This window comes from Acidithrix ferrooxidans (genome assembly GCF_000949295.1).
In the GTDB taxonomy this organism is placed as follows: domain Bacteria; phylum Actinomycetota; class Acidimicrobiia; order Acidimicrobiales; family Acidimicrobiaceae; genus Acidithrix; species Acidithrix ferrooxidans.
Genome location: NZ_JXYS01000078.1, coordinates 1 through 57,671, shown reverse-complemented (window position 1 = coordinate 57,671; position 57,671 = coordinate 1). Strand labels below are relative to the sequence as shown.

The 57,671-nt window shown below is 52.2% G+C and carries 49 protein-coding genes, 1 tRNA gene and 2 pseudogenes (1 of these 52 running past the window's edge); 34 read left to right on the top strand and 18 right to left on the bottom strand.

Annotated elements, in window-relative coordinates; all coding sequences use genetic code 11:
* The 4 genes in view from AXFE_RS12155 to AXFE_RS12135 are tightly spaced (at most 31 nt apart) and all read left to right on the top strand, a layout consistent with a single transcriptional unit that may run on beyond the window.
* Positions 1 to 1,203 carry the 3' portion of a mycofactocin system FadH/OYE family oxidoreductase 2 gene (locus tag AXFE_RS12155; RefSeq protein WP_052606230.1) on the top strand. Its footprint begins 828 nt before the window's first position, so only the last 1,203 of its 2,031 coding nucleotides appear in the window; its start codon lies beyond the left edge, outside the window; the stop codon is at positions 1,201 to 1,203.
* Positions 1,200 to 2,516, top strand: a complete 1,317-nt coding sequence (locus AXFE_RS12145; RefSeq protein ID WP_082058711.1) for an electron transfer flavoprotein subunit alpha/FixB family protein — start codon at positions 1,200 to 1,202, stop codon at positions 2,514 to 2,516. The genes AXFE_RS12155 and AXFE_RS12145 overlap by 4 nt, the downstream gene beginning before the upstream one ends.
* Positions 2,517 to 2,529: 13 nt before the next feature.
* Positions 2,530 to 3,858, top strand: a complete 1,329-nt coding sequence (locus tag AXFE_RS12140) for an FAD-dependent oxidoreductase (protein WP_052606227.1) — start codon at positions 2,530 to 2,532, stop codon at positions 3,856 to 3,858.
* A 31-nt stretch (positions 3,859 to 3,889) separates the two neighbouring features.
* A complete protein-coding gene (locus tag AXFE_RS12135) occupies positions 3,890 to 4,240 on the top strand; it encodes a ferredoxin family protein (RefSeq protein ID WP_152626066.1) in 351 nt (116 codons plus the stop codon).
* Positions 4,241 to 5,062: 822 nt separating this feature from the next.
* Here the strand turns inward: AXFE_RS12135 and AXFE_RS12130 are convergent.
* Positions 5,063 to 6,712, bottom strand: a complete 1,650-nt coding sequence (locus AXFE_RS12130; protein WP_052606226.1) for an AMP-binding protein — start codon at positions 6,710 to 6,712, stop codon at positions 5,063 to 5,065.
* Positions 6,713 to 6,912: 200 nt separating this feature from the next.
* Between AXFE_RS12130 and AXFE_RS12125 the strand changes: the two genes are divergently transcribed.
* From AXFE_RS12125 to AXFE_RS12085, 9 genes are all read left to right on the top strand, one after another.
* The gene (locus tag AXFE_RS12125) at positions 6,913 to 8,511 is read left to right on the top strand and encodes an acyl-CoA carboxylase subunit beta (protein ID WP_052606225.1); all 1,599 of its coding nucleotides are present in this window, start codon (positions 6,913 to 6,915) and stop codon (positions 8,509 to 8,511) included.
* A gap of 11 nt (positions 8,512 to 8,522) precedes the next feature.
* Positions 8,523 to 10,514: an acetyl/propionyl/methylcrotonyl-CoA carboxylase subunit alpha gene (locus AXFE_RS12120; RefSeq protein WP_052606224.1), complete on the top strand. Its 1,992-nt coding sequence runs from the start codon at positions 8,523 to 8,525 to the stop codon at positions 10,512 to 10,514.
* Entirely contained in the window at positions 10,511 to 11,275 is a 765-nt protein-coding gene (locus AXFE_RS12115) for an enoyl-CoA hydratase/isomerase family protein (protein ID WP_052606223.1), read from the top strand. Before AXFE_RS12120 ends, AXFE_RS12115 begins: the two co-directional genes overlap by 4 nt.
* Positions 11,275 to 12,090 carry a TIGR03084 family metal-binding protein gene (locus AXFE_RS12110; protein WP_052606222.1) on the top strand — a complete coding sequence of 272 codons (816 nt, stop codon included), beginning with the start codon at positions 11,275 to 11,277 and terminating at the stop codon, positions 12,088 to 12,090. Before AXFE_RS12115 ends, AXFE_RS12110 begins: the two co-directional genes overlap by 1 nt.
* Positions 12,087 to 13,877: an acyclic terpene utilization AtuA family protein gene (locus AXFE_RS12105; RefSeq protein WP_052606221.1), complete on the top strand. Its 1,791-nt coding sequence runs from the start codon at positions 12,087 to 12,089 to the stop codon at positions 13,875 to 13,877. The genes AXFE_RS12110 and AXFE_RS12105 overlap by 4 nt, the downstream gene beginning before the upstream one ends.
* The gene (locus tag AXFE_RS12100) at positions 13,870 to 15,423 is read left to right on the top strand and encodes a class I adenylate-forming enzyme family protein (RefSeq protein ID WP_052606220.1); all 1,554 of its coding nucleotides are present in this window, start codon (positions 13,870 to 13,872) and stop codon (positions 15,421 to 15,423) included. The genes AXFE_RS12105 and AXFE_RS12100 overlap by 8 nt, the downstream gene beginning before the upstream one ends.
* Before the next feature lie 137 nt (positions 15,424 to 15,560).
* Positions 15,561 to 16,715, top strand: a complete 1,155-nt coding sequence (locus AXFE_RS12095; protein ID WP_052606219.1) for an acyl-CoA dehydrogenase family protein — start codon at positions 15,561 to 15,563, stop codon at positions 16,713 to 16,715.
* A 15-nt stretch (positions 16,716 to 16,730) separates the two neighbouring features.
* Entirely contained in the window at positions 16,731 to 18,335 is a 1,605-nt protein-coding gene (locus AXFE_RS12090; RefSeq protein WP_052606218.1) for an AMP-binding protein, read from the top strand.
* An 18-nt stretch (positions 18,336 to 18,353) separates the two neighbouring features.
* A complete protein-coding gene (locus tag AXFE_RS12085; protein WP_052606217.1) occupies positions 18,354 to 18,944 on the top strand; it encodes a TetR/AcrR family transcriptional regulator in 591 nt (196 codons plus the stop codon).
* 2,039 nt (positions 18,945 to 20,983) lie between these two features.
* Here AXFE_RS12085 and AXFE_RS12075 read toward each other — a convergent pair.
* The 5 genes from AXFE_RS12075 to AXFE_RS12055 all read right to left on the bottom strand — a co-directional run bounded on the left by AXFE_RS12075 (position 20,984) and on the right by AXFE_RS12055 (position 25,412).
* Positions 20,984 to 21,412 carry a hypothetical protein gene (locus AXFE_RS12075; protein WP_152626065.1) on the bottom strand — a complete coding sequence of 143 codons (429 nt, stop codon included), beginning with the start codon at positions 21,410 to 21,412 and terminating at the stop codon, positions 20,984 to 20,986.
* A 162-nt stretch (positions 21,413 to 21,574) separates the two neighbouring features.
* On the bottom strand, positions 21,575 to 22,417 hold the full coding sequence (locus AXFE_RS12070; protein ID WP_052606214.1) for a hypothetical protein: 843 nt from the start codon (positions 22,415 to 22,417) through the stop codon (positions 21,575 to 21,577).
* A gap of 904 nt (positions 22,418 to 23,321) precedes the next feature.
* On the bottom strand, positions 23,322 to 24,041 hold the full coding sequence (locus AXFE_RS12065) for a helix-turn-helix transcriptional regulator (protein WP_052606213.1): 720 nt from the start codon (positions 24,039 to 24,041) through the stop codon (positions 23,322 to 23,324).
* 92 nt (positions 24,042 to 24,133) lie between these two features.
* Positions 24,134 to 24,661 carry a DUF2249 domain-containing protein gene (locus tag AXFE_RS20815; RefSeq protein WP_235347807.1) on the bottom strand — a complete coding sequence of 176 codons (528 nt, stop codon included), beginning with the start codon at positions 24,659 to 24,661 and terminating at the stop codon, positions 24,134 to 24,136.
* The gene (locus tag AXFE_RS12055) at positions 24,654 to 25,412 is read right to left on the bottom strand and encodes a DUF2249 domain-containing protein (RefSeq protein WP_052606212.1); all 759 of its coding nucleotides are present in this window, start codon (positions 25,410 to 25,412) and stop codon (positions 24,654 to 24,656) included. Before AXFE_RS12055 ends, AXFE_RS20815 begins: the two co-directional genes overlap by 8 nt.
* A gap of 70 nt (positions 25,413 to 25,482) precedes the next feature.
* Here AXFE_RS12055 and AXFE_RS12050 point away from each other — a divergent pair, with 70 nt between their 5' ends.
* Entirely contained in the window at positions 25,483 to 26,835 is a 1,353-nt protein-coding gene (locus AXFE_RS12050; RefSeq protein WP_052606211.1) for a hypothetical protein, read from the top strand.
* A 36-nt stretch (positions 26,836 to 26,871) separates the two neighbouring features.
* On the opposite strand, the gene AXFE_RS12045 is transcribed toward AXFE_RS12050, so the two are convergent.
* Together AXFE_RS12045 and AXFE_RS12040 are read right to left on the bottom strand one after the other, a co-directional pair.
* On the bottom strand, positions 26,872 to 27,192 hold the full coding sequence (locus tag AXFE_RS12045) for a metal-sulfur cluster assembly factor (RefSeq protein WP_052606210.1): 321 nt from the start codon (positions 27,190 to 27,192) through the stop codon (positions 26,872 to 26,874).
* A 75-nt stretch (positions 27,193 to 27,267) separates the two neighbouring features.
* A complete protein-coding gene (locus AXFE_RS12040; RefSeq protein ID WP_052606209.1) occupies positions 27,268 to 27,516 on the bottom strand; it encodes a DUF2249 domain-containing protein in 249 nt (82 codons plus the stop codon).
* A 1,341-nt stretch (positions 27,517 to 28,857) separates the two neighbouring features.
* Here AXFE_RS12040 and AXFE_RS20060 point away from each other — a divergent pair.
* From AXFE_RS20060 to AXFE_RS12005, 6 genes are all read left to right on the top strand, one after another.
* Complete coding sequence (locus tag AXFE_RS20060; RefSeq protein ID WP_052606208.1) at positions 28,858 to 29,046, top strand: hypothetical protein; 189 nt, start codon at positions 28,858 to 28,860, stop codon at positions 29,044 to 29,046.
* A gap of 172 nt (positions 29,047 to 29,218) precedes the next feature.
* Entirely contained in the window at positions 29,219 to 30,028 is an 810-nt protein-coding gene (locus tag AXFE_RS12030) for an adenine nucleotide alpha hydrolase family protein (protein ID WP_052606207.1), read from the top strand.
* Positions 30,025 to 30,798, top strand: a complete 774-nt coding sequence (mftE, locus tag AXFE_RS12025) for a mycofactocin biosynthesis peptidyl-dipeptidase MftE (RefSeq protein WP_200891276.1) — start codon at positions 30,025 to 30,027, stop codon at positions 30,796 to 30,798. The genes AXFE_RS12030 and mftE overlap by 4 nt, the downstream gene beginning before the upstream one ends.
* On the top strand, positions 30,795 to 31,592 hold the full coding sequence (locus AXFE_RS12020; RefSeq protein ID WP_052606206.1) for an SDR family oxidoreductase: 798 nt from the start codon (positions 30,795 to 30,797) through the stop codon (positions 31,590 to 31,592). Before mftE ends, AXFE_RS12020 begins: the two co-directional genes overlap by 4 nt.
* Entirely contained in the window at positions 31,589 to 32,671 is a 1,083-nt protein-coding gene (locus tag AXFE_RS12015; protein ID WP_052606205.1) for a queuosine salvage family protein, read from the top strand. Before AXFE_RS12020 ends, AXFE_RS12015 begins: the two co-directional genes overlap by 4 nt.
* Positions 32,672 to 33,160: 489 nt before the next feature.
* Positions 33,161 to 33,237: transfer RNA gene (locus AXFE_RS12005), tRNA-Val, on the top strand.
* Here the strand turns inward: AXFE_RS12005 and AXFE_RS21530 are convergent.
* The 3 genes from AXFE_RS21530 to AXFE_RS11985 form a co-directional block, all read right to left on the bottom strand.
* Entirely contained in the window at positions 33,194 to 34,927 is a 1,734-nt protein-coding gene (locus AXFE_RS21530) for a recombinase family protein (protein WP_082058715.1), read from the bottom strand. The two genes, AXFE_RS12005 and AXFE_RS21530, sit on opposite strands and share 44 nt — an antisense overlap.
* 13 nt (positions 34,928 to 34,940) lie before the next feature.
* Entirely contained in the window at positions 34,941 to 35,330 is a 390-nt protein-coding gene (locus AXFE_RS20475; RefSeq protein WP_200891275.1) for a hypothetical protein, read from the bottom strand.
* Between the two features lie 135 nt (positions 35,331 to 35,465).
* Positions 35,466 to 36,209: a replication-relaxation family protein gene (locus AXFE_RS11985; RefSeq protein ID WP_235347811.1), complete on the bottom strand. Its 744-nt coding sequence runs from the start codon at positions 36,207 to 36,209 to the stop codon at positions 35,466 to 35,468.
* Between AXFE_RS11985 and AXFE_RS20805 the strand changes: the two genes are divergently transcribed.
* Positions 36,147 to 36,323, top strand: a complete 177-nt coding sequence (locus tag AXFE_RS20805) for a hypothetical protein (RefSeq protein WP_235347812.1) — start codon at positions 36,147 to 36,149, stop codon at positions 36,321 to 36,323. The genes AXFE_RS11985 and AXFE_RS20805 overlap by 63 nt on opposite strands.
* Before the next feature lie 169 nt (positions 36,324 to 36,492).
* On the opposite strand, the gene AXFE_RS11980 is transcribed toward AXFE_RS20805, so the two are convergent.
* From AXFE_RS11980 to AXFE_RS11950, 6 genes are all read right to left on the bottom strand, one after another.
* On the bottom strand, positions 36,493 to 38,691 hold the full coding sequence (locus AXFE_RS11980) for a type IV secretion system DNA-binding domain-containing protein (protein ID WP_052606200.1): 2,199 nt from the start codon (positions 38,689 to 38,691) through the stop codon (positions 36,493 to 36,495).
* Positions 38,678 to 38,914, bottom strand: coding sequence for a hypothetical protein (locus AXFE_RS11975; protein ID WP_052606199.1), 237 nt, complete (start codon positions 38,912 to 38,914; stop codon positions 38,678 to 38,680). The genes AXFE_RS11980 and AXFE_RS11975 overlap by 14 nt, the downstream gene beginning before the upstream one ends.
* Positions 38,901 to 39,515 carry an MT-A70 family methyltransferase gene (locus tag AXFE_RS11970; RefSeq protein ID WP_052606198.1) on the bottom strand — a complete coding sequence of 205 codons (615 nt, stop codon included), beginning with the start codon at positions 39,513 to 39,515 and terminating at the stop codon, positions 38,901 to 38,903. Before AXFE_RS11970 ends, AXFE_RS11975 begins: the two co-directional genes overlap by 14 nt.
* Positions 39,516 to 39,789: 274 nt before the next feature.
* Positions 39,790 to 39,978 carry a hypothetical protein gene (locus AXFE_RS11965; RefSeq protein WP_052606197.1) on the bottom strand — a complete coding sequence of 63 codons (189 nt, stop codon included), beginning with the start codon at positions 39,976 to 39,978 and terminating at the stop codon, positions 39,790 to 39,792.
* Between the two features lie 240 nt (positions 39,979 to 40,218).
* Positions 40,219 to 40,356, bottom strand: a complete 138-nt coding sequence (locus tag AXFE_RS20800) for a hypothetical protein (RefSeq protein ID WP_235347805.1) — start codon at positions 40,354 to 40,356, stop codon at positions 40,219 to 40,221.
* Between the two features lie 68 nt (positions 40,357 to 40,424).
* The gene (locus tag AXFE_RS11950; RefSeq protein ID WP_152626064.1) at positions 40,425 to 40,868 is read right to left on the bottom strand and encodes a hypothetical protein; all 444 of its coding nucleotides are present in this window, start codon (positions 40,866 to 40,868) and stop codon (positions 40,425 to 40,427) included.
* 106 nt (positions 40,869 to 40,974) lie between these two features.
* Here AXFE_RS11950 and AXFE_RS11945 point away from each other — a divergent pair, with 106 nt between their 5' ends.
* From AXFE_RS11945 to AXFE_RS11885, 12 genes and pseudogenes are all read left to right on the top strand, one after another.
* The gene (locus AXFE_RS11945; RefSeq protein ID WP_052606193.1) at positions 40,975 to 41,958 is read left to right on the top strand and encodes a hypothetical protein; all 984 of its coding nucleotides are present in this window, start codon (positions 40,975 to 40,977) and stop codon (positions 41,956 to 41,958) included.
* Between the two features lie 239 nt (positions 41,959 to 42,197).
* Positions 42,198 to 43,787 carry a class I SAM-dependent DNA methyltransferase gene (locus AXFE_RS11940; protein WP_052606192.1) on the top strand — a complete coding sequence of 530 codons (1,590 nt, stop codon included), beginning with the start codon at positions 42,198 to 42,200 and terminating at the stop codon, positions 43,785 to 43,787.
* A complete protein-coding gene (locus AXFE_RS11935; RefSeq protein ID WP_052606191.1) occupies positions 43,784 to 44,953 on the top strand; it encodes a restriction endonuclease subunit S in 1,170 nt (389 codons plus the stop codon). The genes AXFE_RS11940 and AXFE_RS11935 overlap by 4 nt, the downstream gene beginning before the upstream one ends.
* Complete coding sequence (locus AXFE_RS11930) at positions 44,950 to 45,675, top strand: TIGR02391 family protein (RefSeq protein ID WP_052606190.1); 726 nt, start codon at positions 44,950 to 44,952, stop codon at positions 45,673 to 45,675. The genes AXFE_RS11935 and AXFE_RS11930 overlap by 4 nt, the downstream gene beginning before the upstream one ends.
* The gene (locus AXFE_RS11925; RefSeq protein ID WP_052606188.1) at positions 45,672 to 48,776 is read left to right on the top strand and encodes a type I restriction endonuclease subunit R; all 3,105 of its coding nucleotides are present in this window, start codon (positions 45,672 to 45,674) and stop codon (positions 48,774 to 48,776) included. Before AXFE_RS11930 ends, AXFE_RS11925 begins: the two co-directional genes overlap by 4 nt.
* A complete protein-coding gene (locus AXFE_RS11920; RefSeq protein ID WP_052606186.1) occupies positions 48,773 to 49,663 on the top strand; it encodes a nucleotidyltransferase domain-containing protein in 891 nt (296 codons plus the stop codon). The genes AXFE_RS11925 and AXFE_RS11920 overlap by 4 nt, the downstream gene beginning before the upstream one ends.
* Positions 49,660 to 50,367 carry a Cap15 family cyclic dinucleotide receptor domain-containing protein gene (locus tag AXFE_RS11915; protein WP_052606184.1) on the top strand — a complete coding sequence of 236 codons (708 nt, stop codon included), beginning with the start codon at positions 49,660 to 49,662 and terminating at the stop codon, positions 50,365 to 50,367. The genes AXFE_RS11920 and AXFE_RS11915 overlap by 4 nt, the downstream gene beginning before the upstream one ends.
* Before the next feature lie 243 nt (positions 50,368 to 50,610).
* Entirely contained in the window at positions 50,611 to 51,540 is a 930-nt protein-coding gene (locus tag AXFE_RS11905) for an abortive infection family protein (protein ID WP_052606181.1), read from the top strand.
* Positions 51,537 to 51,812: pseudogene (locus AXFE_RS21525) on the top strand (AAA family ATPase); the annotation flags it as partial. The gene AXFE_RS11905 and the pseudogene AXFE_RS21525, both read left to right, overlap by 4 nt.
* Before the next feature lie 134 nt (positions 51,813 to 51,946).
* A pseudogene (locus AXFE_RS11895) lies at positions 51,947 to 52,237 on the top strand (type I restriction enzyme endonuclease domain-containing protein); the annotation flags it as partial.
* Positions 52,234 to 54,219: an ATP-dependent nuclease gene (locus AXFE_RS11890; protein WP_052606176.1), complete on the top strand. Its 1,986-nt coding sequence runs from the start codon at positions 52,234 to 52,236 to the stop codon at positions 54,217 to 54,219. The pseudogene AXFE_RS11895 and the gene AXFE_RS11890, both read left to right, overlap by 4 nt.
* On the top strand, positions 54,195 to 55,829 hold the full coding sequence (locus AXFE_RS11885; protein ID WP_052606174.1) for a UvrD-helicase domain-containing protein: 1,635 nt from the start codon (positions 54,195 to 54,197) through the stop codon (positions 55,827 to 55,829). Before AXFE_RS11890 ends, AXFE_RS11885 begins: the two co-directional genes overlap by 25 nt.
* Before the next feature lie 141 nt (positions 55,830 to 55,970).
* Here the strand turns inward: AXFE_RS11885 and AXFE_RS11880 are convergent, their stop codons facing one another.
* Positions 55,971 to 56,810, bottom strand: a complete 840-nt coding sequence (locus AXFE_RS11880) for a helix-turn-helix domain-containing protein (RefSeq protein WP_052606172.1) — start codon at positions 56,808 to 56,810, stop codon at positions 55,971 to 55,973.
* 153 nt (positions 56,811 to 56,963) lie between these two features.
* On the opposite strand from AXFE_RS11880, the gene AXFE_RS11875 reads away from it, so the two are divergent.
* Positions 56,964 to 57,671 (top strand): transposase (locus AXFE_RS11875; RefSeq protein ID WP_152626063.1); only part of this gene is annotated, 708 nt, incomplete at its 3' end.

Sequence of the window (57,671 nt, the reverse complement as noted above, 5' to 3'; positions counted from 1 at the left end):
TTTATCCCAAGCGCCATTCGAAAAGAGGTCTCGATACCAGTTGTTGGAGTTGGAAGATTCAAAGATCCACTTCAAGCTGATAAGGCAATCGCCTTAGGCCACTGCGATCTAGTCGGAGTCGTTAGAGGACAGATCGCTGATCCAGACTTCGCCAATAAAGCAAGGGGTAAGGATCTTCAAGCTATTAGGTACTGCCTCTCTTGTAATCAAGAGTGTGTCGGTCGCATGGGACTCAATCGATGGCTTGGCTGTATTGAAAATCCAAATACTGGACGAGAGGCAACTCCCGAAGAAAAGGTGAACTTTCGATCCAAAGCAAAGGGCCAAGACTATCCAAAGGTCGCAATTATCGGGGCGGGACCCGCTGGCCTACAGGCTGCTATCTCTCTTAGCCAAGCCGGCGCAATAGTTGCCCTAATTGAGGCGAGCCCAAATCCCGGAGGCCAAATCCTTCTTGGCGCTAGTCTCCCCGCTCGAAACGAGATTGGCGACCTGGTTAGAAATCAGCTAAATGCACTTCGAGAACTTGGAGTTGAGATAACCACCAACACCAAGATAACTGAAGACGATTTAGCGGAGCTCAATGCGGATGCAATAGTTGTGGCATCTGGCTCATCACACAACAAACCATATTGGATCTCTGACTATCAGGGGTCGGACGAAGATCAAATGAGCATCAGCGACGTCAACTGGCTCTTTGAGAAAAGGGTCCAGCCCAAGGCAGGCGAGACCGCAATCATCTTTGATGAATTAGGCTTTCACCAAGCCACCTCGGCTGCGACCTATCTCTTGGACCGGGGGGTAAATGTCGTCTTTATCACCCCCTCGATGGTTATTGCTCAAGACCTTGGAGTTACCTTGGACTTGGAGCTGTGGAGGGCGTCGATGGCGGGACGAAATATTACCTTCTTGCGAAATACCCTTGGAACCCATGTCGCTCAAAAAACCCTTGGAACCCTAAATCATATAATCGGTAAGACCGATTCAATCTATGGAGATCATCTCTTTTTAGCCACCCATAGACGCTCCAACAACGAGCTCTACCATCACGCACTCCAAGCCAAAATTCCAGCCATTGCCATTGGTGACGCATTGTCGCCTCGGCGCGCACATAGCGCGATCTTAGAGGGCCAAAGAGCACCCCAAAGTCTTGCTTTGGTACTAGGGGAATCTCGCTCATCTCGCCTTGGAGCCCTTAGGTGATCAAAAACAAACTATCGCCTAACTCGAGACCGTCAAATAACCCCTCAGCTTCAAATCCACAAATAATCGTAGTGATAGATGGGCCATATGTACCGGGTCCACTAAATGCGATCTCTTCAAGATCGATCTCAATCAATCTTGCGATCATGGTCCATCGCTCAGCCCTAAAAGAGGCGCTCTTGTCACTTTCCAAAGCCCAAGAAAAAGCACGCGTCAATCTCCTTATCCTAGAAGACGACTCCAGTGAGGCCAAAGCAACGGCCCTTGGCGAATTGATCCAAAGACACGCCAATCAAAATGTCGTAATCGTCGGAACTGCTCAGATAATCGCATTAGCCGGTCGTCTAAGTGCAACATTGAATCGACTCGCTATCGGACCCTTAGAAGAGGTACGAGCTCAAGCCTTTAGAGTCAGAGAGAGATCGAAAAAAATCCGCTGCTACCCCATCGCTCAAAACAACCTGATCGCTTACTACCTCCATAACGACCACAGAGGAGCCAAATCTAATCAATCCCAAGAGCTCAGCATCGCCGCTAACCACGCAATGAGATGGATTGAAGATCATCTCTCAAGCCAAGTGCCATCGATGCAATCCTCCACAGACTCCCCCGATATTCCCGGCGAAATCGAAGACAATCTCGCCAATGACTTAGCATACGAACTGGCAAATGCCATGGGAAATAAACTGGCAAAAGGCCAAGCCAACGACAATAATAATGACAACGATGACGACAACGAATCTTGTGCACCCGGGCAACTACCACTTCTTACTAGCACTCATCTCATCTATAAAGACGGAGAATGCCTTGGGCATTTGATTGGGGAGTTAGCAACATCAAAAACCTGGCAACTTACAAATGATAAGGGTGACCCTATAATTTCGACCACCGTCATCGAAGTTGCCAAGGATCAAAGTGCTGGATTATTCGATGCTCCAATTGTCTTTGGGATCGGAGCCGGAGTTGGATCCAAAGCTGCCTTTGCCAAAGTGGTAGAAGCAGCCAAACTCCTTGAGGTTCAATACGGGGCCACAAGGGTAGCCTTTGACTTTGGTTGGTGTGGCCACGATAGGCAAATTGGAACTACTGGCATCTCGATAGAGCCAAAACTCTATGTGGCCTTTGGAGTTTCTGGGGCGCCTCAACACATGGGTGGAATCGCTCGAGCCCAGGAGATGATCTCAATCAATATAGATGAGGGTGCGCCAATTACAAATTCGGCCGACCTATCCATAAAAGCAGATGCAACAGCGGTGATCGAGGCAATAATAGCTCGAGTAACATCTAATGCCACTTCCACCACTTCGAACTAACAAAGGGCCATAGTTGACAAAAGACCATAACCCAAATGTCGAATGGGACGTAATCGTGGTAGGTGCCGGCCCCGCGGGCTCAAGCGCTGCAATTAGCGCTGCCAGGTTGGGCCTTTCGGTATGTCTAATAGAACGAGGAAGAGCTCCTGGCTCAAAGAACCTCTTTGGCGGGGTCGTCTACCCTGCTATCTTATCGGAGCTAATTCCTAACTTTTTAGAAGATGCCCCGATAGAACGAGCCATCTCACGAAGAGTTACGATGGCAATAGATGGCAATAGATCCACCTCACTGGTGGTTGACAACCCCAACTGGGTAGATGAGATTCCAAATGGATTTACCGTAAAGCGCTCCCTCTTTGACTCTTGGTTGGCCGACCAAGCGGTAAAAGAAGGCGCCACTCTGCTAAATGCAACGACAGTTACCTCCCTAGATCGCTCCCTTGCAAAAAACGCAAAGACGCTTGTCTATACGGATCGGGGCGATATTCCACTTAGCGCCAAGGTGGTGATCGCAGCCGATGGTGCGAACTCGTTCATAGCTAAAGAGGCTGGCCTCTTTAGCGAGCTCAGTTCGCACCACTACACCCTTGGGGTCAAAAGAGTAATTGAACTAGACGAGACAACAATAAACGAACGCTTCAATCAGCCAGATAGCTTACAGGGCACCGATATTGAGATCCTTGGGTGCACCATGGGAATAAGCGGAGGGGGGTTCTTATACACCAATCGGTCATCGATCTCAATTGGTGTCGTCCTCTCGCTCGATTCTTTTTCAAAATCTAAAGTTCGTTCTGAGGAGATCCTCTCTGGGTTGTGCAACCACCCATCGATCAAAGACCTCATAAAAGGTGGAACTGACTTAGAATATGGTGCTCATTTGATTCCTGAAGCAGGAAAAAAAGGTTGGCCCGAGCTCTACAGCGATGGCCTTTTAATCGCTGGTGACAGTGGATTTATGTGCCTAGCGGCTGGCATATGGCTCGAAGGTGTCAACTATGCAATAGCATCAGGAGATCTAGCCGGTAGGGCTAGCGCACAAGCTATTAGAAAAGGCGACGTTACAAAAGAGGGCCTCTCGATCTACAAGAGACAGATAGATGAGAGCTTTGTGGGTAAGAATCACTCTAGATTTCAATCAGCCCCAGAGCTGGTGATGTCTCCAATCGTACAAAACAAGATGCCCAAACTCGCTTGCGACATCTTTGACGAACTCTTCAAAGTGCGAGACCCCCTCCCAAAGGTTGGTATTCCAAAGGCGATATTCTCGGCGATAAAGGCAAACAAGATCTCAAAGAAAGAGTTGATTCAACTAGGAATCAGAGGGTTTCGATCGTTCAAATGAATAAATTTACCAATGAAACTACAAGGTGAAGATGACGCCCGACAACTCCCCAAAGATCGTATTCAACCGCCCAAAAACCACAGTTGCTCCAAAGAAAAATGACCAAATCATCGTCGATGATGTTCTTGAGAATGTGAACTTTAGGATCTCATCTAAAGCCCACATAGTCTTAAATTCAACGATCTGTGAAGGCTGCTCAGATCGTCGATGTCTCATAGCCTGTCCAGCCTCATTATTTGTTGAAACTTCAAATGGTTCGATGATCTTCAACTACGAGAACTGCTTTGAATGTGGGACCTGCTATTTGGTCTGCAACCAAGAGGGCGCAATCACATGGAACTACCCAACTGGCGGCTATGGTGTAGACTTTTTGCACTCCTAGTCACGCAGACAACCTAGCTAAGTCGCAACTTTGTGCGGCGCCTTGCCTATTTCTTTGACTTTTCGTTGGCCCATCTTTCGCAGAATTCCCGAAGAATCGCGCCAATTGGCCCCTTTTGAGGCGATTCTGGACGATTTTCGACTGAGGTGATTTACAGAAGCACTCGTAGATGGCTATTAGGTCTTTTTGGGTTGCGAATGTAGTATCCTAATTTTTGGCTAGTTTTGATGCTAACTTGCATTACCCCTGACATGGTGCTATTATCTTGTTGTGTTTATCCGTGAAACTCCAACAATTAACAAAAAAAACCGGCGTGAGCTAGTCAGGTAAGCACGACCCATTGCTGAGCCGTGCTTATCCCGTTTTATGTGGCTAATAATTATTATCAGCAGTTGTTGGGGCGGAAGACGTCAGTGCATTTGCTGAAAGGGACCACTATCGATCCTCGCCCTATTTTTGGCTACGGTAGATCTTCCAGCAAGGACTCGGGATGGCTAGGAATCCTCAAGTGAGCGAGCTGGCCAGTAAAGGCGCGGAATATCAAAACTGTCATTTAGAAATGGCTTAGTTGATAAGAAAAACGCATTGGCATAGAATTACACAAACCACTTATAAAGAGCTTTGGAATGCCGAAATGACCATTTGGGTATTTAGCTGGCCAAGCGGGATTGGCCTTGGATTACCAAAGTCGCAAATGTAATGCCTGATTGTAATGCCTGATTGTAATGCAAAGAAAACGATAACATGAGGCAGGGCCTAGGTGATTGGGTCAGTGTGCCGCTCGCCAATCACGAAGGGCTGTTTTTTATTGGTCAAGCAATTTTAGCGAAACTGCTGGCGGAGTTTGTATTTCAAGACCTTGCCACCCACCGTCTCTGGCAATTCTTCGACAAAGATTACCGATTTCGGAGTTTCAAAGCCTGCGAGGCGCTCGCGACAAAAAGCTATGATCTCGCCTTCGCTTGTGCCTCCGAGTTCGAGGGGAACCACCACTGCAGTAACCGCCTCGCCCCAACGTTCATCTGGGACTCCAATAACCGCAGCCTTTGTAACCCCGGGGTGCTGGTGCAAAATCGCTTCCACACGAATCGTAGAGACATTTTCACCACCAGATTTCACTATATCCTTGAAGCGATCGACCATAATGCGAAGACCTTGCTCGTCATAGACACAGCTATCCCCTGAATGAAACCATCCGTCACGAAAGGCTTCTCCGGTGGCGGCGGCATCGAGATAGTATCCTGCCGTAACAGCTGGCGATCGATAGATCGCCTCACCGGCCACCCAGGGCTGGCCCTCGAGTGACTCGCCCATAGCGTCAACGACCACCGATGCCAGCATGGGGTTTGGCACCCCCACGTAGTTGTGCTCCGGTGCAGTTCTCTCATAAACTTCAGGCCATTTATCTGGCCAAAAGCGATGGCAGGATATGCACTCAGTTTGACCAAAGATCTCTACTGCAACAAGATCGGTGCCGGCGCGTTCTTTGAGAATTTGAAGGGTCGCAGGCGACAATGCCGCCCAGCCATAGACGATCACACTGAGACTAGAAATATCATGTTCGCCACTATCGGTCGCGACCACTTTGGCAAGAGCATTTACCATCGCTGGTGATCCACCCCAGAGTGCGGTAATCTTCTCTTGGGTGATTGCCGCTACGATCGATTCCGCTACCGGGCGCCTTCCGATAATAAGGGTCCCACCGCTGAAAAAGGCTGGAAAAGTAAAGACCTGGTCGGCTACGTGATAGATGATTGGAAGAAAGGTCGCCAACTTTAGGTCACATTCGATGTGAATACCCCGAGTTAGGGTAAGGGCAAAGCTATAGGCACCCATAACCGAGCCGGAGTGGCTTATCATCGCCCCCTTGGGAAGCGCGGTAGTGCCAGAGGTAAACAGTATCTCCCAGATGTCATCGCCGTGAATGACCACCTTGGGCTCGCTAGAGGGATAGCCCGCCACGAAGTCGCCAAAGGTGAGGCTTGAATCTATCGCGCCGCCGCCGATGGGAATAGTTACATCCACACCTAAGCCGGCAGCCCTAAAAGCCTCCTTTGCACGCACCCAAAGTTCGGAGTCAACCACGCTAAAACGTGGTTGTGTTCGAGCAATTAGCTCTGCCACTACATCAGGAGCTAGCGAGGGATTAAGCGGAACCCCCACTCCACCAGCTTTGGCGATAGCGATCTTAGCCACAAAAGCTTCAACTGAGTTCTCACAAAAGAGCAGCACTCGATCGCTTTGGGTAAGACCCCGAGCAATCAGCGCATTGGCGAAGCGGTTGGCGAGCTCGTCTGCCTGGCGATAGGTAAGGCGGGCAAACTCGGGGTGGCCATAGGCTCCCTCCCACCCGATAATCGCCTCCTTGTTAGGGTAGCTCCAAGTGACGCGCTCGATAACATCACCAATGCTGGTGCGCTCCCATCTATTGATCGCGCGCCGACCACTTAGGCTCGTCACATCGATGTCCATCGCAGGCTCCCCGCTAAAAATAGCTACTACTAGTGAATTACAATTTCCTTGATGCTAGCAAATCTGGCATCGGTCATCGTGAAATAGCCATATTTTTTCAATGAATGAGGCAAATTATTGCAAGAATCTACTTTAGCGTCATCTAAAGTACTTCTTAGTGAATCACCAGTAACATTCGTCTGGTCTGAGAGAGGTTACACTTGCCAGTTCTAAAATCCACTATCGACCCCTCGAGTGAGACTTATCTCCAAAATCGACGTGACCAGCTCGCGGCGGTCGCCGCCTTGGATGAGCAACTCGAAGCGGTCCGCGCTGGAGGTGGTCCGAAGTATGCCCAGCGCCATCACAATCGCGGGCGACTTTTGGCACGCGAACGCGTCGAACTCCTAATTGATCAAGACTCACCTTTTTTGGAGCTCTCCGCTCTCGCGGCCTGGGGTAGCGAATTTGCAGTTGGCGCGAGTATCTTGACCGGCATCGGGATAGTAGAGGGCGTAGAGTGCGTCATCATTGCTCATGACCCCACACTTCGAGGCGGCGCAATGAATCCCATCAGTCTAAAAAAGAACCTGCGCGCCCTGGAAATTGCACGATGTAACCGCCTTCCGGTTATCAATCTCGTGGAGTCCGGGGGAGCGGATCTTCCCACCCAATCAGAACTCTTCGTTCCCGCAGGACGGTTATTTCATGATCTCACCGCACTATCTGCGATGGGTATCGCCACTATTGCCCTAGTCTTTGGAAACTCCACTGCCGGCGGCGCCTATGTTCCAGGGATGTGCGACTACGCGGTATTAGTCGATCGTCACGCCAAGGTCTTTCTCGGAGGACCCCCATTGGTCAAGATGGCCACTGGGGAAGACGCTGACGACGAAGCTCTCGGCGGTGCCGAGATGCACTCACGTGTCTCTGGCCTTTCGGACTACTTTGCCCTCGATGAGCTCGACTGCATCCGTATCGGACGCCAGATCATTAGCGATCTCCACTGGCGCAAGCTCGGCCCACCTCCGTCGCCGAAGGTTGATCCACCTCTATATGATCCCGAAGAGCTTCTTGGTATCGCTTCAGGCGACTTTCGCATTCCTATGGACCCCAAAGATGTTATTGCCAGAGTCGTGGATGGCTCGCGTTTCGACGAATACAAGGCACTTTATGGCACAAGCCTTATTACGGGCTGGGCTTGGATCCATGGTTATCCAGTGGGGATTTTAGCGAACGCTCGCGGCGTCCTCTTTGGCGATGAGGCAAAGAAGGCAACCGAGTTCATTCTTTTAGCCAATCAGAGCGACACCTCGCTGATCTTCTTGCAGAACACAACGGGATATATGGTGGGAACCACCTATGAACAAGATGGGATCATAAAAGACGGCGCGAAGATGATCAACGCTGTCGCCAATTCCACCGTACCCCACATCACCATCAACATCGGAGCTTCATTTGGGGCCGGAAACTACGGAATGTCGGGTCGAGCCTTTGATCCGCGCTTCATGTTCGCATGGACCAATGCCAAACTCGCAGTGATGGGAGCACAACAACTCGCCGGGGTGCTCTCCATCGTGGCGCGCCAAGGGGCAGAGGCGGCGGGGCGTGACTTCGATTTAGAGGCCGATGCGACCCGAACCCTCGCAATCAAAGAGCAGATAGAGCGCGAATCGCACGCTTTTTACATCACCTCACGCCTCTATGACGATGGTGTCATCGACCCCCGTGATACCCGTACGGTCCTTGGGATCGCACTTTCAGCAGCACACTCAAATCAAGTACAAGGACGCCAGGGCTTTGGCGTCTTTCGGATGTAAGGAGCAACGATATGGCGCCAATTCGAAAACTTCTCATCGCAAACCGCGGCGAAATCGCCTCCCGTATTATTGCCACCGCACGACGGATGGACATCGCCACCGTAGCGATCTATTCCGACTCAGACGCCGATGCGCCCTATGTCAAAGAGGCCGACGAGGCGGTTGCCCTGGCGGGCAACGCACCATCGCAGACCTACTTACGCGACGATCTCATTATCGCTGCGGCATTAAGAACCGGCTGCGACGCAATTCACCCTGGCTATGGCTTTCTCTCAGAAAATGCCCCATTTGCATCGGCCTGCGCCAAAGCAGGGTTGATCTTTGTCGGTCCTGCGCCTAATGTCATTGCCTCGATGGGATCTAAGATTCTCGCCAAAGAACTCATGGCTGCAGCTGGAGTTCCGGTCCTAAGTGGAATCACCATCGCCGACGACGAAGAGCTCAAAAGTGATATTGGAGACGAAGCTGGCCGAACAGTTGGCTATCCCCTCTTGGTAAAAGCAGCTTTTGGTGGGGGTGGACGTGGGATGCGCGCGGTCAATAACCCCGACGAACTCATCCATGCCATCGCCTCGGCACGGCGTGAAGCAGAATCCGCATTTGGCAATGGTACGGTATTTCTGGAACATTACGTGGAGTCTCCTCGCCACATCGAAGTACAGATCTTTGCTGATACCCATGGCAATGCTGTGCACCTCTTCGAGCGAGAGTGCTCGATCCAGAGGCGATATCAAAAGATCATTGAGGAGGCACCATCGATGGCGGTAACCGATGATCTTCGCGCTGAATTAGGTGCCGCCGCAGTAAAAGCAGCGCAAGCAATTGGATATGTCGGTGCGGGGACGGTTGAGTTCGTTATGGGCACCGATGGAAAGTTCTTCTTCCTCGAGGTGAACACCCGCCTTCAGGTGGAGCACCCCGTAACCGAAGCAATAACCGGCCTTGACCTCGTGGCGTTGCAACTCAGCGTAGCAGAGGGCATCGCCCTGCCCCCAGCGGTCCTCAATGCCTCTATTCGTGGCTGGGCCATAGAAGCCCGCCTCTATGCCGAGGATGTCACCGCCGGATTCCTCCCTTCCAGCGGGACACTGGTGAAATTTGAAATTCCCACCTTCGCAGGGTTGAGGGTAGACTCCGGGGTGGCCGAGGGATCCAAAGTGGATATCCACTACGACCCGATGCTCGCTAAGGTTATCGCCTATGGGTCAACCAGAGATGAGGCACGTCGCCTTCTTGCCCGAGCGCTATCTAAAGCCAAAATTCACGGCGTAATCAGCAACCGCGACCTCCTAGTGGCCATCCTACGCGAAGATGACTTTGCTGGCGGGGCTATTGACACCGGATATTTGGTACGCCACAATCCGATCGAGCTCATCGCCTCCACCCATAGCCCCGAGATAATCGCAATACATTGTCTAGCGGCATCTTTGGCTGACCAAGCTACAAGACGAAGGGATGCCAAAGTCCAAATAAGCCTCCCCTCGGGTTGGCGCAACGTTCAAAATGGCCCTCAGCGACAGCGCTGGGCGATCGGAAACCAAGAACTCGAGGTCTCATATCGCTTTGGCCGAAACGGTCTCCAAGCTCAAGTAGACGACTCCTCCTTTGGCGAAATAGTCCTCTTTTGCGCCAGCGCGACCCAGGTGGATCTGGCAATCGCAGGAGTGCGCCACCGCATCGAGATCCATCGAGTCGGACAAACCTGCTACGTCGATAGCGCATTAGGTACTTGCGCCCTTGTGGAAGTACCTCGCTTTCCCGAGCCCGATTCGCGGGACGCTCCGGGATCCTTGTTGGCACCGATGCCTGGAGTTGTACTTCGGGTTCTGGCCGCCATTGGACAAGAGGTCCCCGCTGGAGCCCCAATCGTAGTGCTCGAAGCGATGAAGATGGAACACACCGTGCGTGCACCAGCCGCCGGCACCATCCAGGCCCTACACATAAAAAGCGGACAAGCCGTTGATGTAGGTTTCGTGCTCGCGGTAATGGAGGGGGGCCAGTGAACGATACAGTCACCTATCAACTTAGGGGCGAAGTCGCCTGGCTTACCATCAACCGCCCCCAAGCGCGCAATGCTCTAAATAAAGCGGTCCGCGAGGGCCTATTCGAGGGGTTCCACCACTTCAACGACGATAAGAGCGCCCGTGTGTTGGTACTCACCGGCGCCGGCGACAAGGCCTTTTGTGCTGGCGGAGACCTAGTGGAGATGGCCCAGACCGCACTTGAGATTCCACCGGTCGACTTCGTCCCCCAGCTAGGGCGAAATATCCATACCGACAAAGTCACCATTGCAGCGGTAAATGGCATCGCTTATGCGGGAGGATTTCTACTCGCTCAAAACTGCGATCTGATCGTTGCAGCCAAAACCGCTAGGTTCGCCATCACTGAAGTCAAAGTGGGACGCGGTTCGCCTTGGGCGGCGCCGCTATCAGGGATAATACCTCAAAAGGTAGCGATGGAGATCCTAGTTACAGGAGAGCCCATCGACGCACTCCGAGCTTATCAACTCGGCCTCATCAACAAAGTCGTCCCCGCTAAAGATCTAGTCGAGGCCACCCAGAGGCTCGCTGAAACTATCGCCGCCAATGCACCGCTCTCGGTAATCGCAGCAAAGAAGACAGCGCGGCTAATTTCCGAGATGCCCCTAACACAAGCGTTCGCGGAGGCTGAACGCATCTGGGCTCCCGTCTATCTCAGTAGCGATGCGCAAGAGGGACCTCGCGCATTCCAAGAAAAGCGCCAACCGAATTGGAGTGGAAAATAATGGCTATTGACATGAGCAACCTACTTGATGATCTCGTCGCCGAAACTAAAGTGGTAGTAGCGATGCTCGCTCCACTGGAGGATTCCGCCTGGGAGTTACCGACCCCTGCTTCTGGTTGGGCAATCCGAGACCAGGTGAGCCACCTCGCCTACTTCGACGAGGCAGCGCTATTGTCGTTAGATGACCCTGAGAAGTTTCAAAGTGACGCTGGTGCGCTTAGCGCCTACGGAGACTCCTTTCCCGATGAGGTGGCAAAGAAATACCACGACGTCACTCCAGCCAAGCTCCTAGAATGGCTAAAGCAAGCCCGTTCCGACCTTGTTAGCGCTTTCACTGGAATCGATGCTCGCCAGCGTCTAAAGTGGTACGGTCCGGATATGAGCGCCGCAAGTTCTCTCACCGCTCGCCTCATGGAGACTTGGGCCCATGGCGTCGACATTGCCGATACGTTGGCGCTTCAGATCGTTCCAACAAATCGTTTGCGCCACATCGCCCATCTCGGCTTTAACACCCGAGAGTTTTCCTACACGCTTCGAAACCTCCAAATACCAAAAGAAGCCGTGCGAGTAGAACTTGGCGCTCCTGATGGTTCCATTTGGAACTTCGGCCCGCAAGAGGCAAAAGAAGTGGTGGTAGCAAGTGCTCTGGATTTTTGTCTCGTGGTCACCCAGCGCCGCAACATTAGTGAAACCAAGATCACCACCAGTGGCCCAATCTCCTCGGAGTGGATGCACATCGCCCAGGCCTATGCCGGTGCTGTGGGACCAGGGCGAGAGACTCAAGCGTCCCTCGCAGACCAAGGAGGATCCAAATGACCCAAAAGCGCGCAGTTCGCATCGGAAACTGCTCAGGCTTCTACGGAGATCGCCTCATAGCTGCCAAGGAGATGGTCGAAGGTGGCCCGATTGACTTTCTCACCGGAGACTATCTCGCGGAACTCACCATGGCAATTCTATGGAAGGCGCGCCAGAAAGATCCGCGCGCCGGCTACGCCAGAACCTTTCTCACACAAATGGAACAGGTCCTTGGTAGCTGTGTCGATCGCGGCATCAAGGTGGTAAGCAATGCAGGTGGCCTCAATCCGGCGGCATTGGCCGAAGAGATTCGCACACTTTCTGAGCGTCTCGGAATCAGCGTCAATGTCGCCTATATCACCGGAGACGACATCATCGCTTCGATCCCTCACTTTCTCGAATCGGGATACGACCTTGCCAACTTAGACACCGGACTTACCCTAAAAGAGGCCAATGTCGCTCCGATCACCGCAAATGCCTATCTCGGGGCTTGGGGAATCGTCGAGGCGCTAAAGGGCGGTGCCGAAATAGTGATCTGCGGGAGAGTCACGGATGCATCCTTAGTGGTGGGACCCGCCGCCTACTGGCATGGTTGGCGCCGCGACGACTATGACGCACTTAGCGGTGCGGTTGTAGCTGGCCACATTATCGAATGCGGACCTCAGGCTACAGGAGGTAACTATGCATTCATGGACGAGATCACTGATCGTCGCTATCCTGGTTTTCCAATCGCTCAAGTCGCCCACGATGGCACCTCGGTGATCACCAAGCACCAAGATACCGGGGGATTGGTCTCGGTGGGAACGATCACCGCACAACTACTCTATGAGATCGCAGAACCCCAGTATCTCAATCCCGATGTCATCGCCCATTTTGACACCATCAACCTCGCGCAACTCGACACTAACCAAGTGCTCGTCACTGGAACCCGCGGAAGTGCCCCCACACAAAACCTCAAAGTAGCTCTTAATTATTTTGGTGGCTACCGCAACACCATGACCATGGTACTCACCGGCCCTCACATAGAAGAAAAGGCCGCTTGGGCCACCGAAGAGCTCTTTGGAATCCTCGGTGGCCCAGAGCAATTCGACGAAGTGGATGTACAGCTGATTCGATTTGAACGAGAAGACGCCCTTTTCAATGAGCTGGCTACAGCGCACCTACGCATCACCATCAAAGACCCAGACCCCACAAAAGTTGGCCGGTCATTTTCTAATGGGGTACTTGAACTAGCTCTAGGTGGCTATCCAGGATTTCATACCACTTCCCCACCCACGTCAGAGAGTGCATATGTTATCTATTGGCCAACTTTGATCCCAGCATCATTGGTTACCCACACCGCGGTGCTCCAAGATGGCTCTAGCCTCACCATAGCGGGGCCACCACAATCAAACCAACCTAAGGCCGACCTTATTCACACGGCCACCTTTGACTTTCCCAAAGTTGCCCCAAAGCCAGCGCGCCTCGTCCCCTTGGGTTGCCTCTGCGGAGCACGCTCGGGAGATAAAGGGGGCAATGCCAACGTGGGAATCTGGGCGCGCGACGCTCAGGCCTTTGGGTGGCTCTTTGACTACCTAGATGTAGATCAATTTAGAAAGCTCCTTCCCGAAGCCAAAGATTTAGAAATCCGCCGCTTCGATTTACCCAATCTCTATGCCATCAACTTCGTGGTGATCGGTCTCCTCGGTGAAGGCGTTGCCTCTTCAACACGCCTTGATCCCCAAGCCAAAGGGCTCGGCGAGTACATTCGATCACGATATGTCGAGGTTCCCATCCAGCTCTTAGCAAAAGAGTCCAGCGATGGATGACCAAGCTTCAATTGCATGCCAGATCACACTAAATAGCCTCTTTAGTCGAAGCTTTCGCATCTTTTCGAAACGACGGGCAATTACCTCTGAAAGTGCGGCTTATACCTATGGCGAACTCGCTGAGCGGTCACATAGACTGGCTAGCTCTCTCTATTGTCTTGGAATATCAAAAGGTGATAAGGTAGCGATACTTTCTGAGACCCGGAGCGAATACGTCGAGACCTATTGCGCACTTTCGTCCCTTGGCGTAATCGCCTTGACGATCAATATCCGCTTTCACCCCGACGAGATCGCCTACTGCTTGTCAACTGGCGCTCCCAAGGCGATAATCGTCTCTGGCGCACTAATCCCTTCACTTTTAGGGTTTATTGATTCAAATGAAACCACCATGGTGATCACTTACGACGGGCCAACAAAGGGATATCTTGACTATGAAAGCATGATTGCGCAAGAGAATCCCCCACCGCCGGCAATTGAGATTACGTCATCTGATATTTACAACGTTCTCTATACCAGTGGTACCACCGGACGGCCCAAAGGAGCCATGATCAGCCAGGGGGCAGCCGCAATACGAGCGATGCGCTTGGCACAGTGGTTTTCTCTGACCCCAGACGATGGCTTTGTAGGTTGGCTACCTCTCTTTCATTGCGGTGGAGACGAATCTCTATATGCCACCCTCCAAAGTGGTGGAACCTATGCCACCTTAAGAAAAGCAGACGCCCGAATGATGTTTAAGGTAATAGAGCGCGACCGGCTCACCTGGACCTTGCTCCTACCCGGGGTGATCACCGACTTTTTACACGACCCCTCCCGTAGTGACTTCGATCTATCGAGTTTGCGCTTTGCGATCGGCTATGCCAATATGATGCCCAACATCGTCACCGAATTAACCGCCTCAGCGAATATAGACTTCTACGATGCCTTCGGGCAGACCGAAGCGAGCTATCTCATTGCGCATGGACTATCTGGTCCTGGCGAAACACCTAGCATGAACAAGATTCCCGCTCCTCTTATGGAGATTCGAATCGCAAATGACGATCTAAGCGAAACACCAGTGGGAGTCCCCGGAGAGTGCCTAGTGCGAGGACCCTCGGTTATGAGCGGGTATATGAATGACCCTCTGGCCACCGCCGAAGCTTTCTCTGGTGGCTGGCTCCACACCGGCGATATTCTGGTTCGAAATGGTGACGGCAGCCTTACCTTTGTGGATCGCAAAAAATACTTGATCAAGAGCGGTGGGGAAAACATCTACCCTGCCGAAGTCGAGCAGGTCATTGCTTCAATGGTTGAGGTAGAGGAGGTGTGCGTCTTTGGAATTACCAACGAACATTGGGGCGAGGCCGTCAGCGCAGTTGTGGTACTTAGGCCCGGCGCGTCACTCACCAAGGAGGAGATCACAAACTGGTGCAAAGAACGTCTCGGGGGATACAAGCGTCCGCGTGAGATAACTTTCATGCGCGCCGAGGATCTTCCTCGCTCCACCACCGGCAAACTTCAACGCCACCTCCTTAGCGAACTCACCAAAAGAGATGAAACCCTAAAGTGACCATGGTCGGAAATAACAATAACAACTCAAGGGTGAATTTTGCCCACATATATCGCCTCCAAATGGCCTACCTGGGGAAATTAAAGCTCAACAATTAAGGCTGTGTGGACAAGAGGATGACTAAAAGAGGAAACCAGATGGATTTTACCGAAAATGAAGAACACGTAGCGCTCAGGGTCGCGGTCGCCGCGATCTGTGACGACTTTGGAGCGGAATACTACCAGAGTCACGCGGAATCGCGCACCCCAACTACCGAACTATGGCGAGCCCTTGGGGACCACGGTTATATTGGCATCAATCTCCCCGAACAATACGGCGGGGGCGGTGCTGGACTCGTCGAACTAACCATGGTCTGTCAAGAAAGCGCTGCGCGCGGAACTCCACTGCTACTTCTCCTTGTTTCAAGCGCAATATCCGGCGAGGTGATCGCCACTTACGGCACCCAAAGCCAGCGCGAGAGATGGCTTCCTAAGCTCGCCTCGGGTGAATCCAAGATCGTCTTTGCCATAACTGAGCCATCAGCAGGTTCCAATACCCATCGACTCTCGACCTTCGCCCACCGTGTTGGTGATCGTGATAGCTGGAGTATTAGCGGTGAAAAATACTACATCTCTGGCGTCGACGAAGCGGATGCGATTTTAGTAGTTGCACGAACCTCACCTCCGAACGAAAAGGCACGCCTCTCGCTCTTTATCGTCGACAGCGATGCGCCTGGACTTTCAAAAATTCCACTGCCAGTCTCGGTTACGTTGCCAGAACGCCAATTCACTTTGCACTTTGACAATGTCAAAGTATCTGCCGACCGTCTTGTCGGAACCGAGGGCGACGGCTTCAAGCAAGTCTTTCAGGGTCTCAACCCCGAGCGAATTACCGGCGCTGGGCTCTGTGTCGGGATCGGGCGCTATTGCCTAGAACGCGCCGCGCAATACGCTAACGTTCGGGTGGTATGGGATACCCCGATTGGTGCACACCAAGGAGTATCCCACGCCCTCGCCAAGGCCAAGATCGAAGTAGAACTAGCTGCCCTGATGACGACAAAGGCGGCCTGGCTTCACGACAACCACCTTCCCGCAGGAGAGGCCGCCAATATGGCAAAGTATGCCGCAGCAGAGGCGGCACTTTCGGCCATCGATGCCGCAATACAGACCCATGGTGGCAATGGTTTAGCCACCGAGTACGGCCTCGTTCCTTACTGGGGATTGGCCCGTCTCCTTCGCATCGCCCCGGTCAATCGAGAGATGATTCTCAATTTCGTCGCTCAGCATTCTCTCGGGCTTCCCCGCTCATATTAGAAAGAAGGCACCAACATGACAACCTCTCCACTCTTTGACAACTTAATCCATCGCATCAATATCGGCGACAGCCTCACCCGAAGCGCTTATCGCTATCCCAATGCCTTAGCAATCGTCGATCGCAATCTACGACTTAATTACCAAGACTTCAACGCCTGGGTGAACCGCATGGCAAATGCACTGATGGCCAAGGGTTACCAAGGTGGTGACGCCCTGGCACTGGCATCTGCAAATAGCGTGGAGTTCTTAGTCACTTATTATGCATGTGCCAAGGTAGGAATCGTCTGCGTGCCAATCAACCTCGGGTGGCGGCCCGAAGAGGTTGCATATGTGCTCGATCACTCAGGTGCGCGGGGGATTGTTATAGAAACCCAGCTTATGAAAGCCATTGCTCCAGCGATTGCAACCTCGGCCAAGATCCAAGATCTTATCATTGCTCAAGGAACTCATGCCGCCCATAGCGATTCCATTTCAGGATTGACAGGAATAGACTTTGTGGCTTTTTCAGCCGACACAAACCCAAGCGAGCCCGAAGCACTCATAGCCGACCGCGACGCTCTCACATATCTATACACAAGCGGGACAACCTCTTTTCCCAAAGGTGTGATCGGAAACCATGCCGCCATCTACTTAGAGTCGATGACGATGGCCTTAGAAGGACGCTTCGCAGCCGATGACCGTTTCGTGGCCATGATGCCGATGTTTCATACCGCACAGCTCAATTGTCACTGCACCCCAGCGATAATGGTGGGCGCCACGATCTACATCGAGAGAGGATTTGATGCAAAGGGGCTTCTCGATCTTATCGAAACTGACCATATCACTCAGATCTTTGGCCTTCCGATGATGTATCGAGCGATGCTTGACCAAGCCGATATCGCCACCCGCGATCTCTCCAGCTTACGCCGCGCCCTCTACGCCATGGCTCCAATGCCCGAGGCACAACTGAAAAAGTGTATCGAAGTATTTGGCTGTGGCTTCTATCTACTCTTTGGACAGACGGAGATGAGCCCCACTACGACGATCTTTCGTCCCGAACACCAACTCACCCATAATGGCGCAGTGGGAACCCCAGTAGTTAACGTCTGGGTGAGAATCATGGACGAAGCCGGCAATTTCCTCCCCCAAGGCTCCCAAGGTGAGATCGTCTATCGAGGGCCTCATACCATGACTGGATACCTACACAACACAGAGGCTACCGACGCAGCTTTTAAAGGCGGCTGGTTCCACTCCGGCGATGTCGGCCACTTTGATAGCGATGGAATCTTATGGTTTGCTGACCGCAACAAGGACGTGATAAAGACTGGAGGTGAAAACGTCGCCTCGATAGAGGTGGAAAAAGCTATCTATGCTGCCGATCCTAACATCGCTGAAGCCGTTGTAGTAGGTCTCAGCCACCAGCGCTGGAGCGAAGCGGTAACGGCAGTGGTAGTGCCCCTTCCAGGGACCACTATCGACAAAGACGCCGTGATTGCCAAGGTCAAGACGATCATCGATCCCTACAAAGCGCCTAAAGCGATAATCGTGGTTGATGCATTACCTAAGACCTCGACCGGCAAGATCCAAAAGAACCTCGTCCGCCAAGAGTTCAGCCACTTCTATAATCCACCCCAAGATTAAATACCCAAGGAGAAAACCATGACTGTCCCCGGCGAGACTCCCTTGCGTACCAGGGATCCCGCGCGCAAGGAAAAGATCCTCGAAGCTGCTGCAGAACTGGTCTCAGCCAGCGGCTTTCACGCAGTATCAATGGCCGATATCGGTCTTGAGGCAGGCATCACCGGTTCAGGTATTTACCGCCACTTTGAGAGCAAGTCGGCGATCCTAGTGGCTCTCTTCGATCGCTTTATCGACCGCCTCCTTCGAGACGAGCAACGCACTCTTGAGGAAGCTTCTGACATCAAAGTCGCCCTCGCAGGTCTCATAGAAGGGCAGGTCGAATTCGTAGTGCGAGACCGCGCAATCGCGCAGGTCTATCACAACGAAATTCGTAGCCTTCCTGACGACGATCAAATAAGGCTACGCCGAAAACAGCGATTATATGTTGAAGAATGGGTGCACCTGCTCCGTGAAGTGCGAAGTGAGCTTGATGATGCCACCGCTCGTACACTGACGCACGCTGCTATCGCTGCTATCCAGTCGCCCTTATTTCACAACGTCGGGCTACCGAAAGATCGTCTAAAAGAAACACTGACAACCGCAGCGATGGCCGTCCTTGACCTTACCTAGCCTTCGTAGCTATGGAAAAGTCTGCTGTGTTGTTCTCTGGATAATTCGCCTGGCAGTAGCAAATATTCATGCTCCACGACATCTTTCTCGACGCCTCTGGGTCAATTTTCAATTCTTGCAGAGTCACAAATCTCCGATTCAAAAGTCGCTGAATCTAATTGTTGAAACACCATGGAAATCGTATTGATAAATCAATCCAAAATGAATGAAGTGGAGGCAAAAAGGGCACTAGTTCAGCGTCTCTAGCGGGTCTTGATAATAAAACATCAAAGCGTACAACTTTGACTCTCTGAACAGGGTCTCAAGCTCAGCCTTAAAGCCCAACCACTTTCGAGTCGGCCCGTCTACCTTCGATATTTTAAGAATCCGATGATTCCGCCTATAACCAACACGGCTGCGACGATAAGCCAAATCCACGGATTCCATTCTTGAATGCGCCGGGCTAGATGTCGAAGTGGCTTTGCACACCATTTCTGGTCCCTGACGATTTAGCCACGCAATATATACAAGCACACCACCCGCCCCGCTTAAAGCTCCAAAGGCAGCACCACCTCGACCAGCCGGCCAGATAGCCAGGGCGATAGTTCCAATAGCTGCACCAAAAAGGGCCACGGTCGCAAAGATGGTAAAGGTGCAACCAAGGCGCCGAGCGCAAGCACACCGACTACTACCCATCCCACAAAGGAAACCGCGCGCGACTTTTCGTATGACGTAAACGCCAAAGTCACTATATACCCAAGTGGACAGGGCTCGGTGTATTGCGATTCTCTTTTGCCGGGAGGGTGCAAGAACTCCAACCGAGATTGTGAAAGTAGCTAACCAAAGGGTAGCTGTTCGTGGGTCAGCGAGATGAGAAAAGTAGCTAACACATCACTAAAATCTCAAATCATGCACCATCTAGCCCTGAGCCAGATAACGCCTAAGCCCACAAAGCTATCCTCTCCGGCTAACTCCACGGATCTGCCCAGCCTATCCATATCAGTTCACATTTCGGTTCCGAACTGTCGGCGGTAATTGCCATCGTCAACTGGGTTCCCTAGTCGCGATGTAGTCGCGGGCCGCACGTTATGGGCCGTATTGAAAGTGTAAAAGAGCAAGCTCACCACCTCGCTGGTAGGAAGTACCGCAGCGGTCCTAGTTATTACAACCCCTAACCAGTAGGGTACAATTCGCCAAAAGGCTCGACTTCAAAATACTGTGCGCTGGTTAGGGATCATCATCGATAAATGAGCAGCCGGCGCAGTCAATCAACTCGGCTCAAATGCCCTTTGGGTAATCTTTTACCTGGCCCTACAGCTTCAATTTAGACCTCCTTGTATGCGAACTTGTTTTTCCAACGTCAAAGATCCTAAAAACCCGAGAGATTCTAAAAATTCTAAAGATATAATGCAACAATCTGTAGAAACCAAAATTCGCCGGCACTTAAAATTCCCGTCAAACTACCACATCAAATGGCCATCCGACCTCCTCTTTGAACCCATCAAACTAGCAAAGCGGCCCTGTGCACAAGTGCCCAGTTTCCCTGCTTTGCGAACTCTTTTTAGTCCGAGATAACGCTCCTTATTAAAGTTGGAATGAAAGCTACAAGACACCAGTCCGGTATGAAAGAAAAACAAACACCCAAGAAACACTTGCGCCAATAGGTTTGCTAGATAGAGTTATTCCAGGCTCCAATCTTGAGTCTTACCCCTACCAAACACATCCAAACAAAGGCATCACGGCCCTGAATCCCAAAGGATCGGTCTCCGATCTTTAGATGAAATTTAATTAATTCCTGTTTCTAAAAAGGACAAATAAACATGAAACATAGCCCTTAGGTTGAATCACCGCTTACACAACCTACTGACTGTGAAATGGGGACCTTTGATTGACTCAAAAAGCATCTCAAATCTACTTTAACGAGCTCCCTATCATTCGATAAACATAGAAAGACAACGACTTGGAGAGACACTATTACGCACAGATAGAGCGCCATAACCAACTATCGCCCGGTCGTGAATTTAGCATTTAAGATACAGTCACCTCTGTTTGAGGTTCGATTATCTTCTAGCGCTGACCGCTACGGCGATTTGAGAGATTGTAGAGACGACGGCGATAAGTTGAGCAAATGCAATGACACCGACAATACCTAGAATCTCAAGAAAAATGGGTAACGCTAAGTAGACGTGCTCAGGGGTTGCTGGTGATAGAGGTGCTTCGGAAAGATATAGACCGATGGCAGCTCCTACGACGCCAAGTTGACATATCGCCGACCAAGTGAACACGAACATAAGATCACTGAAATGGGAAAATGAACCATTTGTTAGCCCACTTGACGCCCAATCTTCCCTTGCTTTCTCAGATGGAACAGTGAGAGCCACAACTGCTCCGGTTAGGCAAGCTCCGAAGGATATGGAGGCGAAAATTAATGCGGTTGCGGCAAGATTGGAGGTTATGTCTCGCATGTCAGCCATGTGTGGAATTTCCATCGCAGCCGAACCCCCTACGATTATCGCGATGATAAACGCGGGAAACGATATCAATCTATGGCGTCTTTGCCATACTTGACAAGACCAAAAATTGTTTTGATTGCTCGTCCGTTTATTTATACTTCTCATAAAGCGCGTTTCAGAATATCTCAGGATGAATCGCTATCTAGCAACGGGCTCAAAGCTAACTAAAAAATGTTTGACTTCCCGGACGAGATTACTTCGTCGCTCCTCTCGGCTGGAATCTTCCTCAATAGATATTGCCTTGCGCTCATGATAGCTATTTGAAGATAAAGTACTTTCACGGCCGTCGACCGCCTTAAAGCCAACGACTCTCGCACTCTTAAGTGGCCCAATCTTATTGAGTAAGAGCTGCTTGATATCGTAGACGATTCCTCTATCCATTGATAACCACCTACCACGGGGTGCCGACATCTTTATTTCCACGGAATGAGCGTTCGAAAGCTCGGCCAAGTCGGTTATCTCATTGGCATTATCAGTCCAATTAAAGTTCGGGCGTGACATCATTAACGACACTGCCCGAATTCGAACATAGCGCTGTAGTTCCTGGTAGAAAGATTCCGAAATAACCGGATTGAGGTCAATAATAAGGTCGGGATCAAATCCACTTACCCTACCCAAAGTCTGGAGAAAAGAACTAATTTGGAGAGAATCAAGACCATTACGATGTTTTTCAATGGCAACAAACCTACTGTCTGGATCAACAAAAAGAGATGATTCTTTTATGAGGGATCTAAAGGGCGATTGGAGATCTGCTCGATCGAGCAGAATCTCCTGGTGGAATCGTAACTCCCAGATATTGTCCCTTGGGTAGATGTCGCCACTAACGGCTAAGGTTTCGTTAGGATTACCGTCGAAAAAATATTGAAATGAGGAAGAATTTAGCCCAAGGCCCCTTATTAGCGCGGAATAGTCAATAACGTCACCGCTGTGATTCCGTCCATGGATAGAGTAAGCGTAAAGAACGTGATCATCAATCGGCATTCCGGAACCTCCTACGACAATTCCTTGAATGAAAAGGTAACACAACTAAGACATTGCCTAAAATGCAAAGAGAACTACCAAACACTATTTATATCAGGTCATGTTGCTCTATTTCCATAAAGGTTCATATTTAATTGATCTCTTCCCCAAGTTTTTACAGACCGGCCACTCTAAACAATTAGCTCTATTGACATATACACGGATCAACTAACCCTCTCATAGGCAAGCTTTAGCTCAATCGGACCGCATGAAAGCATTACCGAGCCAAGCGTTGATTTTGCCGCGTAAAGACCTTAGCTTCTAACAATGGCCGATCGAGTTTTATTGTTTCGACCCTCGACCCCTTTTTCGGCGACAGTTTTTTTCAAGATATAGGGTTCAATTCCAACCATAACTTCCTCTTTGTGTGTTCGAATTGTCTTTGACAATGAGACAAAGCTAGCTATTTCTGATCGTGGAGTATGAGCACTCTATTACTAGTAGTACATCCCAGCGATCCAAGAACTCGAGCTATATCATCCATTGATAGTGCGTTGGCGAATATCCCTTTTGGGGACTTCTTCATCTCGTAGGACTTTAGGAGTATTGCAGCGGTTCACTTTACATGAAGAAAGAGTCTCATTTTGGCGTTATCTTAAGTCTCATAGGATTTTTCTAGCAATGCCACGTCGCCTGGCAACAAGCTAGCGCGGTCAGAGCCTTGATTCGTATCAACAAAGCAGTCGCTGAACCCACTTAGGGCATCCTGTTAGCGCGATGGGCGTCTTTATGCAAAGCTTGATGGAAGAAGCACGATGGAAGAAGCGCTCACTTCGGGTCTGGCTAAATTGCTTAGGTCAAAGAGAACTACTTTACGACCGCTGCAGATCGAAACAAATAACTCGCCACGTCGTAGTCCCGATAGCTATTCCGCAGATTCGGTGTGACGTCGTAGTTCGATCTTACACGCGGCGACTTTCGGGAGATGAATCTCGAAATCGGTCAGCTCAAGGCCCTGTAATTTGGATAGGATTCCTTCTATAATTCCTAAATGCAGCCCACATACTGTCTTGCCGGCGAGATTGACCGCTGATTCAAGTGGGCACTTATTGAGGACGACGGCAGCAAAATCTCGATTATTTACGAGAGTTACCGAAAACTCCCACCCAATCATCGCCTCATGGATTACCCGAACAGGGTCGGAATACTTCGGCGCTAATTCGGTCGCAAGTCGGACGCCTTCCTTTCTCCCGATAGTCCTAACGGAACTTTGTGTAGTCATGGCTTCAATTAGAAGTAATGACAGACGCTCGTACGCCTTCGTCGGGCCCCTTTTGGCTTCCGCCGACGCTTCGTATAGCAGGCGAGGTCTGCCACGCCCCTTGGGCGGTTCACGATATTCGTCGATGAGTCCCGATCGACGGAGAATCTCAAGGTGATGGCGAATTCCGGTGTGGTTGAGTCGGGTGAATTCGGTCAGTTCGGAAACTGAGACAGGTTCGGCCGATTTAAGCAGGTGCTCGAAGATCCGATACCGGGTCGGGTCTCCTAGGGCCACCGCCCTACTCCGCAACTCATCACCGGGCCCGAAGACCGGTGAAAGTGCCAATTTTCCCCCGGGAAGCTCAGAAACAGTATCTGCCATTTGTTACTCCACCTAGCGTGCACACCATATTAAACCCACCCCACCAAGACAACTTAGTCCGGAACCATAGCTGTTTTTGAAGCCGTGCGGGATCAACACTGATCCTCTTGATCTCGAGATTGTTGACCAGGCGAAATGGTGATCTTCACTATCCATTCTTCGGGGCCACCTTTTAGATAATCCCAATCGAAAACCTTGTCATACTCCGCCTTGAGCTGGTAGTAGAGCGGCTTGGGATCGTGGTCGTTTACGAGGACAAACTCATCGCCATCCGCCAAGGCTTCAAAGCGGGAAATTACCTCTGCATGTCTATCGATCGGAGCGAGGGGTCGTAAGTCGACCGGTTGCGAGTCCGCTTCATGGCCGTCGGGCCTCTTGAGGTCCATGCCTCCTCGATCAACGTCGGAATGATCAAGACGAGATATTGAGTGCATCGTAGCCTCCATCGCTTTGGCCTGCTTTGCAAATTCGCCGCTTCGATAGAGCTCAACCCATGCCCGAGACAGAAGGGTCGCCGCTAATCGTGGCTCGCCAGACTTGGCTAAGGCCTTGGAAAGGTCAATGACAACACCACTCAACGAAGGGACCAAGAGATCAAGGTTTGGGTCACCATTAGCCAAGCTTTGTAATCTCCATCGTGAATGTCCTATCGTCAACCCGGGCGATTGTGCACCTATAGCTGTTGGGCCAAAGAGCGTCGATCTGATAGAAGAGTGGTTTGGGGTTGTGGTCGTTTAATACCGTAATTGCGTCACCGCTCTTTATGGATTGTATCTTCGAAAAGACGACGTCGTGGCGGGCTCTTGGTGGCAGTGGCCGCAGATCGATCGTTGAGATAACTGGAGTGCTCTTTGACTTGACGAACTCCCGCTGGATCTCAGAGAGTACCTGGGAAACCTCGTCATCTGCGACCGAAGATAGAACCTGCGGCAAGATAAAGAGGTTCTCTTTCTGGGCATGTATCGAAAATACCTCGCTGATCACCAGCGCGACAGCTGCCTGTTCCGATCCAGAAAGGGTCTCGAACTCATCGATCTTTGCCCGTAGGTAGCGGTGTTCGAAAAGCATCGTCTCAACCACATCCGCCAGGCCAACTTTTTGCGCTCGAAGGTAGACGCTGGTCTCTTCTGCTTGTGCGTGGGGAAGGATATCGCTTCTCAAATAACTGGAGAAGTCATTCGCCAACAGCGAGTGGGCCTCGGGCGATGCACCTTTTGCCATGGAATTCGCTAATGCTGAGAGCCTCTGTGCCATCTCGGCGTGGTGAGCTTCGATAGCGCTCAGCACTCGTTGTGCTTCGGTCGGCTTGTTCCCCAATGCCACTGGAATATATGCACCATTGGACTCTAAATTCTCAACATGGTCGCTCACTTCGTCTCCTTTTTATTATACTCTGCAATAGAAATATAATAGGCTTCGGCATAAGTGAGGTAACACAATCGTGAATGGCGTTCCAATTGATTCTCCGGGTCCGGCTAGCAACTACTCGCATTCAAACCTTGGCATGCCTAAGAGCGTCCCACCACCACGGCTGCCCCTTGGTTTCTTTTCTATTGCCGCACTTGCGCTTTTCACAGATGGAATCCTCGGGATCTTTCTCGGCTCAAGGGTAGTTGACAATCCAATGGGTCACTTGGCAATAGGAATGACCCACATGTTCATGCTGGGCGTGGCGTCGATGGCGGTCCTTGGTGCGATGCACCAGTTCATCCCGGTCATTTCGGGACAGAAGCTCAGACACCCCCAACTCTCCTACTGGGGCGGCGGACTCTTCGCAGCGGGTTCGATCGGTCTTGCAACCAGCTTCCTCCTCGAGATAAACCCAATGGTCGTCGCCTCAGGCATACTTGCGGTGATTGGTGTCGTTTTGCTCGTGATCAACCTCTCCAAACCACTTATGGTAAGAGGGAAGGGAATCTCGATTACCGGCGCCCGGATATCTTCGATAATGCTCGTCGCTGTGGCCTGCTTTGGCATCACCTACGCAGTGGACCGCAATGCTCACGAGAGCTTTTTCGCTTTGTCTCCGAATTTGGTCATCGCGCATGCCCATATCGGCATTCTGGGCTGGCTAGGCATAAGCTACGTTGCCGTATCTGAAAAGCTCTGGCCGATGTTTATGCTCTCTCATCGAAAGTCAAACAGATCGAGCCAGATAGCGATTTGGGGGCTTGCAATTGGAGTGACCATCTTCGTGATTGGAATGCTCGCATCGAGTACTTTGATCGCAACAGCCGCGGGGGTAATTATCGTAATTGCCCTTTGTTCACACCTGTATACCCTGGCGAGAGTAGTATCCGGGAGACGGCGCAAGTTGGAGCTACTTCAGGGATACGTCGTCGTCTCGGCGATATTCCTAGTTGGAGCCATCGGCTTCGCTATCGCTTCCGTTCTGTCTAAGGCGGGCTCACAGTTGCGGACGCAACTTGCAGCTGCTGAGATAGTATCCCTCGGCGCATGGATCGCACTTGCGGTTATCGGTCACGCTCACAAGGTCGTACCATTTATCACCTGGGGGATTCTGCGTGCTTCGGGGGTAAAGTTCACCCGCAATAACAAACCCTTGGTCTTCTCCGACCTGCTAAATCCATCGGTGGCCAGGGCCAGCTTTGTCATAGTGACATCGGGTTTCACATTTATCATCGTCGGCTTGGCGACTATGACTGGGGTGTTATTCTCCATCGGGTCTGCGGCGCTAGCCCTGGCCGCTATATCGGTATCATTGAACCTAGCGATTAGGCCGTCTCGAATGCTCTCACACTTCGGTGATGCGAGTCAATCAGAAGCCGGTTGACGTCGAAGATCCATCAGCGTCAACCTCGAGTTATTCTTATCGGCGAAGGCCAAGTGCCTTGGCGCTTACCGGGTCGATCATCTCTACACCCCATGGAGGACTCCACACCAACTTGACTTCTACTTCAGTACTACAGCAACGCTCTAGTACCTCCTGAACTTGGATCGGCATCGATTCGGAGACCGGGCAGCCCAGTGTTGTCAAGGTCATGTCGCACTCGAGCCGGTCTTCTACGAACTCCATCCTGTAGATCAAACCCAATGCAACAATATCTAACGCTAATTCTGGATCGATAACCCCTCGAAGCGCCGACCATGCCAGATCAAGGATCTCTTTTTTAGCCGTTTCCTCCACCATTCTCTACCCCACATTTCCAGTTTGAGTGCCCAAAACTGTTTCTTTGTATCTTCCCAATTTCATCATTGCGTACTACTAGTCCCGATGAAAAGTGACGGAGAAGTGTTCCGGAGAGAATTCCGTAACTTGATAGGTGAAACCCTGTCCGGAAAGTACACCTTCTAAGGGGACAGGTTCAAACGGCGCGATTACCACGAGGTCCTGACCTTCTTCTAAGGCGGCGACGCCCTGCATAATCGCGTCGAACGGTTCCTGCCCTCCAGCCAGCATTGCCCTGACGTCGAGTACCAAATCGGCCTTTCCACATCCATTGTCAGTCACCACTTTCTCTCCTTCCAATTGATCACCAGTAGTCTCGGCTACTATTTATTCTATTCTAAGCTAGATATAATAGTGGCCGGGCGACCAGGGCCGAGGCAAAGTCCTTAAATATCCATCAAAGCTGCCCCGGCTTAACCAGACTGGCACTCGCACTCCCGTGTCGGAATCTTAGGGATGCATCAAGGCCCACTATCACTCAGGCATGCTCTTACTATGCGCTTGATCACAACAGATGGGCGGGTGCAATTCGACGAGATGTTGCAACGTGCACACTGGCTTGGCGACTCCATCCAACCATAATGCAACCGAAATTGCGGTCGTGGCGCAGGATGCAGATATCTCGTAGCGGTGTAAGGCTAAAACCGCATCCATGTTTGCTCAAACTCCCCAACCGCCGTATACCGCGGTAATATTTACTCGATTCTCTCTGAAGACACCGAAGGCGATGTGAAAACTGCAAAGGAAATGGAGCACCTAGCCCATCCTTAGCAGAATTCCTGAAAAATCGCCCCAATTGGCCCCTTTTTAGGTGATTTTGGAGGATTTTGGGCTGAGGTGATTTACAGATACCCTGGTAGATGGGTATTCGGTGTTTATGGGTCGAGTATGTAGTGTCCTAAGTTTTGAATAGTTTTGATTATGACTTCCATTACCCTTGACATAGTGCTATTGTCTTGTTGTGTTTATCCGTGAAACTCCAACAGTTAACAAAAAGACCGGCCTGAGCTAGTCGGGTAGGCACGGCTCGCCTATGAGTCGTGCCTACCCGACCCCTCTCAACTTTTACCTTGAGAAGTTGTTCATTTGCCAATTACAACTAGATCTGCTGTTTACTCCATCTCTTTGGCTTACATCCTCATTACAAGGACTTCGTAGCTACTACGGGATGGTCCGCCCCCAATCCATAGGCATTTGGTACTTTCCCTCTTGTTGATCTGCAACTTGTAGGTTTTTCCTCATCTTTGGGCTTAGCCCATGTGGGCTTAGCCAAGAACGTCTAGGACTGGGTTCTCATGTTCCACATAAACGCCTGATGTTAAGCTCACGCCACCTACACGCCGGATGCCCCCATATAGCCAAGGGGAGCACTAATTGGGTTAGTCTCCAAGTTGTCCCGAGAGTTTGCCATGCCTCGGTTTCGACATCGTCCATATCAATTTCGAGACACTTGCCGTAGTTGATGAAGATGGTTCGTTTTCACTCGTCTTCTTAACTCATACCTGAAAGAGTCATTGCTCTAACTTTTTTAGTACCGCTTTGGACAACGCTCTTTAGCTAATGCCCCGTGCCATAATCGATATAATGGTTTGAAATCTCCTCCCAAAAGGCGATCCCGGAGGGCGTATGTCCATCATCTATGTAGCATTGCAGTGTGATCGTTATCAGCTTGTAGGTGATTTACAACCTCTTTCATTCATGACGCACGCAGAAAGATGGCTGGCCTTTGCCTTGGCCTTTGGCGAAGATCCGAGAGTTGCATCGTTCGATATGTGCAATCTGGGATTTAGATCATTTATTGGCGCCTCTAAATAAAACCGGATCAGTACTGGCATGATATCTAATCCAAATTAATAAGAATACAATCAAGAAAATGCTTATCTTTATAGTTTTTAACTATATTTTTTTGCGAATCGACTCTTTTGTAAAAGTCACATAACTTCATAATCTGTCCTAGAATTAAATAATAAAGACCGGAGGTTGCCAATTGAAGGACACGATTGTCTTTGTAAAAAACTCATATCGCAATGTTGATCACACCTCCCGACGATATTTTGGGGGTCTAACTCCATCAGAACGAAATGCCATCGCCATAGCAAGGGATCTAAGTGGCACTTCCGGCGGTAAAACCATCGCGATAACCCTAGGTGAAGCGCATGACCAAGATGCACTTTTAGAGGCGCTTAGCCTAGGAGTCGATCGAGCGATCCTAGTCATTGGTGACCCATCCCAAGGTGCAGCCTTTGTGTATAAGGATCAATTGGCATCGCTAATCAGATCAATAGCTCCAATGGCTCTCTTATTTGGAGACTATTCAGCAGATACTGGAAGTGGCCTCTTTGGCGCAATTGTAGCTGGAAACTTATCCATAGGGTACCTCTTTGGTGTCGAAGGGGTAAAACAGACCAAAGGCAAGTTCACGATTGAGCACTTTGATGGAAGCTCACATCTCCTCTCGGAGATCACACAGCTACCAATCGCACTTGGATGCGCCCCAACAAATATTGAAATACGCGGAGATCTGATCACTTTGATCGAGGCTAAAGCAGCTCAAATTGAAACTGTGGGCTTACAAGATTCAAATGGCCTACCTGCTACCTGGTATCTAGATGACCAAGGGCGAAGTGCGCCAACCACTATCACACAAAGCCCAATTGGAGATCGTGCGATAATGCGCATTAGATCCCTAATGGGAGGGGCGATAGATGCTAGACGACGTGAACTAATTGAAGTTAATCCCGACTCAGCCGCAGAGATAGTCCTAGAGGCAGTCTCGCGCCACAAGGAGTCAAATTGAGGGTTCTGGCTCAGATGACCCACCCCGAGGTTGCAGCCGTTGCCGAGAGGTCAGTGATCATTCTTTCGGTGGGATCCACCGAACAACACGGCCCGCATCTACCGCTATTTACCGACTCAATTATGACCATCGCGCTGGCCGAGGCACTCGCAACACGTCGAGCCGAGAGCACTCTTTTGGCACCTAGCGTCAACTTCGGCTCCAGCGGCGAACACTCCTCCTTTGCAGGCACCTTATCAATTGGCCAAAATGCCCTCGAACTCGTCCTTTTAGAATTAGGTAGAAGCGTCGATCACTTTGCTGGAATCATCTTTGTCACCGCTCATGGGGGTAACGTAGAGGCAATGGCAAAAGCGGTCCAAAAACTTAGAAGCGAAGGCAGGTTCGCAACCGCCTGGTGGCCCACCCTTGAGATTCTTCAAAAAGCAGCCTATCGATGGAGCGGACCAGGTGGCGCCCAGGGGATGGAGGCTCCAGATCTTCATGCTGGAAGAACAGAAACTTCCGCAATGTTAGCGTTGGTTCCTGAATTAGTACAGATGAGCCTGGCTAGGCCCGGTAGTGTCGCTGAGCCTTCAGAGATCATGGAAGTCATGCGCAACCTAGGGGTATCTGCGGTCTCAAAGAACGGTGTTTTAGGCGACCCAACCGGCTCAAGCGCCACTGAAGGTGCAGCCATTTTAGGAGCTTTCAGTGATGCACTGATCGAGACCTACGATCGGTTTTATAAGTCTATCCCACCTAAAGCGATCAATTGGCCTACCCTATGAGTGATCTAACGACAGATCAAGGTTGCCTAGTTGTACTAGGTGGAGCACGAGGCATCGGAGCCGAGGTCGCGAAGATCGCCGCATCATCAGGACGTAGATGTGCAGTAGTCGACTTTAGTGAAGTGACGATGCGCTTTGGATATCAAATGGGAGATATCAAAAGCGCTACCTATGGTGATCTTGAGGAAAAGATCAGCAGATATGGTGCGGATGCAACCAATGGTGCTGATTTAGCCCGTATCGCAACCCAAATACAAGATGATATGGGACCCATCGATCAACTTGCCATTACCGCAGGTGCAATTCTTGGTGGAAAGTCGCTGGTTGAGACCTCAACACAAGAACTTCTATCGATGATCGATGCTAACTTAGTGGTGCTACACAACGCCATCACCTCCTTCATACCTCTCATGAAAGAGACAAAAGAGCGCAGCTCAAGCGCATCAATTGTGGCGGTTGTGTCGGTTGCAGCTTCAAAGGCACTCGGTGGAATTGGTGCCTACTGCGCTGCTAAGGGCGCAATGGTTGCATACCTACGAACCCTTGCTCTAGAGCTGGCACCCGATCAAATCAATGTCAATTGGGTCTGTCCGGGATCAACCAGGGGTGCAATGTTGGATCAATCGGCTGTCCTTTATGGCCTTAGCGACGTAGAAGAGTTTTCAATACACCATGCCCTGGGTCGACTAATCAATCCAAAAGAGATAGCAGAAGCTATCTCTTTTCTATTGTCACCGGCTGCCTCTGCCATCACCGGAGCTGAAATCTTTGTCGATGCTGGAATGCACCTTTGACAACACGGCTCCCATCCAGCCCCAATCAGGATAATTCGGCTTTTGTAACCCCGCTCAAGGTCGCAATCTCTCCCAAAAGATTTAGCGGAACAAGCGATATCCGAAGTGGCGCTAAAGAACTTTCCTTGTCGTCTTCATGGGTCACAATCAATGAAGCTCATTTAAATTCATATAGCGATCGACTTCTGCAATATGCAATCGACTACGACAAAGAGTTAGACCCTAGATTTTGGATTCTGAGCGACCCAATCGCCAGCTTTGCATTTGTAATAGTCGTTGATTATCTCAACTTTGGCTCTGGGTACTTCGAGGATCTTCAAAAAAATTCAACTGGATCTGGCTATCTCACCTTCGCACAGGGCCTTACCTCATATTTCGTGGAGCACTACCCTTTCAAACCATCTCACCTAACCAACATCACTTCGGACCAAATGACCGAGATCCTCCAACAAAGAGATCCTTCACCTCAAGTATCAATTTTGATAGATCTCCTGGTAAAAGCTGTAAACGAACTGGGTATGTACTTAGAAGGTAATTTCGCCGACAGCTTTGTCGAATTCGCAAAGTACCTAAACCGCGATGTTGATGACTGCCTCAAGACTCTAATTGAGTTACCAGCCTTGGCTGATTACTATGAGATCAATGAGATAGCTTTTTACCCCCTCAAAAAGGCACAGATAATCCTCTCGGATCTCGATATGATTTGGCGCTTCCACCACAAAAATCTAGATGTCGCTCAAATACCTTTTTGCATTTCAGGGATCCACAAGCTTACTGCATTTGCTGATAATTCACTTCCACATGTCCTTCGGGTTGAAAAAGTCCTAGAATATGACCCCGCTTTAGAGAGTCACATTCAACTAGGGGGGCGCCTCGAATATAGCTCATGGGCGGAGGTAGAGATTCGTGCAGCAACTATTCAAAGTGTGGAGATGATTCACGCAAAGCTCCTGGGTGATGGAATTACTCTTTATCCCAATCAAATTGACGCCGCAATTTGGACCTCAAAACATGATCCGTTGTTATCGGGCAAATACAGACTGTCACTATCACATAAGTGCAAAAGTATCTTCTATTGAATCGGCTTCTACTGAATCGACTTCTGTTTTACCCAAGTGGCCCTTCGAAGGGACTTTGGCAAAACTCCATGAGATCTGAATCGATCATGATCCATTGATACTGAGAAAATACCCATGAAGCCCTTTTCTTGAACCTCACCCATAAAATCCCCGTCAAGCTCACCTTGGCATTGCCTCGAACATAGAACTAGATCAAGTGATCCACTGTTCGCAATAACGGATAGCGACCATCGGCAAATGAAAACGTCCAATCGATGCGTGACCACTTCAATCAAACAATCGATCAACTGAATAATCCATAAAGGACGAGCCTTGGACAGTGCTATAGCTCTTGGAATCTAAAACATTAAACCATCTGAGCCGAGTAACGCTCAAATTCCCAAGCCTCAAAACACACGAATCCTTTCGGCGAACAGCCTCCAGCCACCAAGGGCTTAACCTAAATTAATTGAAATCGAACTCAAATCTCCGGCTATGCTTGTTAACTCCGGGCGCTTAGCTCAGCTGGTTAGAGCGCAGCCTTCACACGGCTGAGGTCGGGGGTTCGAGTCCCTTAGCGCCCACCAAAGTATCCGTATGAGAACCCTGCACCTCAGCGATGCCGCTTGATGCTACGCTAGAACCGCCCGTCGGGATTTCCCGGTAGGCGGTATTTTTTATGTCAAGAGTGCGATGAACGCTCGCTGGAATGAGGCGTGAGAGCAAAGTGTCGAAGGGCTCGTTGTAGTCAACTCGGACAGTTTGCTCTCGTGTCTCGTCATCTTCATCGATGTAGATCCTGGCAAAGAACGCCTGATTGAAGAGCCTCCTGGTGCTGTCGTTGGCTTCCAGGTAGGCGGTATGACAGTCTCGAGTCAGATCCAGCGTGTCGGCCAATACTGCTCGTGCTTGCTCGAAGTTCGCATCGAGGCTAGCAAACTGATCTTCAATTCGTGCGATCTGACCAGCAATCCGGTCCTGTTCGATCTTCAGTAGATCAAGTGGAATTGCTCCGGCGTAGTGAGCATCGAGCAGCTTCTGACGTTGGGCGGTTAGCTCAATGCGCTGGTTGTCCATCTGTTTTCGCTCGGTTGCGGAACCGGCCTGTAAGGTGTCGACGTCCTCCAAGACAAGCTCTTCGATGCTGTCTCGCAACGCTGGCGAGAGTGCAATAGTGCGGTACTCGTCCTCAATGATTTCCTCGACCATCTCCGCTGACATCGCCTGTCGTTGACAGTCGGTGACCCTTCTCGCTCGACCAGAGCAGACAAGGTAGAGGTATTCGGTGCCCCATCTATTACGGGCTGTTGTGATCATTAGCCGAGAACCACAGGACCCGCAAAATACACTTCCTCGCAAGTAGTGGTTGTTGGTTCGCTGATGTGTTCCGGCGGTGTTGTGGGCACTGAGTAGGTCCTGGACCTGCTGCCATGTCTGTGGATCAACCAGGGGTTCATGGAGTCCGGGGTAGGTGATATTCCGGTAACGGATCTCTCCCTTGTAATACGGATTGCGGAGCAATTTATGGAGGCCGGTAATTGTCAACGGCTTGGATGGCCACTTGGGTGTTGCTCGTGTGGTAAGCCCACGAGCTGTCAGTTCATCGAGCAGCGTCCGAAGCGTTGGATCACCTTCGGAGTATCGAAAGAACGCCCAGGTGATCAAGTGCGCTCGCTCGGTATCGATCTCAACAGTTCGGTTGACTCGTCCGAGCGCATCGTTGACATGGATGTTTCTGTAGCCAAGTGGCGCTCGGGAAACTGTGCCACCGACGCTCGCCTTCTGGACCAGTCCTTTAGTGACCTCGTTGGCGAGGTTGCGGGAGTAGAACTCGGCGATGCTACTCATGATGCCGTGCATGAGCATCCCCGATGGGGTCTCGTCGATGTTCTCGCTGGTGCTGACCAGTGTAACTCCCGCTTGCTTCAAGGCGAAGTGGATAGCGACGTCATCAGCTCGGGACCGAGCGAGACGGTCGAGTTTGTGGACGATGCAGTAATCCACGTGATATTCCCGAACATAGGACAACATGCGCTGGAGTTCAGGCCGCTTGGCCGCTGAGGTACCGGATTCTCCCGCATCGACGAATTCCTCAATTACGAGCGCATCCAGCGACGCAGCTTTTCGGGTGTTAGCTTCACGCTGGGCAGGAATAGAGAACCCTTCCTCTCGTCCGCCACGCTTGGCTTGGTCGGCGGTGGAGACGCGCAGGTAAATGATTGCAGTCTTTGAAGGTGCAGCACCCAATACTCCCAGTATGGCAGAATCGCTTGACATGGGCACTCCGTTCCTATTCGTTTTCTGTCTTACGGGCGTTTTGCTGCACTTTGGTGGCAGGGCCGGGTGATTTGTCGACGACGGCAGTGACTACGGGCTTGCCTAAGAACCCAGCGATTGCCGCACTGCGAGCCGCTGCTTCTCGCTCCAGCTCATCACGAGCCTGTTGAGCACGAGCGATGATCTCGGGATCATCCTGGGCTGAGGCGATGCGAGTTTCAATGGCTTGGCGGATCTCGTCGGTAATGCTGGTTTCTCGCAACTGGGCGATGAATCGCAATTGCGCGTGCAAAGTTTCCTCGACGCGAATTGCAAGGGTCTTGGTATGTCGTTCTTGCTTGTTTGGATCATCCATGCCCTCATAGGGCTTTGCTTGTGATCCTTGTTGTTCTACTTCTTTCATGTGTAAACCTCCTTTCGGTTAGTTGTTGAGTGATATCGCTCCCGGGGTCGTTTGGCTCAGGAGCTTCAGACATTGACGCTCTCTCTGGTTGAGAAGTCAAGTCGGAAATGGCTCTATGAACTGGGCAAAGACGGATCAGGAGCTCTCAGAGGGAAGGGCGGCCACAACCTCCAGATACTCCCCTGTGGTGCAGACCAGAAACAGAGCCGGGTCAAGGCCCGCCGTTGCCGCCACGGCAGCCCGAATGGCCCCCGCTCGGGCAGATCCAGGGACCACCCAGAGAACGGCGGGGAAAAGGCCGTGTGTCGCCTGGTAGCGCCCCGTTGCCCGAAAGGCTTCATACGCAGCGCACTGGCGCATAATTACCGGCATGTGTTCGCTTGCCATATCAACCTCGATGAACCAGTGGTGCTCGTAGTCGTCAGAAGCAGTGACCAGACGAAGATCTGGCTTGAGCGTTAGCGCCGTGCCAAATCTCGAAAGTGATTGTTGCCAGCTGGCGGGTTCGGCTTGGACTTCGAGCACTTCTAAGTCACCCTGACGCCCAGATTCGATAGTCCTCACGGCCAGTTCGGATATGGCCAGAGTGTGCTCGACGAAGTGCCGAGATGGTTCTCGGTAATTGCGTCGTCCGGAAATGACGGGAGGGTCAAGGCTCTGGAGTATTCGTTCACCGGCCGGACCGACGTACCAGACGAATCCCGCTGATCCAGCTCTGGCTCCACCGATACGGCGTTCGAGCGCCTTGAGCACAAGAGCGTTCCGAAGCCGTGACAGTGTTCGAATGCAAGCACGCGCTGATGCTGTCGGTGTTGGATGGACGGGATCGAAGTGGAGTCGCTGGATGTGCTTGGTGGAAAGCAGCCGGAACTCTTCCACGTTACGAAGCAGCTTGTAATCCCGCTCGGTCAGGCGGTCTTTCAGGGTGTCGAGATCCGAGCGCGTCATGTCGGACCTCCTGTCACTCGCTTAGCTTCCCGTCGTCCCTCGTGACCCCGCAATGCGGGGTCAGTCCCCTCCCGCCAAGGGCGGAACTTGGCCAACGACCTGCATGAGTAAAAGACACTTGAGGGTCGTGGCACGACGACCGAGATGACGTTGACAAACCCTCGACCTCTGTTCCTCTTCTCTAATAGGGTTGGGCAGGTTGGCAAGAGATAGGTCATATGCGTCTCCTCTTTCGTCCCAGCTCATCCCCGTCTGCCACCTTTGGATACGGTCTGACCGTCGAAGTTGGTGGGGGTTGAGGGATAGGGCTTGCATATCGATTGTGGCTACGGTTACGAACTTCTTCCCCGAGACCGGTTGGCTGCGGCGGTGGAAGCGTTCGGATCAGTGCCCATCCGGATGGAGCACCACCGGCGGTCAGGTTCGCATATGCCTGATATTGACCAAGGCTGAGGAAGTCGACTGCTTGGAGACTGGGAGCCTGCTTTGCAACAGCGGTTGCGTCGTCAGGATCAAGGAGCTGGAAGATGACCTTGGACTTTGCATTCGTATCGATCGCCGCCCGAGTCGAAGCGGGGAGTTGAGCTCGATGTTGATGGGCAAGATGCCAGCCGACACCGTTGGACCGGGAACGACTTAGGGCGTCGTCAATTGAGACTGGCAGGTGCAAGTACTGCTGCACCTCATCAATTACCACGGTCGCCGGACGGCTGGATGGATCAACTTCGCTCGCACGCTCCATCGTTGCCGACCACGTCTCAGCCACGATCAGGGAACCGAGTAGCTGGGCTGTGATAGGGCCGATGAGTGCTTCATTGAGTGGAACGAGCACGACCTTGTTGTCTTTGAACATATCCCGAACGCGGAACGGAGGATCGGCCTGGCCAAGGATGGCTCGCAAACTCGACCTGAGTAGGTACTGACGTAGCTTGTTCATCGGTGCAGCGATCGCTTGTGCTTGTGCGCCGGGAGACATGGCCAGATAACCGGACCAAAACGATGCGAGACCGGGGTCGTCCATAACCTCTCCGATGATTCCACGTCGAAACCTCTCGTCCGCTAGAAGCCGAGGGAGATCAATCAGCGTGAAGGGCGACTTGCGAGTAGCACCAACCCTGGCGAGTGTGAGAAGTGCAGAGTGGATGATGTCCTCGGTGCGAGGTCCCCAGCCGTCGTGGAATACTTGCCTGAGAACCGCTACCAACCCATCGACGACAACGTCAGGATCTCGGTTTCCAACGTTGAGTGGATTGAAGCCGACCACCTTTCCGGTCTTCGCTTCGGCTGGATCGATAATCACAATATCGTCGATCCTCGCTCGAGGTATAGCCCGCTCGACTATGTCACGTATCAGCTGCCACTTCGGATCGATCACCAGTACCGCACGCCCAGCCGCTATGTCGGCGGCGATGAGGTTGAGCAGGACTGTCGACTTACCAACGCCAGTCGGACCCATCGCCAGCAGGTGTGACGTGATATCCCGAGCAGCGATTCCTATAGGCGCTCTAGGTCCCGGGCCTCCGGGAACGGCGAAGAGCCGCTCGGATCTGTTGACCTTCTCAGGCACTCGCAGCGGGCGAGGATGGAGAGGAGCGACGCCCGGCAGGTCGTAATCTCCTAATGGCCAGCCCAGCAGGCCCGTCAGCTCGGTAGCTCCGAGATGCAGATTCCAGTGCCTCGGTAACTGAGGGGTATTGAGCCGAACTGGTGGCTCGATGATCAGATCCATGTAGGTGCCTCGATCTATGGCCGTCGACAAGGCTCCGAGCACGCCGATGACCAGCTGTTGTCTGCGCCCTCGCTCCTTCGCTGCCACCCCGATGCGAAGTACGGCTGAGAAACCGTGCTGACCGGATCTTGTGTCAACTTGGTCTCGTACAGCCTTGCCCGCCGAGCGCTCGCCGATCGTCAACACCTGCCACCACGGTTGGGTAGGATCGGCAATCTCCTTCGGCAGATGCTTCGGTGTCATTCGTGGACCGAGCACGACCTGAACCACTAAACGTTCCGCCGCCTCTAGCCGCGCATACAAGGCAGAGAGCAGGCTCAAGCTCGTCACCTCAGCACGCCCGGCTGCCAGGGCAAACGCCCGTGGACGCATTCTCACTCTGACCGAGCGGTTCACAGCAAGACGCGGTTGATCGATGCCGTCGATATCCAGCTCCGGAAGTAGGTGTCGCAGCGTGCGCTGCACCCATACAACGTGTTCTGCTGGCGTGCCGACCAGATGCTGGATGAGTTGGCCATGCTCGCTGCGAACCTCGAAGACCAGCGGCGGTGCGGCCCTGTCGGCGGCCATTCGAAGCAGCATTGCATTGACTTGATCGACCTCCAGCGGACGAGGCAGATGCAACTGGGAAAACACCCAGCTGCTGCCGGGATTGGTGGAGCGAGAGCGATTATGAAGCCTCATCTCGATCACTTTCGTCGCCGATGCCACCCTGGCGATAGTTATTCCTAACCTTCGTTGCCTCCGCCTGTGCTTGAGCCTCGACCTCGGCTCGAGCGAGCGCCAGTCCGATGAATGCCCGCGAGAGTTTCTTGGCATCTGGAGTGCCCCGTCGCACGCCACGCACCCGTAAGGCCCGCTCTTCCTGGCGCTTCCAGTTGGTCTTGCGCTTCCTATGCCTCGGCATGACGACCTCCGCCTTGGTGACCCACGTCGGAAGGGACCGGGTAGCCGGGAATGACAATATCGGCATCGACCTCATCTCCCCACACACTCCAGTTGGCGCTTGAGCGTGGACGTCGCCGGGCGAACAGCTCGAGGTAGGGGCCGTCGCTGACCCGCTCGATGACTGCGTACTGCTCCTCTGGCTTATGTGAGTGTTCCTGCAGCGGAGCAAACATCCACGTCGGCTGCGCGCGAAAGTTGACCGGAGCATGTCCTCGTGTACCGAGGATAAGGTGTTCGGTTGCGTTCCGAAGATACTGACCCAAGCCGATCCGTGGCTTGATCCAGGTCAAAGGCGACCGAGGAGTAAAGCCCCATGACTCCATGACGTCATAACCGGCGCGTAAAGTAGCGTTGGTGACCCATAGCCAGCAGTGGGCATCGGTAGCAGCTAGGTCAGCTACTGGCATAGCTTGAATCTCATCCAGCGTCATAAGTTTGTAGTGCGACGCCGCTCCGAGTGCACCCTTTTGCTGAACGTCCCACGGCGGGTCGGCCAAGATGGTCTTGAACGGCTGCCGGGACTCCGGGCCGCTCCTTGAGAAAAAGTTTTGTGTTACCATTAAAAAGCTCCTTTCTGCCCGAGTTTTCGATTGCCGTCGAAAGCACGGGATTTTGATTAGGTTGATGTAGAAGTCCACCGAGAATTGCGAGGAGCATCCCCGGGGTGATTACAGCTAAAAACATCTCGGGGATCATTTGCAATAGCAGAGGTCGGCGACGCGACTACCGATAAGACGTTCGAAGCGACGCCGAGTACCTCTTGCAATTCATGCGATATATGGTCTCGTAATGTTCACCAATAGTGGCATTGTGGAATAAACAACGTTCTTCCGATTACCAACGATTTATGCGATTTCTCCGCCAGAGCAGACTTGTGATGAAACCCAGGACGACGAGCCCTCCGACCACGGCGACGATACCGACCAACGCTGCCGCAATCGATTCGATGAGCCTCACCGCTACGTAGATCGCCACCGCTACCGCAAGCAGCGTGAAGCAGATACCGATGAGCCGGTCTAACATTCCCGACTACTCCTCATACCTGGGCCAGGACCGCAGGGGATCGAGTAAGATTCCTGCGAGACGGCTGGACCAGCTTATGGATATCAGTAGCTGCAGCAGAGTTGGCGAGCTTGCTTGTCGCATGGGACAGTGAGCTGACCGTCTTGTTCATTGTGTCGACCACATTGCGTGTGACGATGACATCACCCTTGACTATCCGGCGCTGGTCGATTGACCTGAGACCGCTGTTTGCTGCTGCCGTCACGTAAGACCACCTGCTCTACGTGCGGCTTCGCGCATAGCCGACAACGTCTGCGCCGTGAGCTGCTCAAGACGCGTGTCAACGGACAAACGCTCAGCGAAGATATCGAAGGTGCGACGATACTGGCGCCAAGCCAAGAGCGCCCAGACACCGGCGCCCGAGAGCGCCAGTGCCAAGACGGCAATGCCCAGCGCTACCAGCGCGGTCACCTGATTCGGTGCAGGTCGCGCCGCAAGTCGGACAGCAGTTCTGCACAGCCGAGCATGTGGTCGTCGGCAATGAAAGCGAGACGCTGAGCAGCATCGGGTGCAATCATCTCCAGCTGACGCTGTGCCTGGGAAACCCGTGTGATTTGCTGCATGGCGTTGCCAGTAGCCATCGTCAAGTTCTCAACCTTCGCAAGTGTCACGTCGGTTGCATTATCGACCTGGCTGGTTCGGATCTGCGTTCCGAGGCGACCCCGTGAGATCTCACGCCCAAAACGACGTGCATCCCTGGCGAGCGCACCACCACCTCCGTTGTATGTGGCCAGCTCGCTCATACGATCACCACCCCGTAGTTGATAGCCTTCATAGTGTCTTTGCTCCTTTCTCCAATTAATCCGAGTGGGTTGCGATGACACCGTGGGTGGTCCGTTACAGCGGGCCATCCACCCCTCATCGCTGGTATTCGGCCATATTGCTCAACCGAATATCCTTGAGGTTAGAGCTGGCTTTGCATTGGAGATATGCGCACGAACAGAGTTGGAGTAGGAATTGGAGTCGCAATCGAAGTCGGTCCGGTCCTCGTATCGATGGGTTGAACCATCGGCGTGGGATCCCAAGCAGGCTTACAACGTTCTCCAAGATCTTGTCTATTTACACAAAGACGCTGGCTTTTCCCCAACTCGTATTGCCAGAGCCAATCTCGTTCGTCAACTTCTTGGCGGGGACAACGAATCGTATGAGGTGTTGCTGGAACGCTTCATATCGGCCATTGAGTCGCTTCGTGATCCGCAGCCCGAGATACTGCTCGATGTCTTCGGGCTTGCCCCCGAGACCGAAGACATGACGTATCTCAAGGATCGGCGCCGACACTACGGCGACAAGCACGGCATCAAGGTTGAAGCTGTCGCCGACCGAGAAGAAACAGCTCTGGATAGCCTGCGTAAGCAACTCGTCACGGGTTGGTATCCCAAGTCCCCAACCGGATTTTCGGTGCCGCAGTCTCACAACGGCTTTGTCCAGCAGGCCGCCCGTATTTTGACGGTGGTCCGCAACCGTGCCTGGCAGGAGAATAGGGAGTGGCATCAACTTATTGCTGCGTTCGACGAAGCTGACTTCATCTCGATCAGCAGTTCCTACCCTGGGCGGCCGATTCCCGAAGGGGACTTCACGGTCAAAACTGAACGCATCGGAGAGAGCTTTACTCATCAGTTCTGGTACAAGGAGCCGATGAGGCGAGGCGAGACCTACGACCTTAAATTTCGGCTCCTAGCTGATCCAGACCTTGGCACCCCGGGTGCGCTCACCGAGCAGAGTCAGGCCTTTCACGAGCCCACCCGGTTCGCCTCATTCGGAGCAGTGTTCATCGGCGATCGGCCAGACACCATCTGGAGCTACCGTGGACTCACGTACTTTGAACGACCCGGAACTCCCCACATCGGTAAGACCCTCGAGTTTGGCGACGAGCGGGGTGTCAATGTTGAGTTCCACGATTTATACGGTGGACTTTATAGCGGTATTGCCTGGGAATGGTGAGTGCTTGTCGAAGATTGGAATGAAGTTGGATGTTGGTGCCTCATGAACACGCAAATTAAGGACAAGTTAGTTGCTTCGATTTTGATTTGAGTGTCCAATATTTCCTCGTAATGCATTCTGTAACAGGCGGTCAGTAGTGTTGTATTCAGATTCTTGGATTTTGCATACAATGTTATAATAAGGAGAATTATGCAAAAATCAAGGCGCCAGTTTGAGGGATTACGAAAGGAATATCACTGATGGCGGGCCAACCTCGCAAGACTGCGACGAAGCCAGCCAAGACGCTCGAACAGCGCCTGTGGGATACTGCGGACGCACTTCGAGGCAACCAGGAGCCGAGCGAGTACAAACATATCGTTCTCGGATTAGTCTTCCTCAAGTACATTTCCGATCGGTTTGAGGTACGTCGCCAGGCTATCGAAACGAGCCTGAGCGATCCCGACTCCGCTGATTTCATTCCTAACCCCGAGAGGCGCTCTCGGCTCATCGAGGATCGTGACGAGTACACAAGCCACAACGTTTTCTGGGTTCCGGCCGACGCTCGCTGGCAGCACATTCAGGACCGAGCCAAGCTCCCAATTATTGGTCAGGACATTGATGCGGCGATGGATCTAATTGAGAAGGAGAATCCGTCGATTCGAGGTGTCTTGCCCCGCAACTATGGCCGCGAAGGCCTTGACAAGGGACGTCTTGGCCAGCTCGTCGACCTTATCGGATCGATTGGATTCACCGAGTCCGATGACCACGGCTCTGACGATGTGCTAGGCCGAGTGTATGAGTACTTCCTAGGGCAGTTTGCTGGCAAGGAGACCGGCAAGGACGCCGGAGCATTTTACACCCCGAGGTCCATTGTTAAGACATTGGTCGAGATGTTGGAGCCCTATCACGGTCGTGTCTATGACCCTGCTTGTGGCTCGGGAGGAATGTTCGTGCAGTCCGCCGAGTTCGTGAAAGCTCACGGCGGCAAGCGCACTGATATTTCGATTTATGGGCAGGAGTTCACCGACACCACCTGGAAGCTGGCCAAGATGAACCTTGCGCTTAGAGGCATCGAGGCCGACTTGGGTGATCACTCCGATGACTCCTTCGCTAATGACTTACACCCAGATCTGCGGGCAGACTTTGTCATCGCAAATCCACCTTTCAACGTCAGCAATTGGTGGGATGCCAAACTTGCAGATGACCCACGTTGGAAGTACGGCACTCCACCTGAAGGTAACGCCAACTTCGCTTGGGTGCAGCACTTCATTTATCACTTGTCGCCGAAAGGTACCGCTGGCTTCGTCCTTGCAAATGGTTCGCTGTCGAGCAAGACCAGCGGCGAGGGAGACATCCGCCGCAAGCTCGTCGAGGCCGACCTGGTTGACTGCATCGTGGCGATGCCCGACAGGCTGTTCTTCAATACTGGTATTCCCGTCAGCCTGTGGTTCGTCAGCAAGGATCGCCACGGCAACGGACACCGCAGTCGTCAGGGCGAGGTGCTTTTTATTGATGCCCGCAAGCTTGGGAAAATGGAGAGTCGCCGACTAAGGGTGCTTACTGACGAAGACATCGCCAAAATTTCTAACGTATACCATGCCTGGCGTCACCACGATGGCACATACGAGGACGTAGCCGGTTTCACGAAGTCTGCCAATCTAGATGAGATTAAGCATCATGACTTTGTCCTCACACCGGGCCGGTACGTCGGCGCCGAGGAGGCCGAGGTCGACGACGAACCGATTGATGAAAAGATTGCTCGACTCAAAAAGGAGCTGTTTGCTGAGTTTGAGGAAGGGCGACGGCTCGAAGAAGTTGTTCGGGAGCGACTCGGAGAGTTGCTGCTGTGAATTGGAGGAGCGTATCACTGGGACAGGCTGGCACCATTGTTGGCGGAGGCACACCTTCCACAGCTAATAGCAAGCACTTTGGCGATGGATATCCATGGATCACGCCAAAAGATCTATCGAGGCAGCGCTCTCGATTTGTGAGGACTGGAGAGCGAAGCATCACAGATTCCGGGCTAAGAGCATCATCGGCAAAGTTGCTTCCTACTGGCACGGTCATCTTGTCAAGTCGAGCACCAATTGGGTTGACGGCTATTGCAGCTGTTCCTCTAACGACTAATCAGGGCTGCCGTAGTTTCGTTCCAGGTGATGAGGTTGATACCCTATTTATGTACTACCTACTTGGGTCAATGAAAGATGAGTTTGAGAGGCGGGCCAACGGCTCAACTTTCAAGGAAATATCTGGCTCTACTCTTTCGGCAATTGAAGTACTACTCCCTCCACTCGAAGAGCAGCGCGGTATTGCGGCCACGTTGGGAGCGCTGGACGACAAGATTGAGTCGAATCGACGGGCTTACTCGTTGCTTCGGGAGCTTGGTATGGCGAGATTCGAGTACGTCATAAGTCGCGGGAACGAGCGTCGATTACCTCTTTCTGATGTCTCGATATCAATTGCGCGCGGTATCGCACCGAACTACGCCGATGACGATCCTCTAGCACCGCTCGTGCTGAATCAGAGGTGCGTTCGCGACGGACGGATTTCGCTTGGCCCAGCGAGACGGATGGTCGACCGACAGGTGGCGATCGCTAAGAAGGCTTCAAGTGGAGACATTCTCGTAAACTCAACTGGTACCGGGACGCTTGGCCGTGTTGGTCGCTGGCACAAGGGGAGCATCTTTGTTGACGGCCACGTGTCCGTGGTCAAGCCAAACAGCGACGTAGTTCCCCCTACCGTTCTCGCATACGCGCTGTTCGGTCGAGAGATGGATATCGAGGGCCTTGCGACAGGGAGCACAGGACAGACGGAATTGAGTCCAACGATGCTTGGCTCCCTGAAGGTCGCACTTCCTTCTGTCGATTTTGCAACTGAACTCGAGGGGGATCTCTTTGCGCTCGAGAGGAGATCCGTGCAGCTTGAGCACGAGATCCTTCTATTAGGGCAAATTAGAGATGCACTACTTCCGGAGCTGCTCTCCGGACGGATTCGAGTGTCGGAGGCGGTGGCATGAATACCGAATGGGCTCTCAACCAGCTCCAGGACTTCATTAGTGCAACGGAAGTTCATCATGTACGGGCGCCGTCTGGAGTTATAAGTGTAGGGACCTATAAGACCGCAGAGTCAGAGGTTGAGGTCGTCAAAAAGGCACAGATTGTCGAGCAGATACTAAATCGGGCGATCCCGGGTTGGCGTTCACTCGAAGTCGATACTCGTCGGAAGAAGTGGGCACTCCATCATGAGGTAGCGCTACGGGCAAAAGAGTCACTGCTTAGACAGGAGGAGCTCCAAAAGAATCTTGGCGAGAATGCTCCCGAAATATCAGCAGCAAAACTTCACCCATGGGTCTGGAATGGTGCCTCCTCGCTTTGGCAATCGGGCCACTATAGGTCTGCGGTTGAAGATGCTGCGAAGAAGGTCAATGCGGAGACACAGAACAAGGTCGGACGCAGGGATGTCAGCGAGAAGAACCTATTCCAGGAAGCTTTTAGTACTGATGCTCCAATCACCGGGAAGTCTCGTCTGCGTCGCATGACGAATGATGGCAGCGACACCTATAGGTCAGTCCAGCGTGGCGCTATGGCACTTGCCGAAGGGATCTATTCAGGCATCCGGAATCCATTCAACCACGAAGATCCAAAGGACATTGACGAACAGGTTGCACTTGAGTATCTAGCGGCGCTTAGCGTTCTTGCTCGGTGGGTGGACGAGGCGATCGTGGAGGCCACGCCTTGAACCTACTCAACGAATCAACCGTCGAAACGGCGGCACTGGAGTACCTGCGAGAGCTTGGATACTCGACAGAGTTCGGCCCTGAGATTGCTCCTGACACACAGTTCGCAGAACGGTCTTCCTGGAGTCAGGTTTATCTATATGAACGCCTTCGTGAAGCGATGATACGGCTTAATAAGGGCATCGATCCCGCGTCCGTCGATGAGGCGGTCAAGCGACTGGAGCGCGCAGAGTCCCAAAATGCGGTGACAGAGAACAAGCGTGTCCACGAGTTGATGCGTGATGGAGTGCCACTTGAGCGCAGGACGACTGATGGTCAGTTGCGTACGGATCGCATTCACCTAATTGATTTTGATCACACAAGCAACAACGAATGGCTTGCTGTCAACCAGTTCACGATCATCGAAGGCAAGAATCGTCGGCCCGATGTACTGGTGTTTTTGAATGGCATTCCGGTAGCTCTCTTCGAATTGAAGAACCTCGCTGACGAACACGCCACCTTGAGGAACGCCTGGAACCAGGTGCAGACATACCGTTCCGATATTCCGTCGATCTTTACTCCGAACGTGGTCACAGTTATCAGTGATGGCACGAGTGCCGCTATGAGTAGCTTCACAGGTGCCTTCGAGCACTATGCGCCGTGGAAAACAATGGATGGCCGTGAGGTAGTTACTAACCGACCAGCACTCGAGGTTCTTGTAAAAGGTGTCTTTGATCAGAAGCGTTTCCTGGATATCTTGCAGAACTTCGTAGTGTTCAGCGACGAAGGTAAGGGGCTGGTCAAACGAGTAGCCAAGTACCACCAATATTGGGCGGTGAACGCAGCCGTCGAATCCACGGTTGAGGCAGCGGGACCGAATGGTGATCGACGTGGTGGAGTAGTCTGGCATACCCAGGGATCAGGCAAGAGCTTCGAGATGGTGTTCTTCGCTGCGAAGCTCATGCGTGACCCCAGGATGAACAATCCCACACTTGTCTTTATTACGGACCGAAACGATCTCGATGATCAGCTCTTTGGTGAGGTGTTTGCTCCGGCCGAGATCCTGCCAGAGAAGCCGGTTAGGGCTGATAGTCGGATTGAACTCCGCCAGCTTCTTCGTCGTGCCTCGGGAGGAATCCTATTCACGACGCTCCAGAAGTTTGCACCAGAAGTTGGTGGCGACACGAATCCTGTTCTAACCGACCGCCGGAACGTGGTGGTCGTAGCAGATGAGGCGCATCGCTCACAGTATGGCTTTACTGAGACGCTTGGAGCGGACGGCACGTTGAAATCAGGCTTGGCCAAGCACTTACGCGACGCCCTACCGAATGCCACCTATCTCGGCTTCACCGGCACACCGATTGAGTCCGCTGACAAGTCCACCCGCTCGGTCTTCGGTGACTACATCGATGTCTACGACCTGACACGAGCGGTTGAGGACGGTGCGACCGTCAAGATCTACTACGAGTCCCGACTTGCCAAGGTCTCTCTTAATGACGACGCTCATGCGGATATCGACGCTCTGGCCGATGAGATAACAGAGGAGGTCGAGGAGTCCGATGCGATTCGTGCCAAGTCACGGTGGTCCAGGGTGGAAGCCATTGTCGGTGCCAGCGAGCGTCTGGATCTGATCGCTGCAGACATAGTCGATCATTGGGAAAAGCGCCGAGCAGAATTGTTTGGCAAGGCCATGATTGTCGCAATGAGTCGTCGCATCGCCGTCGAGCTCTATGACAGAATCGTGAAACTAAGACCAGATTGGCACAGTGACGACCCGAAGGCTGGAAAGATCAAGGTCGTCATGACCGGCTCCGCAGCTGATCCAACTCCATTCCAACGTCACCTCTACGATAAGAAAACCCGCACCGAACTGAAGAGCCGTGCCAAGGATCCCGACGATCCATTGGAGATCGTTATCGTCAGAGATATGTGGCTCACCGGGTTTGACTCCCCAGCCTTGCACACGATGTACGTTGACAAGCCCATGCAGGGAGCAGGTCTGATGCAGGCGATTGCTCGGGTGAACCGGACCTTCCGTGACAAGCCAGGTGGCCTGATCGTCGACTACATCGGCGTTGCCACCAATCTCCGCAAAGCACTTGCCGAGTATTCTCCTTCCGATCAAGATCAGGCTGGCGTCCCTATCGAAGAGATGGTGGCTGTCATGCTGGAGAAACACGACGTCGTTCGTGCCATTCTGTACGGCTGTCCGTTCGACTCTTCGCCGTTGCTTTCGGCCTCCGAGCGGCTTGGTCAGCATGCATCGGTTCTCGACTTCGTGATGGCGGATCCCGATCGGACAAGTCGCTTCCTCGACCAGGTACTTGCTCTTACCCGTGCCTTCGCTCTGTGCGGGGCACGTGACGAAGCAGTAGCGATCCGCAACGACATTCGCCTCTTTGCTGACGTTCGGGCAGCAATTATCAAGATTCAGAACCCTGATTCCGGGAGGGCGGGTAGCGGAGGCGTGGAGATCGATACCGCAATCTCCCAGCTCGTGAACGAGGCGGTGTCTGCCGACGAGGTCATCGATATTTATAAGCTCGCTGGTGTCGACACTCCTGACCTGTCCATCTTGAGTGACGAGTTTTTGGACTCGCTCGCTGGCAAGGAGAAGCCCAACCTCCAGATGGGACTGCTTCGCCGTCTCATCAACGACCAGATTCGCACCATTCAGCGGAGCAACCTTGTCCAGGCACGCAAATTCTCGGAGCAACTCGATGAGGCGATCAATCGCTACACTAATCGAGCACTCTCGACCGCAGAGATCATTGCCGAGCTCGTCAAGCTCGCCAAGGAGATGCGCGACCAGAATACCCGCCATGAGCAGCTCGGACTAAGCGTTGCCGAGGCAGCTTTTTATGACGCCATTGTCCAGAACGACTCGGCCGTCCTCACCATGGGAGACGAGGTCCTCAAAAAGATCGCTGTTGACTTAGTCACTCAGGTTCAGAGCAGCATCACGATCGACTGGAACTTCAAAGCTTCAGTCAAGGCCGAGATGCGGGCCAAAGTTAGGCGCCTCCTCGCGAAATACGATTACCCACCCGATCTTGAAGAGAAGGCTGTGGAGCTTGTACTGCAGCAGGCTGAGCTATTCGCTTCTTCGGAGGCCACGTCATGACCGCGCTTGAAGACAAACTTAGTGGTTGGACTGGCCCGTCCAGTGACACCGAGCAGGAGAAGCAGGACCGCACCGAGCGCATGATCCGTGAGGCTGTTCGGAATCATGCCGAATTCGCAAACTGCTCCCTGAAGGTGTACGCGAAAGGGTCCTACGCGAACAACACGAACGTCCGCTCAGATAGCGATGTAGATATAGCCGTCCAATGCACCAACGCCCTCTACTGGAATGAAGTGACGCCAGGCGTGAAGCCTGTTGGCACGCCTTACACGGGTCCTTGGACACCGGCCAGATTGCGATCCGAACTCAAGACAGCGCTAGAAGCGAAATTTCCGGGGCAAGTTGACTCTTCTGGATCAACCGCCTTTACAATCAAATCAGGCAGTGCTCGAGTAGACGCAGATGTCGTACCGTGCTTTGACCACCGTTATTACTTCAGTCCGGATAACTTCCTGGAAGGCACCAAGGTCTTCAAGACTGACAACAGTTCGCTACTAAATTATCCCGATCAACAGAAAGCGAACGGTAACTTAAAGAATCAACGGACCAACCAGCGTTACAAGAAGGCCGTGCGCATCATGAAGCGCCTCGAGAATGCAATGGTAACTGCTGGTGTGCATCGGGAGGTGCCGTCGTTCTTCGTCGAATGCCTGGTCTATAACATCCCTGACGCTGTGCTGAACCTATCGACCTGGACCGAACTTGTTCGGGGGACCCTTGGTCACATCTACAACCAGCTGGAGGGGTCTGAGTCGATCGCCGTCGATGGGAGGTGGCGCGAGGTAAACGAGTGCAAGTACCTGTTCGATGCTTCACAGAAGTGGACTCGGTCCGATGGCAGGGACTTCGCGCTTGCGGGATGGAACTACTTGGGATACAAGTCATGAGCCGTTCAATCTTTGTCAAAATCGTCGCCGTCGTCGTTCTATGCGTATTCTCCGCCGGGACATGGATTACCAGCGGAAAGCTGAACGTCACTTGGCTTCAGTACTTCTCCGCCTCGGTCTTCCTCGCTACGACTCTGCTTGCCATATGGGACCTCTTTTTGTGGCGCACAATACCGGCACAACTCTTGCCTGGAGTGCCGCGGAGTATTCGTGGTACGTGGAAGGGAACGGTAGCTTCGCTTTGGGATGACCCTCAGACTGGTGAGAGACCGTCACCAGTAGAGGTATATCTCGTCGTCCGGCAGACCTTCAAGAGCGTCTCTGTCAACTTAATGTCAAAGGAATCCACTTCGTCCTCTTCTTTGGCCCAAGTTGTCGATGCCGACGGCACCGCCGCCCTCAGCTACCTGTACTTGAACCAGCCTCGAACGGTCGTCAGGGAGAGGAGCTCGATTCATCATGGCTCTGCAATATTGGAGGTTGCGAGAAAGCCTGCCTGTCGACTGTCTGGTCGATATTGGACTGACCGAGACAGCAGGGGCGAGTTGAAGTTCGAACAACGATGTCACCGGATTGCCGACGACTTTGCAGAAGCAGCTAGCTACTTTTCGGCTCTGGAATCTCAAACCCTAACGTTAGATAAAAATGTTCTAACAAGCAAGTCCGTCCCATCGGTGGATCATCAGGAGGAAGGCCACTCGTGAGACCTATAAAACTTACAGCGCAAAACTTCTATGGAGTTACGGACAGGTCTGTGTTCGGAATGTTGAAACAGCAAGCGAAACACATTTGCTCGAGTATTTGTAAGTCAAATATCGACTTGGCGGCTATTCAAAAACTGACGCCCATGATGTTGACCCGCTACAAGTCATCGGGCCAAGGTCCACCACTCTTGTTCGCACCCTATCGGGCAGAGGCGTTTGTCGCTGTTTGTATAAAGGATACTCATGACGACTGAGGTCGACACAGCAGTGCCCAAGGAACTAGTAAGTCGACGTACACGCGAAGCTGTCCGTGATACCATGAGTGGCACGACCCTTCGCGAGATTGATCAGATGTGGCAGGACGAACTTTTTCACGCTGCGACAGATCCCGAGCCTGTTGGTGGACAAAGAGTTACTCGATTCCAGGGTTACCTCAACCAAGTTGACTGGACCAATTTTAGCCAGGTTACTAGAGCCCTGCGTGTCTTTGAGGAAGCAATACAGCCTTTGTTTTCTCCGCCCGAGGGTTTTACTCAGGGAGGCGACGTTACGATACTCCGGCTGCGTAAACTATTCCAGCGTGATGGATATCTAATAGATGAAAACGGGCACATTAGAAGGGAGAGTCAGGTTGTTATCGCCAGCAACGTTCTGGCAAATCTGACTGATGCCTCTGCCATACACGAACATTTAGACCGTATTGCTAGTGCTGTGGAGCGAGATGATCCTGCGCAAGCAATCGGCTCAGCGAAGGAACTAATCGAGAGTACCGCAAAGCTTGTTTTACGCGAGCGGAACGAACCATACTCTGACGCAGATGATCTACCGGCCCTGGTCATGAAAGCGCAGCAATCTCTTTCTGTGCATCCTTCCGGACGTTCACCCGGCCCCGATGGTTCGAATGCGGTTAAGAAGATTCTTGGTGCAGCAATGACCGTGACGTCAGGTGTAGCCGAGCTACGCAACCGCGGCTACGGCACTGGTCATGGCTCTGCCACCGCGCCCTCCTGGTTGAAAGCACGTCACGCTCGGCTCGCAGTGAACGCTTCGAAACTTTGGTGCGAGTTCATGCTTGATACGTTGATCGATCCTAGTGCGCCATGGCGGACGAAATCGATAGCTCCAGCGTTGCTCCAAGATATGAATCTCGAAACAGGTGCGGAAAGGTCATGAAACTGCGACAGATGACAATCAAGAATTTTCGCTTACGTAAAGGGATTTCTATAGGGCTCGATTTGATTACTACTCTGATTGGTCCGAAGGATAGTGGCAAATCGACAGTATTGAGAGCGCTCGATTGGTTCTTCAATGGCAAGGTTGGCCAACTCAGCGAGTCGGACTGTTCGTTCGGGTTGACGATAGAGGAAATCGAAGTCACATTCTCTGATTTGTCAGAAACTGATCGCTATGAGTTAGTGAAATATACCCCACAAGGTTTAACAACGCGTCACTTGCTGATGAGAAGTGAGGTTAAGTAACGATGTCAGAGTCTGAAGCAGCAGAAGCGGAGAGAGTCATCGCGGTTTACCCGCGTGTTCGACTCGCAGAGTGGGCCAACTTGAGCGATGAGTGGGTCCGTCTGATCGTTGCCGAGGCAGCTTTTTATGACGCCATCGTCCAGAATGATGCAGCCATCCTAACCATGGGTGACGACACACTCAAGAAGATCGCCGCTGACCTGGTCACACAGGTTCAGAATAGCATCACGATTGACTGGAACTTCAAGGCCTCAGTGAAGGCCGAGATGCGAGCGAAGGTCAGGCGTCTCCTTGCGAAATACGACTACTCGCCAGATCTCGAGGAGAAGGGTGTGGAGCTTGTGCTTCAGCAGGCAAAGCTGTTTACTGCGAATGGGAAGGAGGAGTCATGAAGGTCGCGTTCGTTCACGTCAGCGGCTTTCGCTTGTTAGACGATGCTATTATCTCGCTTGAAGGCGACACGACCATCATCGTCGGACGGAATAATAGTGGAAAAACTTCGCTCGTTGAAGCGTTCTACAAATTCCTTGGGACCGACAAGGTCTCGTTCACGCTGGATGACTTCAACCTTAAGAGTCTTGCGGAATTTCGGAGTGCTGCCGAATTGTGGCGGCAGGCAGAGCAAGCTCGTGTTGATGGCAATTCAGTGGACGCAGAGCAACTTGAGAGTGATGCCATTACGCTCTTGCCGAATATCCGCCTCGACGTCGAATTTGTCTATGATGAGGCGGAGTCACTCGCCCCGATTAGCGATCTCATCTTGGATCTCGATCCCGACAGGCATGACGTTTTGCTTTCATGTCGCTACGTGGCGACAAGGCCCTTGGAATTTCTAAAAGCTTATAGCGAGTCGGGTTTCGAAGACATCGTTGATTTTTTACGAAAGAGGATGCACGCATTTTTTGATCGCGAATTCCTAGCAATCGATAAGGCCGATCCGACGAACCTTCGAACTGTTAACTCCGCGCAAGCAAAAGCGGCCGTACTTTGCGATTTCATCTACGCCCAAAACCTCTTCGATGACACCTCTTCAGATACAGGACACGGCTTGTCGAAGGGATTCGAGAGCTACTACCGTGCTATCGCAAACCCTGACGGTACAATCGAGAGTCTGGAAGCTGCTCTCGTAGATGTCGCCTCGAAGCTCGACAGTGAGTACACGACACTGTTCGCTGACGTCTTTGGGGACCTGAAGCACTTTGGAGCTGGCCGCATGCCTAGTCTCCAGGAGATAAGGATTGTGTCGGAGTTCAGTGCTGCCAATCTTCTCAACGGCAGCACCAGAGTCATGTATGCCCACGAATCAGGTACCGATCTCCCCGAAGCACACAACGGCCTCGGCTTCAGTAAGTTGATCTTTATCATCTTGCAGTTTGTATCGTTTTTTGAAGCGTACAAGAAGCGGCAACCGCGTTCAGGCGTTCAGCTGCTCTTTCTTGAGGAGCCTGAGGCACATCTTCACCCCCAGATGCAGACTGTGTTCATCAAAAATGTGAGTGACTACCTGAAGCTAAAGCCCGAATGGAACGTTCAACTCGTTATTACCACCCACTCATCGCACGTCGTTGCGGAGAGTGGATTCTCCTGCCTGCGCTACTTCGACACTACAAGCAATAGCCTCAAGATCAAGGATCTCAGCACGTTCCGCACGGATCTTGAGGTAAGCGATGAGACGACTCTCAAGTTCTTGCAGCAATACATGGCGCTGCAACGGTGTGACTTGTTCTTCGCCGATAAGGCTATTTTCGTTGAAGGTACAGTCGAGAGACTCGTTCTACCCAAGTTGATCAAGAAGTCTGCTCCTGCCCTCCAGCACGAGTACATCTCTGTGATCGAAGTCGGCGGCGCCTACGCAGTAAAGTTCAAGAAGTTGATCGAGTTCCTTGGTATACCGACGCTTGTGATTACAGACATCGACTCCGCAGATCCAAAAGGTCGCCACCCAAAGACTCGTACCGACACGACTGGGGCGATCACAACTAACGTCACCCTGAAGGAGTGGCTACCTCAGTCCACTATGGTAGCCGATCTGTTGGCGAAGGCCGACGCCGACAAGATTTCAGGTGCGGTTCGCGTTGCATATCAAGTACCAGAGGTAGCTGGTTCTGGAACGGGGCGTAGCTTCGAGGAAGCTTTCATACTCGCGAACGCCGATCAACTAGCTAATGCCACTAGTCTCGCCTCAAAGCGTATCTTCACCGGCGACGATGGCAAATCGCTTTCCGCTGATGCCATTCGTGCTGACGCATACGAGATCGCAGGCCGCATAGATAGCAAGTCAGACTTTGCTTTCGACATTCTGACACTTGAGGACTGGATCACTCCTCGATACATTGAGGAGGGGCTCAAGTGGTTAGTACCTCCGATAGAGTAATCGAGTGTCTAGAAACCAAACAAAGCTTCATCGTTGAGGCTGGCGCTGGATCGGGAAAGACTCGCACGCTCGTCGAAGCGTTAGCCCACCTGTTAGCCGTCGAGGCGGGGCGGCTGCTGAGCGGAAATCAGCAGATCGTCTGCATTACCTATACGAACGTCGCAGCCAACGAGATCATGTCTCGAATCAATAGAGACCCGCTTGTTCGCGTCTCGACCATTCATGAATTCCTTTGGTCCGTCGTGCGCGGCTTTCAAGCCGAACTTCGGACGGCGATCGTCAAAACAAATGATGCCGCTGGGTCGAGACGCATTGAGAACCTCGACCTCACCGACACCCCGATTGACTACTGGCAGTACCCACGCAAATGGGAAGACGGCAAGATCAGTCACGACGACGTCGTAGCCCTTTCGGCCGCCTTGTTCGACGAATATCCGAAGCTAGTCAGACTGGTAGCTGATCGTTACCCGATCATCTTCGTCGACGAGTACCAAGATACCCACCAGTCAACAATCAAACTGCTCCTCGATAACATGCTTGCCGGGAATTCGGAACGCCTGACCGTCGGACTCTTCGGCGACCATATGCAGCGCATCTACAACACGGGTGTGGGCAAGGTCGAACGGACTGAACTTCGTATTATCCAGAAGACGGAGAACTACCGATGTTCAATAGCGGTAATCGAATTACTCAATAAACTTCGACCCGAGTTGCAGCAGGTACCTGGCGACACAAACGTACAAGGGAGCGTGCGATTCGTGTACGCAAACTCCGGAGTCAGAAACCCAGTTGCGAAGATACGTGTTAAGCTTCGCGCTGAAGGTTGGACTGAGCAGAACGAGAAGGTTCTCATGCTCACTCGCAAGAGCATTGCAAGCGACCTTGAATGGCGTGATCTACTCGCCGCGTACGAACAGCGGTCGGGCTTTAGCGTTGATGATCTTATGCGCCGTGACGACGAGTTTGGCGAACTCTTCACCAACATTGAGGCAATGGCCAGCGCATTTAACTCTGGGCGGTACGGAGTTTTTCTTGCCCTTCGAGCTGGCAGTAGTGGTCGTATTACCCATCACTCTGATAAGAAGATGGCCGCTGAAATGATTGCTCGTCTAAATAAACTCCGATCATCAGCAACCGTGGGGGAAGTGGCTGACTACGTCTGGAGCGAAGGTCTGCTGCGGAAACCGCGACGTGTCGTATCGCTTGAGGAGCGAATTGCGAACGGCGATAACCCAGATCGCGCCGAGCGAGACAACGCGTTCCTTTCGGCCCTTAGGGCAGTTCCGTTTGCTCAAGTGACGAGCTTCGAACGCTACCTAAACTCGGAAACACCATTCTCAACGAATCATGGCGTCAAAGGTGAAGAATATGAGAACGTGCTTGTCATACTGGATGACACCCTTTGGAATCAGTACAAGTTCGAGGCGGTACTAGCTAGAGACACTAGCAAGACGCAGTACCAACGGAGCTTGAACCTTCTGTACGTGTCGTGTTCTCGTGCGAAGCGCAACCTTCACGTACTTGTTGTCTCGCCATTATCGAAATCCGCAATTGACGGTGCAAAGCGGATCTTTGGCGGTGAGAATGTCAGTGAACTCGCGAACATGTAGATGAGATTCCCCGAACGAACGGAGCCGCCATACAAAGTGCCCACTTTATGGGGAGGTAGACAAGGTCTTTACGTCAACTATCTTGGCACAAAGGACCCTCCTAAGCAATCATACAATGCAAGATAGCAAGGTTAAGCTAGATCATTTGATTGCACTATTCCGAATGACGGTATACGGTTGTTTTTGTGGATCCCTTGCTTTTACTCCACGCTTTCGCAGGTGACTACCAACTGAGTCTGCCGAGAAACCGACCTGCTGTCCGACTTTGCTCATCGACAAACCTGATTCATAGAGTCGCACTATCTCGTCGACAGTCTCTTCTGTAGGCGGTTGCAGGCGTATGATAACGCCCTGCTGTTTAAGGTGGTTCGAGGCGGTCCGGCGGTCAATCGCAAACTCTGAGGCCAACTCGTACACCGTTGCGCCGGATTCGTATTGCTCAACCAGTCGGGCGAGTTGCGTGTCGCTTAGCCGCTTCGCTCGCTTGGGATGCACCCGACCGACTCGTTTACAGCCGATCCTGGTCAGGTCGAGTTGACGATAGGCATTTATCGCACGGCAAAGAGCAGACGGGGTCGAGTTCGAGAAGAGTCTGGCGAGGACCACCAAAGTATCCGTATGAGAACCCTGCACCTTTTCGGTGCCGGTCAACGTGTCGCTCAAACCGCCTATCAGAATGTCCCTGGGGGCGGTTTTTTCTATGTCAAGAGTGCGATGAACGCTCGCTGGAATGAGGCGTGAGAGCAAAGTGTCGAAGGGCTCGCTGTAGTCAACTCGGACGGTCTGCTCGCGTGTCTCTTCATCCACATCGATGTAGATCTTGGCGAAGAATGCCTGATTGAAAAGTCGCCTGGTGTTGTCACCCGCTTCCAGGTACGCAGTATGGCAGTCTCGAGTCAGATCGAGCGTGTCGGCCAATACTGCTCGTACTTGCCCGAAGTTCGCATCGAGGCTAGCAAACTGATCTTCAATTCGTGCCAATCGACTTGCTATCCGATCTTGTTCGCTCTTTAGCCTGGATCCACCGAAAATTTAGCCGATCGACTTTGATTTAGACATAGAAAAGGTTTTCTGAACTGGTAGAATGATGTTTGAAGACACTTCAAATCCATCAGTTCAAGGAGCACCTTTTAGATGCAAGCATCTACTAGTGCTTTAGAGTGTTTGATAGTCACCTTTGACGATTCGAACGCAGTTTCCAACAGTGGGTTAATACTCCCTATCACCCTTGCTGAGAGACTTGGCCTTAGGGATCTCTTTGATTTACACATTGACCTAGAGGATCGTCCTGGACGAGCAAATGTTGGCAGAAAAGCTATGGCTATCGTCGCATCTATCTTGGCCGGTGGTGATTGCATTGATGACACTGCAATCCTTGAAAGCCCAAAAGCGCAAGTTATCCTTGGTCAGATAATGCCAGCACCATCTAGGTTTGGTGTCTTCTTGCGTAGTTTTGAGACCAGTGACATCGCAGATGTTGAACGAGTTGCAGCTTTGTTGCTAAAACGAGCCTGGCTAGCTGGAGCAGGTCCAGGTGATGAGTCACTCACCATTGATGTTGATTCCACGATATGTCAGGTATATGGAAACAAAAAAGAAGGAGCTGGATTTGGTTATACCAAAGTAAGGGGGTATCACCCACACCTAGCAGCAGTTGGTAAAACAGGTGACATTCTTGGAATAGTGACTCGTGAAGGCAACGCCAATACCGCTCGTGGTGCCGGGGAGTTTGTAACTCAGGTAATCAACAATGCCAGAGCCGCTGGAGCAACTGGTGAAATAACCATGCGTTTTGACTCTGGGTTCTTCTCAAGAGCCGTTAGAGACACAGCCAGCCAAGGC

What these genes read in the sequence shown, in the direction of transcription:
- AXFE_RS12135 (WP_152626066.1), top strand. Translation starts at nt 3,890, where the DNA reads ATGACGCCCGACAACTCCCCAAAGATCGTATTCAACCGCCCAAAAACC.
- AXFE_RS12130 (WP_052606226.1), bottom strand. Translation starts at nt 6,712, where the DNA reads ATGGACATCGATGTGACGAGCCTAAGTGGTCGGCGCGCGATCAATAGA.
- AXFE_RS12120 (WP_052606224.1), top strand. Translation starts at nt 8,523, where the DNA reads ATGGCGCCAATTCGAAAACTTCTCATCGCAAACCGCGGCGAAATCGCC.
- AXFE_RS12110 (WP_052606222.1), top strand. Translation starts at nt 11,275, where the DNA reads ATGGCTATTGACATGAGCAACCTACTTGATGATCTCGTCGCCGAAACT.
- AXFE_RS12105 (WP_052606221.1), top strand. Translation starts at nt 12,087, where the DNA reads ATGACCCAAAAGCGCGCAGTTCGCATCGGAAACTGCTCAGGCTTCTAC.
- AXFE_RS12100 (WP_052606220.1), top strand. Translation starts at nt 13,870, where the DNA reads ATGGATGACCAAGCTTCAATTGCATGCCAGATCACACTAAATAGCCTC.
- AXFE_RS12095 (WP_052606219.1), top strand. Translation starts at nt 15,561, where the DNA reads ATGGATTTTACCGAAAATGAAGAACACGTAGCGCTCAGGGTCGCGGTC.
- AXFE_RS12090 (WP_052606218.1), top strand. Translation starts at nt 16,731, where the DNA reads ATGACAACCTCTCCACTCTTTGACAACTTAATCCATCGCATCAATATC.
- AXFE_RS12085 (WP_052606217.1), top strand. Translation starts at nt 18,354, where the DNA reads ATGACTGTCCCCGGCGAGACTCCCTTGCGTACCAGGGATCCCGCGCGC.
- AXFE_RS12075 (WP_152626065.1), bottom strand. Translation starts at nt 21,412, where the DNA reads ATGGAAATTCCACACATGGCTGACATGCGAGACATAACCTCCAATCTT.
- AXFE_RS12070 (WP_052606214.1), bottom strand. Translation starts at nt 22,417, where the DNA reads ATGCCGATTGATGATCACGTTCTTTACGCTTACTCTATCCATGGACGG.
- AXFE_RS12065 (WP_052606213.1), bottom strand. Translation starts at nt 24,041, where the DNA reads ATGGCAGATACTGTTTCTGAGCTTCCCGGGGGAAAATTGGCACTTTCA.
- AXFE_RS12045 (WP_052606210.1), bottom strand. Translation starts at nt 27,192, where the DNA reads ATGGTGGAGGAAACGGCTAAAAAAGAGATCCTTGATCTGGCATGGTCG.
- AXFE_RS20060 (WP_052606208.1), top strand. Translation starts at nt 28,858, where the DNA reads ATGTCCATCATCTATGTAGCATTGCAGTGTGATCGTTATCAGCTTGTA.
- AXFE_RS12020 (WP_052606206.1), top strand. Translation starts at nt 30,795, where the DNA reads ATGAGTGATCTAACGACAGATCAAGGTTGCCTAGTTGTACTAGGTGGA.
- AXFE_RS21530 (WP_082058715.1), bottom strand. Translation starts at nt 34,927, where the DNA reads ATGTCAAGCGATTCTGCCATACTGGGAGTATTGGGTGCTGCACCTTCA.
- AXFE_RS20475 (WP_200891275.1), bottom strand. Translation starts at nt 35,330, where the DNA reads ATGAAAGAAGTAGAACAACAAGGATCACAAGCAAAGCCCTATGAGGGC.
- AXFE_RS20805 (WP_235347812.1), top strand. Translation starts at nt 36,147, where the DNA reads ATGGACGGGATCGAAGTGGAGTCGCTGGATGTGCTTGGTGGAAAGCAG.
- AXFE_RS11980 (WP_052606200.1), bottom strand. Translation starts at nt 38,691, where the DNA reads ATGAGGCTTCATAATCGCTCTCGCTCCACCAATCCCGGCAGCAGCTGG.
- AXFE_RS11975 (WP_052606199.1), bottom strand. Translation starts at nt 38,914, where the DNA reads ATGCCGAGGCATAGGAAGCGCAAGACCAACTGGAAGCGCCAGGAAGAG.
- AXFE_RS11970 (WP_052606198.1), bottom strand. Translation starts at nt 39,515, where the DNA reads ATGGTAACACAAAACTTTTTCTCAAGGAGCGGCCCGGAGTCCCGGCAG.
- AXFE_RS11965 (WP_052606197.1), bottom strand. Translation starts at nt 39,978, where the DNA reads ATGTTAGACCGGCTCATCGGTATCTGCTTCACGCTGCTTGCGGTAGCG.
- AXFE_RS11950 (WP_152626064.1), bottom strand. Translation starts at nt 40,868, where the DNA reads ATGGCCCGCTGTAACGGACCACCCACGGTGTCATCGCAACCCACTCGG.
- AXFE_RS11940 (WP_052606192.1), top strand. Translation starts at nt 42,198, where the DNA reads ATGGCGGGCCAACCTCGCAAGACTGCGACGAAGCCAGCCAAGACGCTC.
- AXFE_RS11930 (WP_052606190.1), top strand. Translation starts at nt 44,950, where the DNA reads ATGAATACCGAATGGGCTCTCAACCAGCTCCAGGACTTCATTAGTGCA.
- AXFE_RS11920 (WP_052606186.1), top strand. Translation starts at nt 48,773, where the DNA reads ATGACCGCGCTTGAAGACAAACTTAGTGGTTGGACTGGCCCGTCCAGT.
- AXFE_RS11915 (WP_052606184.1), top strand. Translation starts at nt 49,660, where the DNA reads ATGAGCCGTTCAATCTTTGTCAAAATCGTCGCCGTCGTCGTTCTATGC.
- AXFE_RS11905 (WP_052606181.1), top strand. Translation starts at nt 50,611, where the DNA reads ATGACGACTGAGGTCGACACAGCAGTGCCCAAGGAACTAGTAAGTCGA.
- AXFE_RS11890 (WP_052606176.1), top strand. Translation starts at nt 52,234, where the DNA reads ATGAAGGTCGCGTTCGTTCACGTCAGCGGCTTTCGCTTGTTAGACGAT.